The 55,137-nt window shown below is 65.6% G+C and carries 54 protein-coding genes, 1 tRNA gene and 1 pseudogene (1 of these 56 running past the window's edge); 29 read left to right on the forward strand and 27 right to left on the reverse strand.

Annotation, left to right across the window (positions count from 1 at the left end; translation table 11 throughout):
- Window positions 1–38 precede the first annotated feature (38 nt).
- Window positions 39–395: pseudogene (locus RB2654_RS22860) on the forward strand (efflux RND transporter permease subunit); the annotation flags it as partial.
- 141 nt (window positions 396–536) lie between these two features.
- On the opposite strand, the gene RB2654_RS08230 reads toward RB2654_RS22860, so the two are convergent.
- A complete protein-coding gene (locus tag RB2654_RS08230; RefSeq protein ID WP_040884593.1) occupies window positions 537–1,190 on the reverse strand; it encodes a DUF2161 domain-containing phosphodiesterase in 654 nt (217 codons plus the stop codon).
- Window positions 1,191–1,299: 109 nt separating this feature from the next.
- On the opposite strand from RB2654_RS08230, the gene RB2654_RS08235 reads away from it, so the two are divergent.
- A complete protein-coding gene (locus RB2654_RS08235) occupies window positions 1,300–2,220 on the forward strand; it encodes a manganese-dependent inorganic pyrophosphatase (protein ID WP_008330396.1) in 921 nt (306 codons plus the stop codon).
- A gap of 58 nt (window positions 2,221–2,278) precedes the next feature.
- On the opposite strand, the gene RB2654_RS08240 is transcribed toward RB2654_RS08235, so the two are convergent.
- Window positions 2,279–2,701, reverse strand: coding sequence for a rhodanese-like domain-containing protein (locus RB2654_RS08240; RefSeq protein WP_083783361.1), 423 nt, complete (start codon window positions 2,699–2,701; stop codon window positions 2,279–2,281).
- Between the two features lie 170 nt (window positions 2,702–2,871).
- Between RB2654_RS08240 and RB2654_RS08245 the strand changes: the two genes are divergently transcribed.
- From RB2654_RS08245 to RB2654_RS08255, 3 genes are all read left to right on the forward strand, one after another.
- Window positions 2,872–3,744: a TIGR01459 family HAD-type hydrolase gene (locus RB2654_RS08245; protein WP_008330398.1), complete on the forward strand. Its 873-nt coding sequence runs from the start codon at window positions 2,872–2,874 to the stop codon at window positions 3,742–3,744.
- A 151-nt stretch (window positions 3,745–3,895) separates the two neighbouring features.
- Window positions 3,896–4,339 (forward strand): MaoC family dehydratase, encoded by a 444-nt coding sequence (locus RB2654_RS08250; RefSeq protein ID WP_008330399.1) that lies wholly within the window; start codon window positions 3,896–3,898, stop codon window positions 4,337–4,339.
- 85 nt (window positions 4,340–4,424) lie between these two features.
- The gene (locus tag RB2654_RS08255) at window positions 4,425–5,534 is read left to right on the forward strand and encodes a pyridoxal phosphate-dependent aminotransferase (RefSeq protein ID WP_008330400.1); all 1,110 of its coding nucleotides are present in this window, start codon (window positions 4,425–4,427) and stop codon (window positions 5,532–5,534) included.
- 16 nt (window positions 5,535–5,550) lie between these two features.
- Here RB2654_RS08255 and xseA read toward each other — a convergent pair whose 3' ends face one another.
- The 3 genes from xseA to RB2654_RS22350 form a co-directional block, all read right to left on the reverse strand.
- Window positions 5,551–7,119, reverse strand: a complete 1,569-nt coding sequence (gene xseA / locus RB2654_RS08260; protein ID WP_040885563.1) for an exodeoxyribonuclease VII large subunit — start codon at window positions 7,117–7,119, stop codon at window positions 5,551–5,553.
- A gap of 37 nt (window positions 7,120–7,156) precedes the next feature.
- A complete protein-coding gene (locus RB2654_RS08265) occupies window positions 7,157–7,717 on the reverse strand; it encodes a type 1 glutamine amidotransferase domain-containing protein (protein WP_040884595.1) in 561 nt (186 codons plus the stop codon).
- Between the two features lie 104 nt (window positions 7,718–7,821).
- Window positions 7,822–8,445, reverse strand: a complete 624-nt coding sequence (locus tag RB2654_RS22350; RefSeq protein WP_008330403.1) for a hypothetical protein — start codon at window positions 8,443–8,445, stop codon at window positions 7,822–7,824.
- Between the two features lie 60 nt (window positions 8,446–8,505).
- Between RB2654_RS22350 and purD the strand changes: the two genes are divergently transcribed.
- Both purD and RB2654_RS08280 read left to right on the forward strand, forming a co-directional pair.
- Complete coding sequence (gene purD / locus RB2654_RS08275) at window positions 8,506–9,768, forward strand: phosphoribosylamine--glycine ligase (RefSeq protein ID WP_008330404.1); 1,263 nt, start codon at window positions 8,506–8,508, stop codon at window positions 9,766–9,768.
- A complete protein-coding gene (locus tag RB2654_RS08280) occupies window positions 9,768–10,358 on the forward strand; it encodes a hypothetical protein (protein ID WP_008330407.1) in 591 nt (196 codons plus the stop codon). Before purD ends, RB2654_RS08280 begins: the two co-directional genes overlap by 1 nt.
- Window positions 10,359–10,518: 160 nt before the next feature.
- On the opposite strand, the gene RB2654_RS08285 is transcribed toward RB2654_RS08280, so the two are convergent.
- A complete protein-coding gene (locus RB2654_RS08285; protein ID WP_008330408.1) occupies window positions 10,519–11,235 on the reverse strand; it encodes an FG-GAP repeat domain-containing protein in 717 nt (238 codons plus the stop codon).
- Between the two features lie 160 nt (window positions 11,236–11,395).
- Window positions 11,396–11,719: a 2Fe-2S iron-sulfur cluster-binding protein gene (locus RB2654_RS08290; protein ID WP_008330410.1), complete on the reverse strand. Its 324-nt coding sequence runs from the start codon at window positions 11,717–11,719 to the stop codon at window positions 11,396–11,398.
- Window positions 11,720–11,835: 116 nt separating this feature from the next.
- Here RB2654_RS08290 and RB2654_RS08295 point away from each other — a divergent pair, with 116 nt between their 5' ends.
- Window positions 11,836–12,261: an OB-fold nucleic acid binding domain-containing protein gene (locus RB2654_RS08295; RefSeq protein WP_008330412.1), complete on the forward strand. Its 426-nt coding sequence runs from the start codon at window positions 11,836–11,838 to the stop codon at window positions 12,259–12,261.
- Between the two features lie 62 nt (window positions 12,262–12,323).
- A complete protein-coding gene (locus RB2654_RS08300; protein ID WP_040884597.1) occupies window positions 12,324–12,872 on the forward strand; it encodes a peptidoglycan-binding domain-containing protein in 549 nt (182 codons plus the stop codon).
- 4 nt (window positions 12,873–12,876) lie between these two features.
- On the opposite strand, the gene RB2654_RS08305 is transcribed toward RB2654_RS08300, so the two are convergent.
- The 6 genes from RB2654_RS08305 to groES all read right to left on the reverse strand — a co-directional run bounded on the left by RB2654_RS08305 (window position 12,877) and on the right by groES (window position 18,318).
- Window positions 12,877–13,257, reverse strand: coding sequence for a hypothetical protein (locus RB2654_RS08305; protein ID WP_008330416.1), 381 nt, complete (start codon window positions 13,255–13,257; stop codon window positions 12,877–12,879).
- An 82-nt stretch (window positions 13,258–13,339) separates the two neighbouring features.
- Window positions 13,340–14,212, reverse strand: coding sequence for a 50S ribosomal protein L11 methyltransferase (locus tag RB2654_RS08310; RefSeq protein ID WP_040884599.1), 873 nt, complete (start codon window positions 14,210–14,212; stop codon window positions 13,340–13,342).
- Window positions 14,213–14,279: 67 nt separating this feature from the next.
- Complete coding sequence (locus RB2654_RS08315) at window positions 14,280–15,023, reverse strand: alpha/beta fold hydrolase (protein WP_008330420.1); 744 nt, start codon at window positions 15,021–15,023, stop codon at window positions 14,280–14,282.
- Window positions 15,023–16,150: a DUF8173 domain-containing protein gene (locus tag RB2654_RS08320; RefSeq protein ID WP_050771945.1), complete on the reverse strand. Its 1,128-nt coding sequence runs from the start codon at window positions 16,148–16,150 to the stop codon at window positions 15,023–15,025. The genes RB2654_RS08315 and RB2654_RS08320 overlap by 1 nt, the downstream gene beginning before the upstream one ends.
- Window positions 16,151–16,359: 209 nt before the next feature.
- Complete coding sequence (gene groL, locus RB2654_RS08325) at window positions 16,360–17,997, reverse strand: chaperonin GroEL (protein ID WP_040884601.1); 1,638 nt, start codon at window positions 17,995–17,997, stop codon at window positions 16,360–16,362.
- 33 nt (window positions 17,998–18,030) lie between these two features.
- A complete protein-coding gene (gene groES, locus RB2654_RS08330; protein ID WP_040884603.1) occupies window positions 18,031–18,318 on the reverse strand; it encodes a co-chaperone GroES in 288 nt (95 codons plus the stop codon).
- Between the two features lie 211 nt (window positions 18,319–18,529).
- Between groES and RB2654_RS08335 the strand changes: the two genes are divergently transcribed.
- Window positions 18,530–18,982, forward strand: a complete 453-nt coding sequence (locus RB2654_RS08335) for a hypothetical protein (RefSeq protein ID WP_008330426.1) — start codon at window positions 18,530–18,532, stop codon at window positions 18,980–18,982.
- A 72-nt stretch (window positions 18,983–19,054) separates the two neighbouring features.
- Window positions 19,055–19,546 carry a PaaI family thioesterase gene (locus RB2654_RS08340; RefSeq protein ID WP_008330427.1) on the forward strand — a complete coding sequence of 164 codons (492 nt, stop codon included), beginning with the start codon at window positions 19,055–19,057 and terminating at the stop codon, window positions 19,544–19,546.
- Here the strand turns inward: RB2654_RS08340 and RB2654_RS08345 are convergent.
- From RB2654_RS08345 to RB2654_RS08355, 3 genes are read right to left on the reverse strand one after another with little or no spacing between them, the layout of a single operon-like run.
- The gene (locus RB2654_RS08345; RefSeq protein WP_008330428.1) at window positions 19,518–20,630 is read right to left on the reverse strand and encodes a T6SS phospholipase effector Tle1-like catalytic domain-containing protein; all 1,113 of its coding nucleotides are present in this window, start codon (window positions 20,628–20,630) and stop codon (window positions 19,518–19,520) included. The two genes, RB2654_RS08340 and RB2654_RS08345, sit on opposite strands and share 29 nt — an antisense overlap.
- 16 nt (window positions 20,631–20,646) lie before the next feature.
- Window positions 20,647–22,935 (reverse strand): xanthine dehydrogenase family protein molybdopterin-binding subunit, encoded by a 2,289-nt coding sequence (locus RB2654_RS08350; protein WP_008330429.1) that lies wholly within the window; start codon window positions 22,933–22,935, stop codon window positions 20,647–20,649.
- A 30-nt stretch (window positions 22,936–22,965) separates the two neighbouring features.
- Window positions 22,966–24,117, reverse strand: a complete 1,152-nt coding sequence (locus RB2654_RS08355; RefSeq protein WP_040884605.1) for a type III PLP-dependent enzyme — start codon at window positions 24,115–24,117, stop codon at window positions 22,966–22,968.
- A 117-nt stretch (window positions 24,118–24,234) separates the two neighbouring features.
- On the opposite strand from RB2654_RS08355, the gene RB2654_RS08360 reads away from it, so the two are divergent.
- From RB2654_RS08360 to RB2654_RS08375, 4 genes are all read left to right on the forward strand, one after another.
- On the forward strand, window positions 24,235–24,666 hold the full coding sequence (locus RB2654_RS08360) for an Lrp/AsnC family transcriptional regulator (protein WP_008330438.1): 432 nt from the start codon (window positions 24,235–24,237) through the stop codon (window positions 24,664–24,666).
- 17 nt (window positions 24,667–24,683) lie between these two features.
- Window positions 24,684–26,312 (forward strand): alpha-D-glucose phosphate-specific phosphoglucomutase, encoded by a 1,629-nt coding sequence (locus RB2654_RS08365; RefSeq protein ID WP_008330439.1) that lies wholly within the window; start codon window positions 24,684–24,686, stop codon window positions 26,310–26,312.
- 234 nt (window positions 26,313–26,546) lie between these two features.
- Entirely contained in the window at window positions 26,547–29,639 is a 3,093-nt protein-coding gene (locus RB2654_RS08370) for a valine--tRNA ligase (protein ID WP_008330440.1), read from the forward strand.
- A 210-nt stretch (window positions 29,640–29,849) separates the two neighbouring features.
- Complete coding sequence (locus RB2654_RS08375) at window positions 29,850–30,788, forward strand: bifunctional riboflavin kinase/FAD synthetase (RefSeq protein ID WP_008330441.1); 939 nt, start codon at window positions 29,850–29,852, stop codon at window positions 30,786–30,788.
- Between the two features lie 3 nt (window positions 30,789–30,791).
- Here RB2654_RS08375 and RB2654_RS08380 read toward each other — a convergent pair whose 3' ends face one another.
- Entirely contained in the window at window positions 30,792–31,541 is a 750-nt protein-coding gene (locus RB2654_RS08380) for a sulfotransferase family 2 domain-containing protein (RefSeq protein WP_008330442.1), read from the reverse strand.
- Window positions 31,542–31,641: 100 nt separating this feature from the next.
- A complete protein-coding gene (locus RB2654_RS08385) occupies window positions 31,642–33,627 on the reverse strand; it encodes a glycosyltransferase (RefSeq protein WP_008330443.1) in 1,986 nt (661 codons plus the stop codon).
- A 441-nt stretch (window positions 33,628–34,068) separates the two neighbouring features.
- On the opposite strand from RB2654_RS08385, the gene RB2654_RS08390 reads away from it, so the two are divergent.
- Window positions 34,069–35,043 (forward strand): NAD-dependent epimerase/dehydratase family protein, encoded by a 975-nt coding sequence (locus RB2654_RS08390; protein ID WP_008330444.1) that lies wholly within the window; start codon window positions 34,069–34,071, stop codon window positions 35,041–35,043.
- Window positions 35,044–35,114: 71 nt separating this feature from the next.
- Here RB2654_RS08390 and RB2654_RS08395 read toward each other — a convergent pair.
- The 3 genes from RB2654_RS08395 to RB2654_RS08405 form a co-directional block, all read right to left on the reverse strand.
- A tRNA-Leu gene (locus tag RB2654_RS08395) sits at window positions 35,115–35,201 on the reverse strand.
- Between the two features lie 94 nt (window positions 35,202–35,295).
- The gene (locus tag RB2654_RS08400) at window positions 35,296–35,796 is read right to left on the reverse strand and encodes a DUF2306 domain-containing protein (RefSeq protein WP_008330446.1); all 501 of its coding nucleotides are present in this window, start codon (window positions 35,794–35,796) and stop codon (window positions 35,296–35,298) included.
- A 142-nt stretch (window positions 35,797–35,938) separates the two neighbouring features.
- Entirely contained in the window at window positions 35,939–36,697 is a 759-nt protein-coding gene (locus tag RB2654_RS08405) for a hypothetical protein (protein ID WP_008330447.1), read from the reverse strand.
- Between the two features lie 127 nt (window positions 36,698–36,824).
- On the opposite strand from RB2654_RS08405, the gene RB2654_RS08410 reads away from it, so the two are divergent.
- Together RB2654_RS08410 and lipB are read left to right on the forward strand one after the other, a co-directional pair.
- Window positions 36,825–37,628, forward strand: coding sequence for a LytTR family DNA-binding domain-containing protein (locus tag RB2654_RS08410; RefSeq protein WP_040884608.1), 804 nt, complete (start codon window positions 36,825–36,827; stop codon window positions 37,626–37,628).
- A 5-nt stretch (window positions 37,629–37,633) separates the two neighbouring features.
- On the forward strand, window positions 37,634–38,296 hold the full coding sequence (lipB, locus tag RB2654_RS08415; RefSeq protein WP_008330449.1) for a lipoyl(octanoyl) transferase LipB: 663 nt from the start codon (window positions 37,634–37,636) through the stop codon (window positions 38,294–38,296).
- A gap of 5 nt (window positions 38,297–38,301) precedes the next feature.
- On the opposite strand, the gene RB2654_RS08420 is transcribed toward lipB, so the two are convergent.
- A complete protein-coding gene (locus RB2654_RS08420; protein WP_008330450.1) occupies window positions 38,302–38,883 on the reverse strand; it encodes a hypothetical protein in 582 nt (193 codons plus the stop codon).
- Between the two features lie 323 nt (window positions 38,884–39,206).
- On the opposite strand from RB2654_RS08420, the gene RB2654_RS08425 reads away from it, so the two are divergent.
- The 5 genes from RB2654_RS08425 (at window position 39,207) to RB2654_RS08445 (ending at window position 43,648) form a co-directional block, all read left to right on the forward strand.
- Window positions 39,207–39,656, forward strand: a complete 450-nt coding sequence (locus tag RB2654_RS08425) for a c-type cytochrome (RefSeq protein WP_008330452.1) — start codon at window positions 39,207–39,209, stop codon at window positions 39,654–39,656.
- Window positions 39,657–39,809: 153 nt separating this feature from the next.
- Complete coding sequence (locus RB2654_RS08430; protein WP_008330454.1) at window positions 39,810–40,673, forward strand: alpha/beta fold hydrolase; 864 nt, start codon at window positions 39,810–39,812, stop codon at window positions 40,671–40,673.
- A gap of 205 nt (window positions 40,674–40,878) precedes the next feature.
- Window positions 40,879–42,552 carry a cytochrome c oxidase subunit I gene (locus tag RB2654_RS08435; protein ID WP_008330455.1) on the forward strand — a complete coding sequence of 558 codons (1,674 nt, stop codon included), beginning with the start codon at window positions 40,879–40,881 and terminating at the stop codon, window positions 42,550–42,552.
- 65 nt (window positions 42,553–42,617) lie between these two features.
- On the forward strand, window positions 42,618–43,097 hold the full coding sequence (locus tag RB2654_RS08440) for a hypothetical protein (protein WP_008330457.1): 480 nt from the start codon (window positions 42,618–42,620) through the stop codon (window positions 43,095–43,097).
- Window positions 43,097–43,648, forward strand: a complete 552-nt coding sequence (locus tag RB2654_RS08445) for a DUF2244 domain-containing protein (protein ID WP_008330459.1) — start codon at window positions 43,097–43,099, stop codon at window positions 43,646–43,648. The genes RB2654_RS08440 and RB2654_RS08445 overlap by 1 nt, the downstream gene beginning before the upstream one ends.
- 76 nt (window positions 43,649–43,724) lie before the next feature.
- On the opposite strand, the gene RB2654_RS08450 is transcribed toward RB2654_RS08445, so the two are convergent.
- The 3 genes from RB2654_RS08450 to RB2654_RS08460 form a co-directional block, all read right to left on the reverse strand.
- Entirely contained in the window at window positions 43,725–45,188 is a 1,464-nt protein-coding gene (locus RB2654_RS08450; RefSeq protein WP_246146516.1) for an MDR family MFS transporter, read from the reverse strand.
- A 188-nt stretch (window positions 45,189–45,376) separates the two neighbouring features.
- Entirely contained in the window at window positions 45,377–46,882 is a 1,506-nt protein-coding gene (locus tag RB2654_RS08455; protein ID WP_008330461.1) for a hypothetical protein, read from the reverse strand.
- 119 nt (window positions 46,883–47,001) lie between these two features.
- Window positions 47,002–47,457, reverse strand: coding sequence for a GatB/YqeY domain-containing protein (locus RB2654_RS08460; RefSeq protein WP_008330463.1), 456 nt, complete (start codon window positions 47,455–47,457; stop codon window positions 47,002–47,004).
- 138 nt (window positions 47,458–47,595) lie between these two features.
- Between RB2654_RS08460 and carA the strand changes: the two genes are divergently transcribed.
- A complete protein-coding gene (gene carA / locus RB2654_RS08465; RefSeq protein ID WP_008330464.1) occupies window positions 47,596–48,747 on the forward strand; it encodes a glutamine-hydrolyzing carbamoyl-phosphate synthase small subunit in 1,152 nt (383 codons plus the stop codon).
- Window positions 48,748–48,823: 76 nt separating this feature from the next.
- Window positions 48,824–50,878: a glycosyltransferase family 2 protein gene (locus RB2654_RS08470; RefSeq protein WP_008330465.1), complete on the forward strand. Its 2,055-nt coding sequence runs from the start codon at window positions 48,824–48,826 to the stop codon at window positions 50,876–50,878.
- Here RB2654_RS08470 and RB2654_RS08475 read toward each other — a convergent pair.
- Window positions 50,853–51,494 (reverse strand): GntR family transcriptional regulator, encoded by a 642-nt coding sequence (locus tag RB2654_RS08475; RefSeq protein WP_008330466.1) that lies wholly within the window; start codon window positions 51,492–51,494, stop codon window positions 50,853–50,855. The two genes, RB2654_RS08470 and RB2654_RS08475, sit on opposite strands and share 26 nt — an antisense overlap.
- A 109-nt stretch (window positions 51,495–51,603) precedes the next feature.
- Here RB2654_RS08475 and RB2654_RS08480 point away from each other — a divergent pair, with 109 nt between their 5' ends.
- From RB2654_RS08480 to RB2654_RS08495, 4 genes are all read left to right on the forward strand, one after another.
- The gene (locus RB2654_RS08480) at window positions 51,604–52,281 is read left to right on the forward strand and encodes a pyrimidine 5'-nucleotidase (protein WP_008330467.1); all 678 of its coding nucleotides are present in this window, start codon (window positions 51,604–51,606) and stop codon (window positions 52,279–52,281) included.
- Window positions 52,282–52,283: 2 nt separating this feature from the next.
- A complete protein-coding gene (locus RB2654_RS08485; RefSeq protein ID WP_008330468.1) occupies window positions 52,284–53,483 on the forward strand; it encodes an FAD-dependent monooxygenase in 1,200 nt (399 codons plus the stop codon).
- 237 nt (window positions 53,484–53,720) lie between these two features.
- Window positions 53,721–53,909 carry a hypothetical protein gene (locus RB2654_RS08490; protein WP_008330469.1) on the forward strand — a complete coding sequence of 63 codons (189 nt, stop codon included), beginning with the start codon at window positions 53,721–53,723 and terminating at the stop codon, window positions 53,907–53,909.
- A gap of 47 nt (window positions 53,910–53,956) precedes the next feature.
- Window positions 53,957–54,160, forward strand: coding sequence for a hypothetical protein (locus RB2654_RS08495; protein ID WP_008330470.1), 204 nt, complete (start codon window positions 53,957–53,959; stop codon window positions 54,158–54,160).
- On the opposite strand, the gene RB2654_RS08500 is transcribed toward RB2654_RS08495, so the two are convergent.
- Window positions 54,157–55,137: the 3' portion of an aminotransferase class V-fold PLP-dependent enzyme gene (locus tag RB2654_RS08500; protein ID WP_187432386.1), read on the reverse strand. The gene runs 144 nt beyond the window's last position; 981 of the gene's 1,125 nt are visible here — the last part of the coding sequence; its start codon lies beyond the right edge, outside the window; it ends in the stop codon at window positions 54,157–54,159. The genes RB2654_RS08495 and RB2654_RS08500 overlap by 4 nt on opposite strands.

Consider the following 55,137-nt stretch of genomic DNA (forward strand, 5'->3'; position numbering starts at 1 on the left):
ATCAACGCAGCCGGTCCCCGCAGGATCTGACGAGCCCCGTGCGCGACGCGCTGAAAGCCATCCCCGGCGCCGAATTCTCGGTGGGCGCATCGGGCGGCATGGGTCCGGTGGAACCGCCGATCGAGATCAAGATCTTCGGCCCCGATCTGCGCGTCCTGGAAAAGCTGGCCCGCGAACTGGCCGACGACATGGCCGGGATCGAGGGGCTGGTCGACATCAACACCACGCTCGACGATCCCCAGCCCACCATCGGGATCGAAGTCGACCGCGATGCGGCCTTCGACCTCGGCGTTTCGCTCGCCTCCGTCGGCGACACCCTGTCCTCGATGCTCGAAGGCCAGACCGTGTCGGAATGGACAAGCCCGCGCGGCGAAAGCCTCGACGTGGTGGTGCGCCTGCCCGACAGCGCGCGAAACGACGCGGCCTATCTGGGCGCGCTGCCCATCGCGCAATCGGGCGCGACCGGGTCGACGGATGTCATCCGGCTCCCCCCGGACCCCCCCCGAGGTATTTTTGGACCAGAGAAGAGGGGCGCGTCAGACGGAATGCTCGGCGCGCCCCTTTTCGGTCAAGTCGTAGGTGCCGGTGTCGACGCGGGCGAACCAACCCAAGTGGTTCACATACATGATCCGGGTCGCTTTCGTGACGCCCGTGGCCTTGGCGATCTCGGCGCCCTTGCAAGGGCCGGAAGCGGCCAGATGCGCGGCGATCCGGGCGCATTCCTGTTTATAGGCGGTCATCACCTGCCTCCGGCTGCCGCCCATGTTAGGGTCGCCCTCGCGCCGCGCGAATTCGGACAGAAGCCGGGCGCGGCGGGTTCTGGACTTGCGCGGGCGGAACTCAGTCGGGTCGGCGTGGACTTGCACGAACCCGTCTTCGAGCCGCACCGAGAGGACGCCGACGCCCAAACGCTTGCACAATCCGACATTTCCCTTGAACGCGCGCCAACCGGACTTGCCCGACCAGCGCGGCACGGCCACGTAGACGATATCGGTCACCGACTGCCGCGCCACCGCCTGTTGCAAGAGCGTCAGCGAGAAGCCCGCCTTCAGCTCGACCACCACCGGGTCGCCGCCTGCGCGCACCGCCATCACGTCGACCGGGCCGATCTCGGCCTTCACCTCGTATCCCAGCGCCTCGAGCCACGCCTTGACCGGCGGGTATAGGTCCGTCTCAGTCACTCTGCCCATGCCCCCGTGATACCCTGCGCGGCCCATGCGGCAAAGGGGGTCGTGACATCCGCGGGCCACATCGCTATAGGTCGCGCGAAATTTTCAACGCTCAAAGGGACGCACCCGTATGACAACCCTCGTTTTCGGTCACAAATCGCCCGACACCGACTCCACCGGTTCGCCGCTCATCTGGGCCTGGTACCTCAACGAGATCAAAGGCGAGCAAGCCAAGGCCGTGCTGCTGGGTCAGCCCAACACCGAGGCCGCCTTCGTGCTGGAGCGCTGGAGCCAGTCGACACCCGACATCATCAGCGAGGTCGAGCCGGGCCAGCGTTGCGTGATCGTCGACACCAACAACCCCGCCGAGCTTCCGGCCGCGATCAACGACGCCGACGTCGTGCAGATCATCGACCACCACAAGCTGGTCGGCGGGCTGGAAACCAAGGGTCCGATCGACATCACCATCCGCCCGGTCGCCTGCACCGCCACCATCATGTACGACCTGATGGGTGACGACACCGCCAAGATGCCGGACGAAATCCGGGCGCTCGCCCTGTCCTGCATCCTGTCGGACACGCTGGAATTCCGCTCGCCGACCACCACCGACCGTGACATCGAGGTCGCCAAGACGCTCGCCTCCGAACTGGGTGTGTCGATCCCCGACTATGCCGCCGAGATGTTCGCGGCCAAGTCGGACGTGTCGGCCTATTCCGACGCGGAACTCCTGCGCATGGACTCGAAGGAATACGAAGTCGGCGGCAAGAAATTCCGCGTCTCGGTGCTGGAAACCACCGCGCCCGATATGCCGATGGGCCGCAAGGACAGCCTGATGGAGACCATGGTGACGGTCGCCGAAGAAGACGGCGTCGATCAGGTGCTGCTCTTCGTCGTTGACATCCTCAAGGAAGAAGCGACGCTGCTGGTCCCCAACGATCTGGTCAAGACGCTGTGCGAAAAGAGCTTCTCGACTTCGGTCTCCGGCGACACGGCGGTTCTGCCGGGCATCGTCAGCCGCAAGAAGCAGATCATCCCGAACCTCGCCCTGTAAGGCGATCGGTCAGAGACCCAAAAGGGCGCCCGGTGTGGCGCCCTTTTTCTTTGGCGCGTCAGCCCGGCGCGACCGTCCGATAACCACCCGCGATCACGCGCTTCATCCCGCCGTCGACCGACACGATCCGGTTCGGGATCCGCCCTGCCAGCGCCTGCGCCGCGGCCCGCGTCCGGTTGCCGGACCGGCAGACGAGGATCAGGTCGCGCCCATCGGCCAGCGCGGGGCCGACCTGCGCCAGAAAGCGGTCCGGGTCGGTGAAGGTGAGAAGCACCGCCTCGTCGATCACGCCCGTCTCGGCCCATTCCGGCGGGGTGCGGATGTCGACGATCAGCCCACCCGTCGCTTTCATCTCGTCCACCGTCATGAACCGCTGTTCGAAGCCGGGCTTGCCGCCGGCGATGAGCGAAACTCCGGTCACGGCGGCAAGCGCCGCGGCGGCCCCGCCGATCATCACGAAGCGTCTTGTTCTGTCTGCCATCCTGGCCTCCAAATCATATTCACCTTCCTAGATATGATTTGCCTACGCCGATGTGTATCCCCTGCCCCCGATTGCGGCGATCCGCCACGGGCCGGGGCGCAATGCGCTTGATCCCCCGAAGCGCGCCCCTTACCCATCGCCGTGACGCAACCCGGACGAGGCCAACCCCTGTGACCCAGATCATCCAGTCGCTTTCCGACATTTCCGACCGCTATGACGTGCTGCTGTGCGACCTGTGGGGCTGCGTCCATGACGGGGTGAAGGTCTACCCGGAGGCGATCCCGGCGCTGAGAGCGTTCCGTGACGCGGGCAAGATCGTGGTGCTGCTGACCAACTCGCCACGCGACCGGCACGCGGTGGCCGAACAGGTGGCCAAGTTCGGACTGCCGGATGACTGCTGGGATACCATCGCCTCCTCCGGCGACGCCGCGCGCGCCGCGCTCTTCACGGGCGCCGTGGGGCAAAAGGTGCATGTCATGGGCGAACAGTCCGGCGACGGGTTTTTCCGCGAGATGGAGATCATCGACGACCCGGTCGCGGTCGAGCGTGTCGGCATCGCCGAGGCCGAAGGGCTGGTCTGCCTTGGCCCCGACGACCCCTCCGCCGATCCCGAGACGTGGCGGCCCGATCTGCTTTATGCCAAGCAGAAGGGGCTGAAGCTGCTCTGCGCCAACCCCGACATCGTGGTGGACCGGGGCGAGGTGCGCGAATGGTGCGCGGGGGCCGTGGCGCGGATGTATACCGAAATGGGGGGCGAGAGCCTTTACTTCGGCAAACCGCATCCGCCGATCTACGATCTCGCCCGCCGTCGCCTCGCCGCGCTCGGACGGAACGTGGGCCCAGAAGGGATGCTCGCCGTGGGCGACGGGATTCAGACCGACATCAAGGGTGCTTTGGGCGAAGACATCGATTCGCTCTTCATCACCGGCGGTCTCGCGCGGGCCGAAACCAGGACCGTGACCGACCCGGATGCGCAGGCGCTCGCCGCCTATGTCGAGGGCGAGCGGGTCACTCCGACCTTCGCCATCGGCATGTTGCGTTAAGCAACCCTGCGAACTTTTTCGGCGACCAGCGCGTTCGGCTTGCGACAGCAGGTCCGGAACTGCGCCCTTTTCGCTCTTGTTTCTGCACCCGCAAAGTAATATTGTTACCGAGCGTCGCAAAAAGCGCGTCTAAAATTACCCGGAGGATTCCATGTTGGACAACTTCCCCCGAGGCACGATTTGCATCGAGGACCTCGAAATCGGAATGTCGCGCCACCTCATGAAAGAGGTGACGGATCGGGATATCGAGCTGTTTGCCGAAGTCTCGACCGACCGGAATCCCGTACACCTCGACGACGCCTATGCGATGGACACGATCTTCGAGGGGCGTATCGCCCACGGGATGCTGACCGCCGGGCTCATCTCGGCGGTGATCGGCGAACAGCTTCCGGGTCACGGCACGATCTACATGGGCCAGAGCCTCAAGTTCCTCGGTCCCGTCCGTCCCGGTGATGTGGTGCGCGCCGAAGTGACGGTGATGGAGATCGACCACGGCAAACGCCGGGTGCAGCTCAAGACCGAATGCACGGTCGCGGGCAAACCGGTGCTCAAGGGCGAGGCCACCGTGCTCGCACCGTCGAAGAAGTTCGACTGACACCACGGATTTTCGCGGGTCGATCCGACACCGGGCGCGCACGCGACGGCTTGCCGTTGTCTGTCGGTTCTACGATTATGCCGCCATGACACATGGCCCCCGCTACACCGCACTCGTCGACCGTCTGCCCGCCTCCGTCCCCTTCGTCGGGCCTGAGACCGCCGAGCGTGAGCGGGGCCGACCGTTCAAGGCCCGCATCGGCGCGAACGAAAGCGTCTTCGGCCCCTCGCCCAAAGCCATCGAAGCGATGTCGCGGGAAGCCTCCGAGACGTGGAAATACGGCGACTCGCTCTCCTACGACCTGCGTATGGCACTGGCCGACCGGCTGGGCGTCGGCGCGGGCAACATCATCGTCGGCGAAGGGATCGACGGGCTTCTGGGCTACCTCGTTCGGCTGGTCGTTGGCGAAGGCGACAAGGTCGTCACCTCGTTCGGCGCCTACCCGACCTTCAACTACCACGTGACCGGCTTCGGCGGCGAACTGGTGACGGTGCCCTACCGTGACGATCACGAAGACCCCGAGGCGCTTATCGCCAAGGCGGGCGAGGTCGGCGCCAAGCTCGTCTACATCGCCAACCCCGACAATCCGATGGGCACGTGGCACGATGCGGCGACCATCCAGCGCATGATCGACGCGGTGCCCGACGGCACGCTTCTGGTGCTCGACGAGGCCTATCTCGAATTCGCGCCCGAAGGCGCGGCGCCCGCCATCGACCCGGACGACGCCCGCGTCATCCGTATGCGCACCTTCTCAAAGGCCTACGGCATGGCCGGTGCGCGCGTGGGCTACGCCATCGGGGCCGAGCCGCTCATCACCGCGTTCAACAAGATCCGCAATCACTTCGGCATGGCCCGCATTTCACAGGCGGGCGCACTGGCCGCGCTCCATGACGATGCGTGGCTGGCGCAGGTGCAGGGCAAGGTGTCGGCCGCCCGCGACCGGCTTGCCGAGACCGCGCGCGAGAACGGGCTCACGTCGCTTCCCTCCGCCACCAATTTCGTCGCCATCGACTGTGGCGCCGATGGCGATTTCGCGCGCCGGGTTCTGGCCGAACTGGTCGCCCGCGACATCTTCGTGCGGATGCCCTTCGCCGCGCCCGAGGATCGCTGCATCCGTGTGTCGGTCGGCCACCCCGAGGATATGGACGCCTTCGCCGAGGCCCTGCCACAGGCCCTCGCTGCCGCGCGCGCCTAGCACTTTTCCGATTTTTTCAGAAGAGAGTGCCCTGCTCTGGCGGCTCATCCTTGGATTTTTTCGCCTTTGCCGTCGGTTTGGCTGATCCGCCGCCCCCGCCGATCACGTCAAGCCTTCCGTCATGGAACTCGATCTCCAACGCCCCCGCATGGGCCGCCGCCTCGCGCGTCGTGACCACGTCACCATCGCCCCGCACCACCGCGTAGCCGCGCTTGAGCGTTTCGGTATAACCCAGCGTCACCCGCATCCGCTCGAGCGCATCCAAGCGCTTCTGCCAGCCTTCGATCTGCCCGGTGCCGACCCGCGACAGCCGCGCGCACAAAGCCTCGAACTCCCGCTCTTTGCGAACCCGCGCCTCGTCGATCCGAGCGGGGTCGAGCCTTGGCGACAGCCGCGCCAACTCGCGCTTGCCCGCCTCCACCGGACGCGCGAGCGCATAGCCCAGCCGCCCGGCCCGATCCGCCACCCGTTCGCGCAGCACCGTGACCCGGTTCGTCAGCACGGAGGGCCGCAGACCGCCGGAGGCCCGGTTCAGCCGAACCTCCTCACCCCGAACCTTGGCGATCAGCGCCGCAGGCAGCCGGTCGCCCGCCCGGTCGAGCCTCTGACGCGGAGTCTCCAAGAGCGTCTCGGCGCGTGGCAGCGCCCGCGACAGGTCCGTCAGCCGCTGCGCCCGGCGCGTGATCCCCTGCGTCAGCGCCGAGGTCAGGCGCGACCCCAGTTCGGCCGTATAGGCCATCAGCTCGCGCCGCACCGGCACCGCCATTTCAGCCGCTGCCGTGGGTGTGGGCGCGCGCCGGTCGGCGGCATAGTCGATCAGGGTGGTATCGGTCTCATGCCCCACAGCGGAAATCAGTGGAATATCCGACGCCGCCGCCGCCCGCACCACGCTTTCCTCGTTGAAGCCCCACAGATCTTCGACCGACCCGCCGCCACGTGCGACGATGATGAGGTCCGGGCGCGGCAGCGCGCCCCCCGGCGTGAGCGCGTTGAAACCCTGGATCGCCCGAGTCACCTCCGGCGCGCAGCGTTCGCCCTGCACCGCCACCGGCCAGATCAGCACCTTGCGTGGAAAACGGTCGCGCAAGCGGTGCAGAATATCGCGGATCACCGCGCCCGAGGGCGAGGTGACGACGCCGATGATCTCCGGCAGATAAGGAATGGGCTTCTTGCGCTCCTGCGCAAACAGCCCCTCCGCCGTCAGCGCCGCTTTGCGCTTTTCCAGCATCGCCATGAGCGCCCCGGCACCCGCGGGCGCGATGTCGTCGATGACGATCTGATACTTCGACTGCCCCGGAAAGGTGGTGAGCCGCCCGGTGGCGACCACTTCCATCCCCTCTTCGGGCTGGGTGGCGAGCCGTGCCGACACGCCCTTCCAGATCACGCCGGAAATCACCGCGCGATCGTCTTTCAAATCCAGATAGATGTGCCCCGACCGGGGCCGCGACACGCGCCCCACCTCGCCGCGAATCCGGACATGGCCGAACTCGCCCTCGATCATGCGTTTCACCGCCCCGGACAGCTCCGAGACGGTGAATTCAGGGGCATTGCCCCCCGGTTCCAAATCTTCGATCAGGTCGGACATGGGCAGACCATGCCCGACCCGCACGCCGAAGGAAAGATCACGCGGCCTGACGGTGGTGCGTGCCTTCATTGATCTCTTCGATGATCTTGTCGCAGAAGGCGTCGAGGTCGTCGGGGTTGCGCGAGGTGACGATCCCGTTGTCGGTCACGACCGGGCTGTCTTCCCACTTACCGCCTGCATTCTCGACATCCGTGCGCACCGACGGGTACGAGGTCATGTGGCGCCCCTTGGCGATCCCAGCTTCGATCAGAAGCCACGGCGCGTGGCAGATCGCCGCGATGGTCTTTCCGCCCGCGAATGACGCGCGGATGAACGCCAGCGCCTCGGTGTTCAGGCGCAGAAGGTCCGGGTTGATCTGACCGCCCGGCAGCACCAGCGCGTCGTAGTCCGAGGCCTTGGCGTCGCCCAGAACCTTGTCGACCTTGACCGCGCGGCCCCAGTCCTTTTCGTCCCAGCCGATGATTTCCTCGGCTTCCGGCGAAATGACATGGACCTCGGCTCCGGCCTTTTTCAACGTCTCCAGCGGCACTTCCAGTTCGGATTGCTCGAAACCGTTGGTGGCGAGGATGGCGATTTTCTTGCCCTTCAGTTCGGACATGATGTCCTCCTTTCTTCGTTCGTGTCGCCACACCAACGGACAGTCGCGGCGGTCTGTTCCGGCCCCGCGACGCACCCGGCCGATCGCCGCCGGTTCGCCGCCCTTCAGTCGCCGCCGCAGTCGGCCCCGCCGCAACTCGCCCCGCCACAGGCCGCCGAACAACTCGCGGGCCCGCGCCTGTCGCGGTGCCGGGTCGCCAGCGCCGCCCCCACCGCCAGCGCCGCGACGCCCGCCGCGATCATCGGCCCGTTACCGACCCCCGCCCCCACGACAAACAGCGCAACCCCACCGCCGCCGAAGATCAGCAAAGGCGACACGTAGCGCCGCGCCCGGCCGCGCGCCCAGATCGTGTCGGGCGGTTCCCCGAACTCCTGCTTGTAGAGCGCAAGGGTGTGAAGATACTGCTCGCCATGCCGCTTGACCTCCCCCGCCCCCGTCGCCTCGCGATGGGTCAGCGGCTTACCCAGAACCCCGGCGCAGAAGTGTTCCCAATACTCCTCGGCCTGCATCAAGTGCAGATGCCAGACCGCATCCACCCTGACCGAAGGCGTCAGCGGCGCATTGGTCAACTGAGTCAGGTAGACGAACCGCAGGTATTCGCGCACCCAGAGCGCCGCCTCCCGCTCCCCCAGCTTTTGCTGCGCGCCGAGCAGCGCCTCGAAGGCATGGCGCCCGTCCGGCCCGAATTCGTGCATCGAAATCCGCTCATACAACTGGCGCTTTCGCATCCTTGCCCCTCGGCCCCGGCATGGGTATTCCCCCACTGACTAGCAGAAGGACGGTTTGCGGTGAACATTCTCATCTTGGGCGGCGGTGGCCGCGAACATGCGCTCGCCTGGGCCGTGATGCAGAACCCGAAATGCGACAAGCTGATCGTCGCGCCGGGCAACGCCGGGATCGCCGAGATCGCCGAATGCGCCAAGATCGACATCGAAGACGGCGAAAAGGTCGTCGACTTCTGCAATGTGAACGCGATCACCTTCGTTATCATCGGCCCCGAAGCGCCATTGGCCGCAGGCGTGGCCGACGCGCTCGAGGCGGCAGGCATCCTCGCCTTCGGCCCGTCGCAGGCCGCCGCGCGGCTGGAGGCCTCCAAGAGCTTCACGAAAGAGGTCTGCGATGCAGCCTCCGCCCCCACCGCCGCCTATGCCCGCTTCACCGAAGCCGATCCCGCCAAGGCCTACATCCGCGAACAGGGCGCGCCCATCGTGGTCAAGGCCGACGGCCTCGCGGCAGGCAAAGGCGTGATCGTCGCGATGGACGAAGACACCGCGCTTGCCGCCATCGACGACATGTTCGGCGGCGAATTCGGCGCGGCCGGGGCCGAGGTGGTGATCGAGGAATTCATGGAAGGCGAAGAAGCTTCGTTCTTCATCCTGTCGGACGGCGAAACGCTGCTGCCCATCGGCACGGCGCAGGACCACAAGCGTGTTGGCGATGGCGACACCGGGCTGAACACCGGCGGCATGGGTGCCTATTCCCCCGCCCCGGTCCTGACAGATGAGATCGCGCAAAAGGCGATGGACGAAATCATCGCGCCCACCATGCGCGTCATGGCCGAGCGCGGGATGCCCTACAAAGGCGTGCTCTACGCGGGCCTGATGATCGAAAACGGCCAGCCCCGCCTCGTCGAATACAACGTCCGCTTCGGCGACCCGGAATGTCAGGTGCTGATGATGCGGCTGGGCGCACAGGCGCTGGACCTGATGATCGCCTGCGCCGAGGGGCGGCTGGCCGGGCGGTCGGTGAACTGGGCCGATGACCACGCCATGACCGTGGTGATGGCCGCGAACGGCTATCCGGGGGCCTACGAGAAAGGCTCGGTCATCTCCGGCCTCGACCAGATCGAGGAGACGTCGAAACAGATGGTATTCCATGCCGGCACCCGCGAAGTGGACGGCAAGATCACCGCGAACGGCGGCCGCGTCCTCAACGTCACGGCCCGCGGCGACAGCCTGCAAGAGGCCCGCGACACGGCCTATGCCATGATCGACCAGATCGACTGGCCCGAGGGGTTCAATCGCTCCGACATCGGCTGGCGCGCGCTCTGATGACCGCGCAGAGCTTTACCTGGAAGCCCGCGCTGCTGGCGAAACAGGACACGCTCACGCTCGAAGGCACGACCGCCCGGCTCGACGGTGACTGGACGCTTGACCTGCGCGACGTCGAGGACGCCGCCCTCGTCAATCAGGTCCTGAAGGGCAACCGGATCGTCCGGCTCGACCTCTACACGGCCGACGGACGCCGCTCGCTGGGCTACAACGCCTCGGCCCGCGTCTACCGCGCCGATCCCGACGCACGCACCCACCTTGCCGCCTGCGCCGCGACCCTGCGCGCGCTCGATCAGGCCCGACCCGGACAACTCGTGGCCCTCGGCGTGATCCGCGGCGGGCGCTGGGGCATGTTCCTCATCGGGCTCGGCACGCTCCTCTTCGGCAGCATTCTGGGCATTTCCATGCTGGCCACCGGCGTCTCCGGCGAGCGTCTCGCCACGGCCGCGATCCCCACCATCGTGCTCTTGGCGATGGGCGCGATCCTGACCTACGGCAACTGGCCGTGGCGCAAACGCCCGCGGGTCAAGGCCGCAGCACTCGCCACGACGCTCGAAGAGATGCACGCCCACGACACGACCCGCCCCTGATCTTCTCTGGTCCGAAAATACCTCGGGGAGGTCTGGAGGGGCTGGCCCCTCCAGCTGTCGTGCGGAGGTCTGGAGGGATCGCCAGTGTCGCGCCATTGGTCCGAGAGACAATGGCGATGCCCCTCCAGCGGGTCGTCCCGGGCGTAAGCACGGGGCGAAATCACTCACAGGCAAGATGTGGCGTGAAGCTTTCGGGCCCGCGATAGGGGCCGACCTCGGTCGACATCAGCCGCCCGTCCTGCCAGACCGTCTCGACCACCTGGGTCCAGTCGGCATTCGCGGTCAGGACCGCAGGCACCGCGCCGTCGCAGTCGCGCACACCGCCCTCGATCTCGGGCGTGCCGAGCAGATGGTTCGACAGCCCCTCGGCATTGGCATAGGGCGCGAGCGTCGCGGCCCCGCCCGCCATGCCGACGGTCACGATGCGCAAGGTGCGCGCCAGATGCGGGCGGTCGACATAGGCGATATCGTCATGCCCGTCGCCGTTGAAATCGGCGATACCAGCGATGGCGAGCCAGCGATGGCGTTGGCCGATCGGATTGGTGTTTCCGATGGGCCGCGCCCAGTCTCCGTCGAAATCGAAAACCTGCACCATCGCGCCCACGCGAAAGCCCGACAGCACCGCGACCACCTCGGGCGTGCCGTCCGCGTCGAAGTCATGCAGGCGCGGCGCGGTGTCTTCGAACACGGCACCGTCGAACCGGATCACGTTGTGGGTGCCGTCGTCATAGTCGATCCTCAGCCCGGCATATTCGCCGTTCTTCACCGCGCCATGGCCATAGGCATCGGTCGGTTCGACATAGCGCGCCCCCGCGATCTCCTTGGCGATGGCCGGACCGGACACCGAAAGCGCGAGCGTGATCCAGATGGCTTTCATGACGACCTCCCGATGATCTCTGTCTTCAGTGCCAAGGCGCCTGTCGAAACGCCAGCGTCGCGTGGCCCCTCAACGCAAACGTGACCGCCGGTCCGGGCGGCCCGAGACCCTCGGGGCCGAGAGACCGAGCGCGCGCGTCAGCGCGCTCCGCTTCGCAGGATCAGATCTGCTTTTCCGGCATCTGGACGACCAGACCGTCCAGCGCGTCGGTCACCTGCAACTGGCAGGTCAGGCGTGAACGGTTCGGGTCGGGTTCGAAGGCGAAGTCGAGCATATCCTCTTCCATCGCCTCTTTCGCGGGGAGCTTTCCGACCCATTCCTCGGCCACGTAGACATGGCAGGTTGAGCAGGCGCAGGCACCGCCGCAATCGGCTTCGATGCCCGGAATGTCGTTGTCGCGCGCGCCTTCCATCACGGTCAGCCCGTTGGCCACGTCGACCTCGTGCTTGGTGCCGTCGTGCTCGATATAGGTGATCTTCGCCATCTTGGTCTCCGAATGCACAGTCCGCGGTGTTCTAGCCAAGGGCGGGACGAGGGTCCAGCCCGGTTCGCCCAAGTTTCACCTTGCACCGCGATCGGCTTTGTTCTTATTTTGTTCACATGACCGCCGCCCCGCTCCTGTCCCGCTTCGGCCCCCGCGACTGGCCGCGCCCGCCCCATGCGGTGCCCCACCGGATGCTCGACCGTCCGCATGAAGGGGCGCGGGTCACGGTCGCGGGGCTGGTCCTCGTGCGCCAGCGCCCCGGCACGGCGAACGGCGTGGTGTTCATCACGCTCGAGGACGAGACGGGGATTGCCAACATCGTCGTCTGGCGTGCCGTCTACGAACGCTTCCGCCGCGCCGTGGTCGCCGGGCGCTGCCTGCGTGTCACCGGCAAGATCCAGCGGCAAAGCGGCGTGGGTCACGTGGTCGCGGACACGGTCGAGGATATTTCGTGGATGCTCGACAGCCTCGCCCTGCCGCCCGCCTCCACCCCGGTCCGCACCGAGGCATGGGAGGTCGGGGGGAAGGTTCAGCGGGGCTAGCCCGATTCCACAAATCGCGCTATTGTCCGGCCAAACAACCCGCAAACGGGACCACGAGCAGTATGAATCGCGTAACAGTCCGCACCACCGGGGCCATGTTGGCCCTGTCCATCACGCTGGCCGCCTGCGCCAAGACCGGGCCGCGCCAAGAGGTGACGCGCGCCGATTTCGGCGACGAGCAGATCATCACCGACTTCACCATGGGCCCGCCCGGCGCGCGCCCAGGCGCCTGCTACGGCAAGGACGTGACCCCCGCCACGGTCGAGCAGGTCACCGAACACCGGCTGGTGGAAGAGGCCAAGATCGCCGAAAACGGCAACATCATCACGCCCGCCAAATACGAAACCGTCACCGAGGCGCGGATCGTCGAAGGGCGTGAACAGATCTATTTCGAAACCCCCTGCCCGCCCCGCTGGACGCCCGAATTCATCGCCTCGATCCAGCGTGCCCTGACCGCACGCGGGCTTTATGCCGACTATCCGCACGGGGAACTCGACGAGGCGACGCGTCAGGCGATCCGCACCTTCCAGATTTCCGAGGGGCTGAATTCCGCGATCCTGTCGACGGAAAGCGCGCGCAAGCTGGGGCTGGTCGAAATCGACCTGTCGTGACCCGTCAGAACGTCAGGGCGAGAAAGCCCTGAGCCATCTCCACGAACGGTGCCAGCACGCCCGACAGATACACGGTCGCCGCATCCGGCCGCAAAAGCCACGCGCCCGCCTGTTCCACAAGCCCGCCGGCTTCGAGTTTGGCGTGCTGGTCAATGTAGGTGACCGGGCCGAGGTAGGCCAGCAGGAACGCCTTGAACAGCAGGAACACGATGAGGACGAGGAACAATCCCCGCCACGGAAAGCCGCGCCGCGCCCGGACCTTTTTGACGGGCACGAGAACGCCGTTCCGCTCCACGAGCGTGACGTAGCCGCTGTTCAGGTTGCGGTGACCCTTTTCGATGCGCTGGACGCGATCGGAGAAATGTTTTTGCTGCATGTCCGCCATGGCGGTCTGCCTTCGCGCTGAATGTTACAGCCTTGGATCATACGTTTAATTCAGGCTGCAATATGACAGCAACGGTCCGATTTTACGCGGATCGCAAAAGCGTGAGCGTGGTCCAGTCGCCATGCTCGTCGCGCCGGTCGACGCTGAATCCCGCCGCGTCATAGGCCGCGATGACCTCGTCCGCCTGCGGGTTCAGGATGCCCGACAGGATCGCCCGCCCGCCCGGTGCGACGGACTCGCTCATGTCCTGGGCCAAGCTGATGAGCGGCCCTTTGAGGATGTTTGCGAAGACGAGATCGAAGGGGCTGGCCGATTTCAGGTCCGGGTGATCGAACCCGGCCGCCTCGACCACATGGACCCGGTCCTCGACCCCGTTCGCATGGACATTGGCCCGCGCCACGTCGCAGGCGACCTCGTCGATATCCGAGGCGATGACCGGGTTCGGCCAGATCTTCGCCGCCGCCATGGCGAGCACGGCGGTGCCCGCCCCGATGTCCGCCACGTTGCGCGCGACGACACCTTGGTTCGCAATCCGGTCCAGAGCCAGCAGACAGCCCAGCGTCGTGCCGTGATGCCCCGTGCCGAAGGCCATCGACGCTTCGATCTTCAGCCCGACCTTGCCTTGCGGCAGGCGGTCGGCATCATGCGCGCCGTAGACGAAGAAGCGCCCCGCTTCGACCGGCTGCAACTCCCGCTTCACATGGGCCACCCAGTCGACTTCGGGCAGTTCCGACACCACGAAATCCCGCGCGCCATGCATCGCGGACAGAAGCGCGAGCCCGGCCCGGTCCGGTTCCTCGGTGAAATAGCCGCCGACCTCCCACAACCCGCTGTCGTCTTCGAGTTCGAAGACACCGACCCCGGTCGGCTCGGGGGTCAGAGCTTCCATCGCCTCGCCCAGCGCGTCGGCATTCGTCTTGCCTTCCAGCGTGGTCAGCGCGGTCCATGTGGGCATGTCGGTCACTCCTTTGGGTCGCCTTGGCCCTATCGGGCGGCGTCATGGCGGTCAAGCGACGGGGTGTTCAGTTGTTCTCGATCTCGTCCACGATCTCTTCGACCGCATCGACGAAGGTCATGTCGTGATCGAAGGCCCCGTTTTCCAGAAACAGCAGCACCTGCGCGATGACCGTGGGGTTCGACATGATGAACGTATGCGTGACCGGCAGCACGATGTGATCCGCCATGCCCGTGATCCGCGTGCTGTCCACCGTGACCTTTCCGTCGTCCTCGCCCGCAAGCATCGACGACAGGATCGGGTTCAGCGAACGGTTGCCTGCGATGACGCCAAGTTCGAACTGAGGCAGACCCAGCCGGTTCGGTGTCGCGTCCGGCCCGGTGCCGAGTTGCAGACCGGCCGGCCCCATGAGCCAGCCGTAGGGTTCGAAATCCGCGAAACGGTCCACGATCTCGGACCCCTGATTGGGCGGGGCCAACATGACCACGCGGCCCATGTCGTTCGGGCGATTGTCCTCGAGCCAGGCCCGGACGAGGATACCGCCCAAGCTGTGCGTCACGAAATGCACCTTCTGGTCGCCGCAGGCCGCGACGGAGGGCGGCACGGCCTCCTCGACCAGCTGCGCGATCGGCGCTTCGGTCGACGGATAATCCTGGTTCACCACCTGATACCCGGCTTCGGTCAGCGCCTCTTCCATGACCAGCATTGAGTTTGGCGTGCGGGCAAGACCATGCAGAAGCACGACGCAGTCCGCCCGCGCCGGCAAGGCCAGCGCGGACAGGATCAAGGCAAGGGTGGCCAGGCGCGTCATCAGGCCTCCGCGTAGAAACGCGGGCCGAACAGCCGGATCATCAGGCCCCCGACGCCGATCAGCAGCACCGCAAAGACCGCGAGCCAGCCGATGAACGGGATCAGCACGACAAGAGCGAGGATCGCGGCACCGACGAAGGCGGCGATTGCCCGGTCGAGCGTGCTGTCCGGCAGGCCCTGCCCCACGGCGTCCACGGCCCAGACCCCCAGCAGATACGCACCGATCACGTAGCCGATGAAGCCCAGCGCGACCGCCAGAGCGATGGCGAGCGGCGCGATGAAGATGCCGATCCCGGTCATGGCGAGCACCACGGTCGAGCCGATGGCCGCCGACAGCCCCAGCGCACCGATCCAAAGGCTCCTGAGCGGCGAGGCGAGCGCACCTTCGCGCAGCGTCATGGTGAAGTTCGGCGCGAGGGCGGCGACAAGAGTGGCCACCAGCGTCGTCAGGATCACACCACCGAAGAGGCCCGAAAGTTTGGCCCAAAAGCCGGGCCGGGCCTGTTCGGTCGCTTCCTCGATGTCGTCTTCCCAGCCTTCCATCGACCGGAACTCGACACGCTCGGCGGGGGCCACGCTTTCGGGCACGTTCACATCGTCCGCATCCTCGGCATAATACAGGATCGTGCCACCGACCGTGGCGGCATCGCCCCAGTCCACATTGGCCCCGGCAATCGACAGGTCGCCCGCGATCTCGCCATCCACGACGATGGATTCGCCGCCAAGAATGGCGCTGCCCGCGATGGTGCCGCCCACGGTGACGTCACCGCCCATGGCGCGCACGTTTCCCGCGATCTCGTCGTCCAGCGTGACCGAGTTGCCCATGGCGGTGACATTGCCCGCCACCGGCCCGTCGACCTCAACGTCCATACCGGCGGCATAGACGTTGCCGCCCACCGCACCGTCGAGCGCGACCACGCGGCCCGCGGCGTGAACCGTGCCGGTCACTTCGCCGTCGACCTCGACCCGGTTGCCCGCTGCGAAAAGGTCGCCGTCCACCGTGCCGCCCACGTCCACGGTGCGTCCGGCCTGATAAGCGTCGCCGCCCAGCGTGAAACTGCCGCCGTCCTGCGCGACCGCGGGCGTCGCCAAAGCGATGGCCGCCAGAAGAATGAATTGTCTGAGCATGGTCTGTCCCCCGTGCTGAATGTTACACGCCTTCACATAGGCATTGCCGATGACGGTTTTAAGACGTCCGCGAAAATGACGCAGCGCAACGAAAAAGGGCCGAGCGAGTGCCCGGCCCTTTCCGAAATCCGTCTGGACGCTTCCGGTGCACGGCGCCCAGCGCCGCACACCTCTCGCGAGCCGCTTTTCCGCTTGAGCGGAAAAACGTCTTACATCATGCCGCCCATGCCGCCCATGTCGGGCATACCGCCGCCGGCGCCTTTTTCTTCCGGCTTGTCCGCCACCATCGCTTCGGTGGTGATGAGCAGGCCAGCGATCGAGGCCGCGTCTTCCAGAGCGGTGCGAACCACTTTGGCCGGGTCGATGACGCCGAACTTGAACATGTCGCCATATTCTTCGGTCTGGGCGTTGAAGCCGAACTTGACGTCGTCGCTTTCGCGGATCTTGCCCGCGACAACGGCACCGTCGACACCGGCGTTTTCGGCGATCTGACGCAGCGGGGCTTCCAGCGCGCGGCGCACGATGGCGATACCGGCGTTCTGGTCGCTGTTCGCGCCTTCCAGACCGTCAAGCGCCTTGGCGCCCTGAACCAGAGCGACACCGCCGCCCACGATCACGCCTTCCTGCACGGCAGCGCGGGTCGCGTTCAGAGCGTCGTCCACACGGTCCTTGCGCTCTTTCACTTCGACTTCGGTCATGCCGCCGACCTTGATGACCGCAACACCGCCAGCCAGTTTGGCAACGCGTTCCTGCAGCTTCTCACGGTCGTAGTCCGACGAGGTTTCTTCGATCTGGGTGCGGATCTGGGCCACGCGGGCTTCGATCTCGGCCTTGTCGCCAGCGCCGTCGACGATGGTGGTCTCTTCTTTCGAGATGTTGATCGTCTTCGCGGTGCCGAGCATGTCCATCGTGACATTCTCGAGCTTCATGCCGAGGTCTTCCGAGATCACCTGTCCGCCGGTCAGAACGGCGATGTCCTGAAGCATGGCCTTGCGGCGATCGCCGAAGCCCGGAGCCTTGACGGCAGCGATTTTCAGACCGCCGCGCAGCTTGTTCACGACGAGCGTGGCGAGGGCTTCGCCTTCCACGTCCTCGGCGATGATGAGCAGCGGCTTCTGCGACTGGATCACCTGCTCGAGCAGCGGAACCATCGGCTGAAGCGACGACAGCTTCTTCTCGTGAAGCAGGATGAAGCAGTCATCCAGCTCGGCGATCATCTTGTCGGCGTTGGTGACGAAGTAGGGCGACAGGTAGCCACGGTCGAACTGCATGCCTTCGACGACATCCACTTCGGTTTCCATGCCCTTGTTCTCTTCGACGGTGATGACACCCTCGTTGCCCACTTTCTGCATCGCGTCTGCGATGAAGCGGCCGATGGCGGTTTCGCCGTTGGCCGAAATGGTGCCGACCTGAGCGACTTCGTCCGAGTCGTTGACCGGGCGGGCAGCCGCCTGGATCGCTTCCACGACTTTCGTGGTGGCGAGGTCGATGCCGCGCTTGAGGTCCATCGGGTTCATGCCGGCGGCAACCGACTTCATGCCTTCGGTCACGATGGCCTGAGCCAGAACCGTGGCGGTCGTGGTGCCGTCACCGGCTTCGTCGTTGGTGCGGCTGGCCACTTCCTTGACCATCTGCGCGCCCATGTTCTCGAACTTGTCTTCCAGCTCGATCTCTTTGGCGACAGACACACCGTCCTTGGTGATGCGGGGGGCACCGAACGACTTGTCGAGGACCACGTTACGACCCTTGGGGCCGAGGGTCACTTTGACAGCGTTGGCGAGCGTGTTGACGCCGCGCAGCATCGCGTTGCGGGCATCGGTATCGAACTTGACGTCCTTAGCCATGATTAGCTCCTATCCTTGAATATCCGGGTCCGACGATCAGGCGATGATGCCCATGATGTCGGATTCTTTCATGATCAGCATTTCCTTGCCGTCGAGCGTGATCTCGGTGCCCGACCATTTGCCGAACAGGATCTTGTCGCCTTCTTTGACGTCCATCGAAATGCGGTCGCCATCTTCGTCCTTGGCGCCGGCGCCAACGGCCACGACCACGCCTTCAGCGGGCTTTTCTTTTGCGCTGTCGGGGATGATCAGGCCGCCAGCGGTCTTTTCTTCGCTTTCGACGCGCTCGACGAGCACGCGGTCATGCAGGGGAGTAAATGCCATTTCAGAGGCTCCTCAACTCTCGTTGTCCGGTATTGGCACTCACCGGGGGTGAGTGCTAACGGCGCATAGCTAGGGGTGTGAAACGGACCTGTCAACGTGTCGTGTGCGAAAAATTTTCGCTGCACCTGCAAAGGGAAGGCCCCCGCGATTGACATGCGGCACGAGACCTATGGAAACTGGGCAGGACATTCAACCCGAACGGATTTGCCCCATGAAGATTGTTCTTATTTTTGCCGGCCTCACGGCCCTCGCCCTGCCCGCTTTCGCCCAGAACGAAGAGGTTCACCCCTATACCAAGGCCAACATCAGCCCGGTCGGCTTTTCCTATGAGGACGCCGCCGAGGACGGATGCTGGACGTCGGCTGCCGAAGCGGCGGGGATCGCCAAGGCGGCGCTGGAAGGTCAGGGGATCGCTTTCACCGAAGGCGACGACGCCAAGACGACCCTGCACCTTTTCATCGACGCCGAACGCTCGGGCGGCGGCTGTTATGGCAACGCCCGTATGGACCTGCGCGGCATGATCGAATGGGACGGCCAGCCGATCATGGCGGTCCTGCGCGAGGCAGGCGCGAACTTCATCGGGCAGCAAAGCCTGAACGGCGTGGTGCCGATCCTGATCGACCACATCGTGAAATCCGATCTGGGCACCTTCCCGGACGAATGACCGGGTCGCGACCCCACGTCAGACTTGCCCGCATGATCCGATCCCGAAAGGTTGTGCCGAGGAGGACCGCCCATGAACCGTGCAACCCGGATCGAAGACCTCGTGACCCCCGACAAGGCCCTGTCGATGTCGGGCCTCGACTACATGCGCGGCATCCTGTCGGGCGACCTGCCCGGCCCGCCCATCGGCGCGACCCTCGGCTATGAACTGCACGCGGTCGACGCGGGCCGCGTGGTGTTTCGCGGCACCCCGACCTTCGACTTCTGCAACCCGATGGGCACGGTGCATGGCGGCTGGTACGGCACGCTGCTGGACAGTTGCATGGCCTGCGCGGTGATGACCACGGTGCCCCAAGGGTCGACCTATACGACGCTCGAATACAAGATCAACATCGTGCGCCCGATCCCTCTCGGCACCGAGATCGAGGCGATCGGCACCACCCAGCACAGCGGCCGCTCCACCGGCGTCGCGAACGGCGAAATCCGTGGGGTCGCGGACGGCAAGCTCTATGCCACCGGATCGACCACCTGCATCGTCATGCAGATTGGGTCGCCTCGGGCGTGATCGGGTCGATCGGGTCCGGCATCTCGGGATCCCAGTCCCGCTCCGAAGGATCGCGGCCCCGTTTGCGTTTCGCGCGCAGGACGAAGATTTTTCCCCAGCCGTGAAACGTGCCCATCGACGGCGCGTCCGGGTTCGGCGGGAACCGCGCACGCCAGCCTTCGGGCAGCGTCAGCCCGACCGCTTCGGCCTTGCCCAGCATCCAGTGCAAGGACACGAAAGACCGGGGGCGCGCCGCCTTGAACGTGCCGATCTGCCCGCCCACGTCGCCGTGGCTGCCGGGAAACCACACCTGTTCGACACGCCCCGGATACTCCCCCGTCGTCTCCCAGATGAGCGGTTCATAGGCCGACCGCGTCTCGTCCCGCGCCAGCGCGTGATAGCCGTGCAGCACGTGGCGATCGAGGTTCGCGTCGTGGAACTTGTGCTTGTTCTCGTAGAGCCGCCAGATCAGCGGCCAGGTCAGACCCAACGCCTTCACCGTATCCCAGACGCCGATCATCTCGATTGTCGTGCTTTCGTGACAATAGGCCTGAGAAAACGCGCGCGAGGCGTCGCTGATCTCTTCGGCCTCGTAATGGCGATAGGCCTGCAACACGTTGCGCTCGGTCGCATGTTCGGCCTTCAAAAGCCCGACACGCCCGATCAGGCCGGACAGCGACCGGACCGCGAAGGCGCCCCGCGAATACCCGAAGAGATAGATCTTGTCGCCCGGACGATACCGGCTTGCCAGCACGCCGTAGGCCCGCCTGATCTGCCGGTTGATCCCCTTGCCGGTCGCGACCGTCCACGCCGATTTCCACCCGCGCCACTGGATGCCCGCCTCGTAGTAGACCGAGATCTTGGCGCCATGCCCGGACCGCCGCACCTCGTCCATCAGGCGATAGACGAGGCCCGCGTTGGTCTCTTCCCCCGGATCGAGCGAGGACATGGTGCCATCGAGCACGATGACGTGGGTGACGGGTTCGCGCGCCGGTGTGTCGGCGCTGGCCGACAGCACCCGGCCGCGCAGCCATTTGCGAAAGCGGGTGAACCCGCCGTCGGTCAGCCCGTGAAGCGCCCGGTTGAGGCGGGTCTTCAGCGACATGACCGCACCGGAACCATCACTCGGCGTCCCGTAGCATCTGCCAGACGCGCAGGGGCGTATAGGGCATCTGAGGATCGCGCACACCGCGCTGCCACAGCGCATCGGTGATGGCGTTGCCGATGGCGGCCATCGACCCGACCGTGCCCGCCTCGCCGCAGCCCTTCATCCCCATGACGTTGGCGGTCGAGGGCACGGGTTCGGTGGTAAATTTCATGAACGGCGTGTTGTCGGCGCGCGGCATGGCATAGTCCATGAAGGAGGCGGTCAGAACCTGACCGTCTTCATCCGTCACGAGTTGCTCCATCATCAGCTGACCCATGCCCTGAACCACGCCACCATGCACCTGACCTTCAACGAGCAACGGGTTTATCATGTTCCCGAAGTCATCCGTCACGGTGTAGCGATCCAGACGGGTGACGCCGGTCTCGGGGTCCACCTCGACCTCGGCCACATGGGCACCGTTCGGGAACGACCGCGCGGGCAGCTTGGCCGTCTCGGTGGTGCGCAGCAGATCGTCGCGGCCCTTGGCTTTCGCCAGCGCCGCCGCGTCCAGCATCGTCGGCGTCAGGTTCGACCCCTTGATGCGGAACACCTCGTCATCGAAGCTCACATCCTCGACCGCGACCTCTTCGACCTCGGCCAGAAACGCGCTGAACCCTTCGACGACCTTGGCGACCGTCTGAAGCGTCACGTTGTTCTGCACGGTGACCGAGCGTGACCCCCCGGTGCCGCCGCCCCGTGCGATCCGGTCGCTGTCGCCCTGCACGATCTCGATCCGGTCCACGGGGATGCCGGTCTGGTCCGACAGGAACTTGGCATAGACCGTTTCATGCCCCTGCCCGTTCGACTGCGTGCCGACATACAAAAGCGCCCGCCCGTCTTCGGTGAATTCGAGCGTCGCGTCCTCTTCGGGCGAACCGAGGATCGACTCGATGTAGTAACACAGCCCGATGCCGCGCAGTTTGCCCGCTTTCTCGCTGTCCTCATGCCGTTTGGCGTAACCCTGAAGATCGGCCTCGTCGGCCACGCGCGACAGCACCTTGTTGAACTCACCGACGTCATAGGTCTCGCCGACGATCGTGTCATAGGGGAAGGCATCGGGCGCGATGAAGTTGCGGCGCCGGATATCCCACGGGTCGATGCCCAACGCGCGCGCGGCGCGGTCCATCATCGTTTCGAGCAGGTAAATCGCCTCGGGCCGCCCCGCCCCGCGATAGGCGTCGACCTGCACGGTGTTCGTATAGATCCCCTTGGTGTTCAGCCACGCGGTCTGAATGTCATAGACCCCGGTCAGCACGCGGGAGAATAACTGCGCCTGAATGCCCTGACCGAACTGGCCGTTGTAGGCGCCGAGGTCCGACAGGCTTTCGACCTTGTAGGCGGTGATCCTGAAGTCCGTATCGAAGGCCAGTGTCGCGGTGTGCGTCAACGCGCGGCCCGCATTGTCGGTCAGCAGCGATTCCGAGCGATCGGCGATCCAGCGCACCGGATGGTTCAGCACGCGCGCGGCATGAACCAGCACGATGTATTCGGGATACATCTGCCCCTTCATGCCGAACCCGCCGCCCACGTCGGGGGTCGTCACCTTCAGATCGTCCTCGTCCATGCCCAGCGCCTTGGCGATCTGGCCCTTGGGGCCCCAGACACCCTGACCCGAAAACGCGAAATGCATCCGGCCGTTCTCGATCGGCTCGGCAAAGGCCCCGCGCGGCTCCATCGACACGGCGGCGACGCGGGTGTCGGCCACCTCGCAGGTCACCACATGGGCGGCGTCCGCAATCGCCGTTTCGGTCGCGTCGCGATCCCCGATCCCGAAATCATAGGCGAGGTTGTCCGGCACGTCGTCATGCACCAGCGGGCCGCCGGGCGCGATTTCCAGATGCGGGTCCAGTTCGTCGATGTCGAGTTCGATCATCTCGGCGGCGTCCTTGGCCACGTCGATGCTGTCGGCCACGATGAACGCCACCGCCTCGCCCACGAAGCGCACCTTGCCTTTGGCCAGCGGCGGCCGTTTCGGTGCCGCGCCCTTGGTCCCGTCGACATTGGTCATGCGCAAAGACCACATATCGAGCGCCACGCCCGCCGCCTCCAGATCGTCGGCGGTGAGGATCAGATGGACACCGTCCAGGTCGCGCGCATCGTCCAGACCCAGCTCGGCAATCGTGCCATGGGCGACCTGAGAGCGCAGGAAATATCCGAAATACGCGTTTTCGGGCGCGACATCGTCGATATACCGGCCCTCGCCTTTCAGAAAGCGAACATCCTCAAGCCGAGTGAAGGATTGGGCCTTGCCGAACTTTTCCATGGTGACTCCCGCGCGACTACGCGGGTGACACTAGCTTTGCGTGGCGCGATGTCCACCCCGGCGCACCGTCACGATTTCATGTGCACCATACCCGTTGAACCGCGTGTTGGTCGCGGTCGAATAGGCCCCCATCCCGTCGAAGATCAGCACATCCCCTTCGCAAAGGTCCGCGGGCAAGGCCACCTCGCCCGGCAGCCGGTCGAGGGAATCGCAGGTCGGCCCGTAAAGAACGCGCGGCGACGGCGCGCCCCGGCGCGGCGTCCCGTCCGGCGCGACGACACGCATCCGGCCATAGGGCCCCATGATCGGCACCTCGGCCAGAAGTCCGTAGATCCCGTCGTTGAGAAAAAGCGATCCGCAGCCCCGGATCGCCTTGACCCGCACGGCGAGCGAGAATGCCTCGGCCACCATCGCCCGCCCCGGCTCGCACACAAGATGCGGCTGGGTATCGCCGAAGGCCCCGGCGACGGCCCGCGCGATTTCGGCAAAGATCGGTTCCAGCCGGGCACCCGTGCCCCGGTCGGAGGGAAAGCCTCCGCCGACGTTCAGCCGGGCAAGCGGAACGCCCGCCTTTCGCGAAATCTCACCGCAGGTTTCGATGTAACGCGCCCAGGCCGCCGGATCTTCGCATTGGGTGCCGGGATGGAACGTCATCGCGGGCACGTATCCGGCCGCCACGACCGCCCGCAGCAGGTCGACGCAACCCTCGGGCGGCTCCCCGAACTTGGCGCCGAAGTCATAGGCCGCGCCCTTGACCGGCAGCGCCAGACGCACCGAAACCTCGACGCCCTGCGGCACACGGCCCTTGAGTTTCTCCAACTCCCCGAACCCGTCGATGGAATAGGACGCGACACCAGCCGCCACCGCCGCGTCGATCTCGGGAATGCTGCGCACCGGATTGTTGTAATGCAGCGTGGCGAAGGGCACGACCTCGCGCACCAGTGCGATCTCGGCCGGCGACGCCACGTCGAAACTGGTCACCCCGACCTGCGCCAGCGTGTCGATCACGCCGGGATTGTCGTTCGCCTTGACCGCATAGGTCACCAGCCCCGGAAACCCCTCGCGAAACCGCCGCGCGGTCTCGGCCAGCGTTTCAGGCGAGAAATACAGCACCGGATGATCCGGCGTGGTGGCGCGCAGATGGTCGATCTCTGTCGCCCAGATGCGGGAATACCTGCTCATGTCGTTGCCCCTGTTCGCTTTTCTACCCAAAAGCGTGGGGCCGAATTCCGTCGATTCATAGCGACACATCGGGCGTTTCGTGGTTTTCTTCCGTCATAACGACGAAAAGGCCGACAGATGGACGAAACCGACCGCCACCTCCTCGCCCGGCTCGGCGAGGATGCCCGCACCCCGGTGGCCACGCTCGCCCGTGACCTCGGTCTCGCCCGCTCGACCGTGCAGGCCCGGCTCGAACGGCTGGAACGAAACGGCGTGATCGCGGGTTACGCTCTCAGGCTGGGCGACGCGGTGCGGGCCGGTCAGATCCGGGCGACCGTCCTTCTGTCGCTCGACCCGCGCGCGACGCCTGCGGTCGTGAAACGGCTCGACCGAATGCCCGAGGTCGAGGCGGCGCACACCGCCTCCGGCCGCGCCGATCTGGTGCTCACGCTCGCCGCGCCCACAACGGCGGCGCTGGACCGCACGCTGGACGTCATCGGCGAGATTGACGGTATAAAAGGGTCAGAGACGTTGATACACCTGTCTACAAAGATCCAACGCTCGGGCTGACAGGGAATTTCAGGACCATGCAGATCAAGACGCGCGCCACCCGACCGATCGACGGACAGAAGCCCGGCACCTCGGGCCTGCGCAAGACCACCGAGGTCTTTTCCCAGTCCGATTTCCTGCAAAACTACGTCCAGTCGATGTTCAACGTGGTCGAACCGGCGGGCAAGACCTATGTCATCGGCGGCGACGGGCGCTACTTCAACGATGTGGCCATCGCCAAGATGCTGCGCATGGCCGCTGCGAACGGCGTGAAAAAGGTCATCGTCGGGCGTGGCGGATTGCTCTCGACCCCCGCCGCCTCCCACCTCATCCGCAAGTACGAAACCGATGGCGGCTTCATCCTCTCCGCAAGCCACAATCCGGGCGGCCCCAAGGGCGACTTCGGCCTGAAATACAACATCCCCAACGGCGGCCCCGCGCCCGAGGCGATCACCAACGCGATCTACGAGCAGACGAAAACGCTCACCGAATACCACATCGCGCAGGACGACGCCCCCTCCATCACCGAAGAGGGGCGCTTCGCACTGGGCGACATGGAGATCGAGGTCATCGACCCGGTGGCCGACTACGCGGCGCTCATGGAGACGCTGATCGACTTCGATGCGATCCGCGATCTGATCTCGCGCGGCTTCACGCTGCGATTCGACGCGATGCACGCGATCACCGGGCCTTACGCGGTCGAGATTCTCGAACGGCGTCTTGGCGCACCGCACGGCAGCGTCGTGAACCGCCGCCCTTCGCCCGATTTCGGCGGCGGCCACCCGGACCCGAACCCGGTCTGGGCCAAGGATCTCGTCGATCACCTGATGGACCCGGACGGCCCCGATTTCGGCGCGGCCTCGGACGGGGACGGCGACCGCAACATGATTATGGGGCGCGGCATCTACGTCACGCCCTCCGACAGCCTCGCCGTGATCGCGGCCAATGCCCACCTCGCCCCCGGCTATGCAGGCGGCATCGCGGGCATCGCCCGCTCCATGCCCACCTCGGGCGCGGCGGATCGGGTGGCCGCGAAACTCGGCGTCGAAGCGCATCAGACGCCGACGGGGTGGAAGTTCTTCGGCACCCTCCTCGACGCGGGCCGCGCCACGATCTGTGGCGAAGAAAGCGCCGGAACCGGATCGAACCACGTGCGCGAGAAAGACGGGCTCTGGGCCGTGCTCATGTGGCTCAACATCATCGCCGCCCGCAAACAGTCGGTGCAGGAGATCATGGACGATCACTGGGCCGAATACGGCCGCACCTATTACTCGCGTCACGACTATGAGGCGGTGGACAGCGACGTGGCGAACACGTTGATGGACGACCTGCGCGACCGGCTGGAAACGCTGCCGGGCAAAAGCTTCGCAGGCCTCACCGTCACCCATGCTCAGGATTTCGACTATACCGACCCGGTCGACGGCTCCCGCGCCACCGCGCAGGGGATCATTCTGAATTTCGAAGGCGGCGCGCGCGCCGTTCTGCGCCTCTCCGGCACCGGCACGCAGGGCGCGACGATCCGCCTCTACCTCGAAAACCACGAAGACCCCGCCGGCAACCTCGCCCAAGACCCGCAAAAGGCGCTCGAACGGGTGGCGCGCGCGGCGGATCAGATCGCAGAGCTTGAAAAACGCACCGGGCGCGACGCCCCGGATGTCATCACCTGAGCACCTCCCGGCGCGAAATATCCCGCGCCGACGCGCAGCCTTACTTACCGCCGTTGAGGTGAGCCCGCAGCCGACGCCTCTGCCGCCACCCGGCGGATCGCGCTCCCCGGACCACAGGCACCAGAAAGCAGCGCGGGCGCCAGCCCGCACAATTTGGCAACGCCGCCTTTCCCTTGGCCGCGCCAGCCGCTATCACCCCTTCGACCGAAGCCACCCAAGAACGGGGATGAACCCATGGCCATGGACAAGACCTTCGACGCCAAGACCGCCGAGCCGCGTATTTCCGCAAAGTGGGAAGAGGCGAAAGCCTTTGCCGCTGGTGCTAATGCCTCGCGCGATGAGACCTTCACCGTGATGATCCCGCCGCCCAACGTGACGGGCGCGCTGCATGTGGGCCATGCGTTCAACAACACGCTTCAGGACATCCTCGTGCGCTGGCACCGGATGCGCGGGTTCGACACGCTCTGGCAGCCCGGTCAGGACCACGCGGGCATCGCGACGCAGCTTCAGGTCGAAAAGATGCTGGCCGCGACCCAGCAGCCCTCGCGCCGGGAACTTGGCCGCGAGGCGTTCCTCGACAAGGTGTGGGAGTGGAAGGGGCAATACGGCGGCACCATCGTCGAGCAGTTGAAGCGCCTCGGCGCCTCCTGCGACTGGGACCGCAACGCCTTTACCATGGCAGGCGCCGATGGCGACCCGCGCACCGGGCACGAGAACTCGCCCAACTTCCATGACGCGGTCATCAAGGTCTTTCTCGATATGTATCAGAAGGGCTTCATCTATCGCGGCAAGCGGCTGGTGAACTGGGACCCGCATTTCGAAACCGCGATCTCGGACCTCGAGGTCGAGAACATCGAAGTGCAGGGCCATATGTGGCACTTCAAATACCCGCTCGCGGGCGGCGAGACCTATACGTACGTCGAGAAAGACGAGGACGGGAACGTCGTGCTCACCGAAGAGCGCGACTATATCTCGATCGCCACGACCCGGCCCGAAACCATGCTGGGCGACGGTGCGGTCGCGGTGCATCCCAAGGATGAACGCTACGCACCTATCGTGGGCAAGCTGTGCGAAATCCCGGTCGGGCCGAAAGAGCACCGCCGCCTGATCCCGATAATCACCGACGACTACCCGGACCCGACCTTCGGGTCGGGCGCGGTGAAGATCACCGGCGCGCATGACTTCAACGACTACGCGGTCGCCACGCGCGGCGGCATTCCGATGTATCGGCTCATGGACATGGCCGGGCAGATGCGCGCGGATGGCGAAGATTACGCAACCTGTGCGACCCGCGCGCAGGAGATCGCGAACGGCGCGGATTTCACCGGGGCCGAAGTCGATACGCTGAACCTCGTCCCCGACGATCTGCGCGGTCTGGACCGGTTCGAGGCACGCGAGCGCGTCGTCGAGCAGATCAATGCCGAAGGGCTGGCGGTCACCACGACCAACGACGAAGGCGAGACGGTGCCGTACGTCGAGAACAAGCCGATCATGCAGCCGTTCGGGGACCGCTCGAAAGTGGTCATCGAGCCGATGCTGACCGACCAGTGGTTCGTGGACGCCGAAAAGGTCGTCGGCCCGGCGCTGGACGCGGTGCGCGAAGGGCGCACCAAGATCATCCCCGAAAGCGGCGAGAAGACCTATTACCACTGGCTCGAAAACATCGAACCGTGGTGCATTTCGCGCCAGCTTTGGTGGGGGCATCAGATCCCGGTCTGGTACGGGCTCGACCTGTCCTATGAGGATTATGTCAGCGCCGACGGCGATCTGGACGAGATCGAAATGCTCAAGGTGCTGATGGGCGGCCTCGTCCACCGGGGCGAGGTGCATCACGCCGCCGAAAGCTTCGAGGGCGTCGTAGATGCCTTCATGGACGAAATCGCGGACACCCCGGTTCCGATCAGCCACATGCGCATCGTCGAAGTGGCCGACAAGAAAGAAGCCATTGACGTGCTGGCCGAAACGCTCGCCACCTATACCGTCGATCAGGATCCGTCCAAGCTGGTCTATCCGGTCTGGCGCGACCCCGACGTGCTCGACACTTGGTTCTCGTCCGGTCTGTGGCCCATCGGGACGCTGGGCTGGCCCGAAGAGACGCCGGAACTGGCCAAGTATTTCCCCACGGACGTGCTGGTCACGGGCTTCGACATCCTGTTCTTCTGGGTCGCGCGCATGATGATGATGCAGCTTGCCGTGGTCGAGAAAGAGCCGTTCCACACCGTCTATCTTCACCAACTCGTGCGTGACGAGAAGGGCAAGAAGATGTCGAAGACGACCGGAAACGTCATCGACCCGCTGGAGATCATCGACGAATACGGCGCGGATGCGCTGCGGTTCACCAATGCCTCGATGGCGGCGGTCGGCGGCGTGCTGAAGCTGTCGGAAGAGCGGATCAAGGGCTACCGGAACTTCGGCACGAAGCTGTGGAACGCGGCGCGGTTCGCCGAGATGAACGATTGCAAACCGGTGCCCGGCTTCGATCCGGCCAGCGTGAACGCGACCGTGAACAAGTGGATCGTGGGCGAGACCGCGCGGGTGCGCGAACTGGTGGACGAGGCGATCACCGCCTACCGCTTCAACGACGCGGCCAACGGGCTTTACGCCTATGTCTGGGGCAAGGTCTGCGACTGGTATCTGGAATTCGCCAAGCCGCTTCTGGCATCCGACGATGCGGCGGTCGTGGCCGAGACGCGGGCGACGATGGCCTGGGTTATCGACCAGTGCCTGATCCTTCTGCACCCGATCATGCCCTTCATCACCGAAGAGCTCTGGGGCCAGATCGCTACGCGCGACACGCTGCTCGTCCATCAGGACTGGCCGACATACGGCGCCGACCTGATCGACGCGGATGCGGACCGGGAGTTGAACTGGGTCGTGAAGCTGATCGAAGACGTGCGTTCGGCCCGCGCCCAGATGCATGTGCCCGCTGGCCTCAAGATCCCGATGATCCTGCGCGATCTCGACGCGGCGGGTCGGGCCGCCTTTGCCACCAATGAAACGCTGATCTTCAAACTCGCGCGGATCGACAGCGTGACCGAGATGGCCGATCTGCCCAAGGGCTGCGTGACCATCCCGGTCGAGGGCGGCACCTTCGCCCTGCCGCTGGCCGACATCATCGACGTGGATGAAGAAAAGGCGCGGCTGGAGAAGAGCATCGGCAAGCTCGAGAAGGAGATCGGGGGGCTCAAGGACCGTCTGAACAACCCGAAATTCGCCGAAAACGCACCCGAGGATGTGGTGGCCGAGGCGCAAGGCAACCTCGACGCGCGTGAAGACGAGGCCGCCAAATTGCGCGAAGCGCTGACGCGTCTGTCGGAACTGGGTTGAGGGATTGCGCCGGGGCTGACGCCCCGTCGCGGTGGCTCGCTACGCTCGCGGGCGGCGACCTCGCCGGGTCGGGACGGCGGTGAGGTGCGAGGGGGCTGTCTGCCCCCGCGCGCTTCGCGCGCCCCCCGAAGGTTTTCGGAAACAGAGAAGGGGCGGGCCGTGCGCCTTTTGCGGCTTGCGGGGCACGCGCGGCGCGGCTACTCCCAACATATGCGGATCATTCGGGATTTTCAGTTCGTCGAACAGAAGGACCGGGGCGCTTCGGTGGCCATCGGGAATTTCGACGGCGTGCATCGGGGCCATCAGTTCGTCATCGACATCGCGCGGCGCGAGGCGACGGCCTTGAGCGCGCCGCTCGGCGTGATGACGTTCGAGCCGCATCCGCGTGAGTATTTCGCGCCCGGCGGCGATCCGTTCCGGCTTATGAATGCCGAGGCGCGGGCGAACCGGCTGGACTGGCTGGGCGTCGAAAAGCTGTATGAACTGACCTTCAACGACACGCTTTCGGCGCTCACGCCCGAGGATTTCGCCCGCCGGGTCATTGTCGATGGGCTCGGCCTGAGGCACGTCGTGGTCGGGGCGGATTTCCACTTCGGGGCGAAGCGCGCGGGCAATGTCGACACGCTTGTCGCGCTGGGGCAAGAGATGGGGTTCGGCGTGACCGTCGCGCCGCTGATGCATGACGACGACGTCGAAATCTCGTCGACCGCGATCCGGCAGGCGCTGAGCGAGGGTCGGCCGCGCGATGCGGCGCGGATGCTGGGGCATTGGCACCGGATCGACGGCACCGTGGTGCGCGGCGATCAGCGCGGGCGCGATCTGGGCTATCCGACGATCAACATGTCCATCGCGGGGCTGCACCCGCCCAAGTTCGGGGTCTACGCGGTCAAGGCCGACGTGCTGACCGGCCCCCATGCGGGGGAATACGGCGGGGCCGCGTCGATCGGCGTGCGGCCCACCTTCGGCGAGAACCTTCCCAACATCGAAACCTTCCTGTTCGACTTCAAAGGCGATCTTTATGGCGAGCACATTTCGGTCGCGCTGGTCGATTATCTCAGGCCCGAGGAACGGTTCGACAGCCTCGACGCGCTCATCGAACAGATGGACGACGACTGCGCCAAGGCGCGCGCGGTGCTGGCCGCGACCTGATCGTCAGGCGCTTTTCGCCGTCCGTTCGGCCGCCTGCCCCACGAAACAGCCGCGATCGCGGATGAAGGCGATGAGTTCCTGATCTTCGGCGGTGGCCGCCGCGACACGGGCGCGCACCGTGGGCGACAGGCGCCGGCGGGTGACCCCGTGGCTCGACACGTTCAACCGCTTGCCCGCATCCCATCTGAGGCCGAGCCAGTCCTGCGCGACGCGATTGGCGGCCTCCATCTCATCGACGCTGCCGACGAAGGCGAAATGCGCTTCGATATTGGCGCGGGCGGCGGCGAAGGTCGGGGTATGGTCGGCGGATAATTCCTGACACTGGTGATTGCAGATCGCGCGCGGATCGTTGTCGAGCAGGAACAGCGCGAAATCGTCAAGGCTCATGGCGGCGGCCTGATCGTGCCATTTCTCGCCCGCCGTTTCGCGAAAGTAATTGTAGCTCGACACCAGACGGTCCACCGGGTCGCGCAGGAAGGTGAAGCAGACGGGCGAGCCCTTGTTGGCCGCGAGATAGGCTTGGTTGATCCGCGCGAACGAATAGTGGCCGCAGATGATTTCGACCGACGGATCGTCGAGCGCGGCCCCGACATCGGCGACGAAACTGCGGGAATCGTTGATCTTGGGCACCGCGTCGGTTCCCAGGACGGTGCGCATCTGGATCTGGATCGACGTGCCCGCCGCTTTGAACAGATGGATGAACGCGGGCGGTTTGAGGTGGCGGACACGACGGTCCGCGACGGGGGTCAGCATGGCGAGCCCTCCGGTGCCGGGGCGGTTGCCCCATGGTAGCGCGGGGGCGCGGACCGGTCCATCCGGGTGGGCCGCATGACCCTTTGGTTGGCGAGAAGCATCAGAAATCCTTTCCGCTCATTTCCTGCACCGGCCTTGCGGGCGCCAGACGGAGGGCAAGTTCGGTAAAGGAACTCCAGGTCGAGCCCAGCAGGCGCGGCGCGCGACCAAGCAGGATCGCATCGGCCAGAGCATAGGCCAGTTGGTCGGGCGAGCGGTCGTAGAGATCGCGGTGAAGGTAGGCGACGTTTTCGCCGAAAGTGTCGGTGAAGGCGCGATAGGCCTCGGGCGAGTCGGCGGCGACGAAGATCCGGTCGGCCTCGCCCTCGGCCCGAAGCACCTCCACCCGTTTGAGGAAAGCCGAGAAATGGCTTTTCTCGCGCCAGAACCCGATGGTCGCCTGACTTTCGGCATTCCACTCCTCCCCGGATTCGTAGCTGAGATGCGCGTCTTTCGCGCCGCCGACCATCCGCACGTGGACCGAGACATCGTTGGGTGCGCGGACCCCGGCGACCAGATCACGGACATGCGCCGCGGGGGTCATGGCGCGCAGAAAGGCGTTCTCGGCCTCCCAATTCGCGACCTCGCAGTTCAGGACGAAGGCCGAGCCGGCATAGATGTCGCCGGACCATTTCAGATCGACAGGCACGTTCTTCTCAGCGCCCTCCTCGATCTCCATATAGTTGTAGACGTGGGCGCCCTGTCGGGTGGCGTCGTCGATGAAACTGTCTTCGATCACCGCGCCGTCATAGTCGAAAAGGTCGGTCAGACGCGCTTCGCAATGGTGGTCGGGGTGCCAGACAACGACCAGTTCGCGCCCCGTCGCATCGGCGATGGTGGCGGCCGAGGCCATGGCGCGCAGGCGGTTACCGAGGCCGTGCTGGGTGTCGATGAACAGCCGCGTGCGGTGGGGCACATAGGCGGGCGACGGGATGTCGCGCAGCGCGGCCTCCTGCGCCGTGAGGGCTTCGCTCACCGTCTCGGCGGTGATCGACGCGGCGGGCCTTGCCAGCAGGCGTGTCAGCGCGGTTTCGTTCAGGCCGAGCAGCCCCGGCCCGAACCGCCACGACGCCATGACCCGAAGCGCGGAGTCGTCGACGCGCTGGTTCACGAATCGCGGCACGGCATTCGGATGCGGCGCACGGCGTTCGAGCGTTTCCATCCCGTCCGAGGCGACCGTATGCGACATCGGCAGCGGCGCGAGGTGCGCACGCCACATCGGCATGAGTTCGACGAGATGCTGGTTGCGGCGGATGCCGAAATGCGGGTCATGCCGGATCTGATCGAGCGCCGTGTCACCTGCCGGGGCATGGTCGCGGTCAAGGCGTTCCGCGTCGCCATGCGGCAGATGATGGATCGTGATCGGGTCCACGTCGATGCGCGTCAGCCCGCCCTCGTCCAGACGCCGGTAAAGGTCGTCGTCGTCCCAGCCGTAGGACGTGATGAATTCGTTGAAACCGCCGACACGGGCCAGATGCGCGCGGTCGATATAGAAGAACCCGTTGGTATGGGCCTGATCCTCGGGCACGCGCCGCCAGTTGCCCGCGACGAACCCTTTGTCCGGCAAGGGGTTGCGCGCGAAAAACTCCCGCTCGATCTGAATATCCGCGTCCGCCTTGACGATCCGGTCGTGTCGCGACAGCCGGAAGCCCACGTTATAGGCATAGGACAGGGTCCACTTGTCCTCCCCCTCGACACGCACGATCCGCAGGCGTTTGTCGCGGATGCGGCGGCGGGCCAGTGCGCGGGCGACGGGTTCGTCAGACGACCAGTCGACGATCAGGATTTCGTCGAGTTCGTCGAGCGCGATCCAGGTTTTCACCGCTTCGCTCAGGTTGTCGATCCGATTGCGCACGCAGGAGACGAGGCTGATACCCGGTCGTCCTTCGGGCCTGATCCGGGAAAGAGGCGTCGTGACCGTCTGCGGCTGCGCGGGCGCCCGGGCCCCGCGCGGTTGCGTTTCGGTGTCGTCGAGAAGCCGAAGCCCACTGATATTGAACGCGGCGCCACGCGACCGCACCCGTGTCAGAATGTTCAGAATATCCAAATGTCAAAGCCCGATGAGATGACTCACCCCGGCTGCTCCCACACCTAGGCTGGCGTATATATTCGGGATGGTCAACGTGATCGATTGAATTTTAGAAAGTTTTTCGCGCCGCAAACTTGGGCCGAGAAAAACTTGCAACGAAAGGCGAAATTATTCAGATGACGTTAACCAAATATTAACCATTATCAATTCACCAAAGCCGTAAAGGCAAAGGGAATCAGAGCGAACCATACCCCCTGCCCTGGCACGAACATGACGGCGGCTCCCGAAATATAAATCGAACACACGAACGGCCCCGGATGGAAATATAAGAGTGCGCCGCCGATCACAAATACTTAACGGCCCGTCGCGCGCCGTCCCTCCCCCACGCATACGACCTTGCGCTTGCCGCAGAACGCACTACTCTCGCCCATCAAATTATTCATTATCTGGACGGACATCATGAAATCTGCACTCGTTCTCGGCGCCGGCGGCTTTATCGGCGGACATCTGGTCAAACGCCTGAAGCGGGAAGGGTTCTGGGTGCGTGGCGTGGATCTGAAATTCCACGAACATGCCGAGACCGAGGCGGACGATTTCATGATCGGCGATCTGCGCGAGCAGGAGGTGGTCCGCCGCGTCATCGACCGACGCTTCGACGAGGTCTATCAACTCGCCGCCGACATGGGCGGCGCGGGCTATGTCTTCACCGGCGAGAACGACGCCGACATCATGCACAATTCGGCGACCATCAACCTCAACGTGCTGGACGCCTGCCACAAGCGCAACATCAAGCGGGTGTTTTATTCCTCCTCCGCCTGCATGTACCCCGAACACAACCAGCTCGACCCCGACAACCCGAACTGTGCCGAAGACAGCGCCTATCCGGCCAATCCCGACAGCGAATACGGGTGGGAAAAGCTGTTCTCGGAACGGCTTTATCTGGCCTACAACCGCAACTACGGGATGGAATGCCGCGTCGCGCGCTATCACAACATCTTCGGCGTCGAAGGCACATGGGACGGCGGCAAGGAAAAGGCCCCGGCCGCGCTGTGCCGCAAGGTCGCGATGACGCCCGAAGGCGGCACGATCGAGGTCTGGGGCGACGGGCTTCAGACCCGCTCGTTCCTTTATGTCGATGAGTGCGTCGAGGGGACCACCCGGCTCCTCAGGTCCGAGTTCGAGGGTCCGGTGAACATCGGGTCGGAAGAGATGATTTCGATCAACGATCTCGCCCGGATGGTGATCGACCTGTCCGGAAAGTCCATCGACATCCACAACATCCCCGGTCCCGAAGGCGTGCGCGGGCGCAACTCCGACAACCGCTTGATCCGCGAAAAGCTGGGGTGGGAACCGACCGAGACGCTGCGCGCGGGCATGGAAAAGACCTACGCCTGGATCGCGAACGAGGCGCAGCGGCGGCACAACCTGCACTGAGCGGGCGAGCCCTGGAAAACCAAAAGCCCCGCCAATGGCGGGGCTTTGTCGTTCTCCCCGAGGGGGAGAGATGGTGCGGTCGAGAAGACTCGAACTTCCACGGGAGTTACCCCACAGCGACCTCAACGCTGCGCGTCTACCAATTCCGCCACGACCGCACTGTCTTGGCTTGGTGGCGCGCTGCATAGCGTGGGATTCGGGGGATGTGAAGGGGGTAAGTGCAGGTTCTGCGAAAAACCCCCTCCCCGGCCCTCACGTCGCGGCCCGCGGGGCGCGCCGGACGATGTAGATCACCGCCCCCACCGTCATCACGACCGAGGCCAGCACGGCCAGGCTGACGCCGTCGTCGATGCTCGGACCGAAGATGACCTCGTTCATCCGGCGGCCCGGCAAAAGCGTGAAGGCGCCCGCGATCCCGAGGCCCCAGAGCGCGGTGCCCTGCATGATGCCCATATGCGCGCGGATGTTGCCGCGCCGGGCGTGACGGACTGCGTTGACCACGTTGAAGATGACGTAAAGCGACAGCGCGTGGATCGGGCTGAACGGGCCGACAAGCTGAATTTCCATGATCCAGAACGACGAAAACGCCGCGATCAGCATGTTCGTCACCCAGATATAGCCCGAGATCCGGTGGATCATGTCGCGCTTCTTGCGAAAGAGGACGATGGGGGTCAGCAGCACCGCCTCCAACGCCGCGAAGGCGTGAATCTGGACGGCGGTCGGGGCTTCGAGAAGCGGGGTCAGGTCGAACATCTGGTATCTCCGGTTGCGTTGTTTTGCGTCTGGAAACGGTGGTGACAGGCCGCGCGGCACCGGGCCAGTTCGCTTGCGTGAATGGCGCTCTCGCGTCGTGAAATCAGGGGTTTTGCGGTTCACGAAGCGTGAAATGCAATCGTCAGAACGTCAGGCCCAGCGATTTGGCCCGCCGCACGCGCGCCTCGGCCCTGAGCGCGGCATAGGCCGCCTCCGCCTCGTTCGACCAAAAGGCGTTGCGGTCGAGTGTGAGGCCCGTGGCCTTGGTTTTGGTTTCGGCCGCCCGCGCCGCCGCCATCGCATCGGGCACCCGTTGGGGATCGACGCCGAGCCGTTCGGCCAGCGCGCGCGGCACCTCGGGGTCGGCGAGCATCGCGTCGAAATTGACGAAGGCATAGCGGCGCGCGGAAAAGCCCGGCCAGCGCAGGGTGACGAGGCGCCTGACCCGCAGAAGGTCGCGCCATTTGTCCATCTGCTCGGGCCCGCATTTGCGCAGGTAGGTGGCAAAAGCCGCGCGGTCGTCGGCAATCTCGGACGGCTTGATCCACGGCACGTCCTGCCTGCGGAAGCGGAAATCGACGAACTCGGACACCAGCGTCTTTCGCGGGTGGCGATAGCAGCAGACGAAGAACACGCGGGGAAACTTGATCGGGTGCAGGCCCACTGGCATGTGGCCGAACGCGACGTCGCCGGCGGCAAGACCGAGGATGGTCTGCGCATAGGGCTGCATCGCGCGGGTCCGGCCCGGCGTTTCGACATTGGTCCTGAGTTCGAAATCCTTGGTCCGCAGCACGTGGTCGAGGCCCACGTGCAGCCCGGTGTCGTTGAACCCGAGTTCGCTCAGGAACGCCGCCATGAAGTAGGTGCCGGATTTCGGGATCGTCTGGATGTAGATTCTCATCGACTGTCCTGATCCCCTCGCCCTGACCCCGTGATACAACACGAGGGACCATTCGCAAGGGATCGGCGCTTGTCTCCGCCCGCCCGAGCGGGGAAACTGCGCCCGGACGACACGAGGCACGGACGGTTTGAGCGAGACCCCCTATCAGATTGCGCGGCGCGAGTTGCAGATGCTGGTGACGAGCCGGGGCGCGTGGATCGGCATCGTGGCGGTCGGCCTGATCCTCGGTCTGGCGGGGCCGTTCGGCACCGAAGACGTCATGCGCACCCTGCCCCGGCTGGTCTACTGGGTGGTGATCGCGGCCATCGGGTTCTTCGCGGGCAGCGGATCGGCGACGATCGTGGCCGAAACCCTGCGGGCGCGGCGCGTTGGCATGTGGCCGGCGGTCATCGTCGCGGGCGCGGTCGCGGGCTTCGTGAATTTCGCCCTGCTCATCGTGCTGAACGGCGCGGTCTTCGGCACAGAGTTCTTCGAACTGGACGCGATCCTGATCCTCGGCACCAACGTCATCGTCATTTCGATCATCATCGCGGCGGCCTTCGTCGGCATCCAGCGCCATGTGACGGGCGCGGCCGAGGGCCAGATGAAGGGCGCGGCGACCACGGCCAGCCCGGCCCCGCCCCGCCTGCTTGCCCGGCTGCCGCTGGAAAAACGGGGGCGGCTGATCTCGATCTCGGTGCAGGATCACTATGTCGAAGTGGCGACCAACACGGGGACCGATCTTATCCTGATGCGGCTCTCCGACGCGATGGACGAGACGGGGGACGTGGCCGGGATGCAGGTCCACCGCTCGCACTGGGTCGCGACGGGCGAGGTGACGGCGGCCCGGCGCGACGGGGCGCGGGCGATCCTGACGCTCTCGGACGGGCGTGACATTCCGGTGAGCCGGACCTATGTGCCAGCGGTGAAGGAGGCGGGGCTTCTCCCGTAACGCGCATGGTCGAATGGAAGATCACCGAAGGGCTGACCGATTACGACGAGGCGGTCGCGTTCATGGAGGCACGGGCCGCCGCCATCGCCGCGGGCGAGGCGGGCGAGTTGATCTGGCTGGTCGAGCATCCGCCGCTCTACACCGCCGGCACCTCGTCCAAGCCGGCCGATCTCGTCGATGCGGACCGCTTCCCGGTCTACGAGACGAAGCGCGGCGGGCAATATACCTATCACGGCCCCGGTCAGCGCGTGGTCTATGTCATGCTCGACGTGGGCGCGCGCGGGCGCGATGTGCGGGCCTTCGTCAAGCAGATGGAGAATTGGGTGATCGCGACGCTCGACCAGTTCAACGTGACCGGCGAGATTCGCGACGGGCGCGTCGGCGTCTGGGTCGTGCGCGACGACAAGCCGCTGTCGGTCACCGGGCAGAAGGCCGAAGACAAGATCGCGGCCATCGGCGTGCGCCTGCGCAAATGGGTGAGTTTCCACGGTATCTCGATCAACGTGGACCCCGACCTCGACCATTTCACCGGGATCGTGCCCTGCGGGATCATCGAACACGGCGTCACCTCGCTCGTCGATCTGGGCCTTCCGGTGACGATGGAGGATCTGGACGTGGCGCTGAAGGCGACCTTCGATACGGTGTTCGAAGGGGCCCCGGCTGCCTGAGGCGCCTAATCGGCGCGCGCCGCGAAGGTGCCGCCCGCGCTTTCGGTCACGCCGTTGATGACCGCGTCGCCCGAAACCTGCCCGGTCAGAAGGCTCCCGTCCGTGCCCACCACGTCGCCGTAGATCACCGAGTCGAAGGCGAAGGTATCGCCCGCCTGATTGGTCAGCGTCCCGTCCGCATTCACGAAAAAGCTGTGCTGGGTGCCCGGATTGTCGGGGTTGGTCAGCGACGCGGTGCGGTCCAACACCCCGTTGTTGAGCCGCAGAGTGCCCGCGACGGGCTGTTCGTCGGCATTGTCCTGAAAATTCGTGACCTGCCCGTCGAGCGTCGCGCCGGCGGCGGTGAAGGTCGCGTCCATGTCGACATCGCCGATGAAATCGTCCGACGCCCCGGTGTTGTCATAGGCCGCGAGCAGCAGGTAACCCGCATAGGTTGCGGTGCCGGACGTGGGCAACTGGTCGGCGGATTGCTGGGCCGCCGATATCTCGTTCAGGATCGCATTGTAGCCGATGGCCGCGTTCGTGAACGGAGACGCGCAGGCGGTGAGAGCGAGGGCGGAGGGCAGCAGGGCGACGAAGGCGCGCATTTCAATTCCTGAGATAGACTTGCGTAAAATACCGCGATCCAAGACCGCCACTCTCTGATTTACGCGACTTCCGGGGCCGGGTCTATGGGGGCGTCCGTGTCGCCCGGGCCTGCGGGTCGGTGGCGACGGGTGCGGTCCGGCGTGGAACTCTCCACCGATGTCATCCGTTGGCCCAACCCAAGCCGCGTCAGGCCATAAGCCGCCACTGCGACCAACCGCCCGGTTGCGAGACAATTGCAACATTTGCATGGTGCGGCCAAGGTTGGGGAGACCGGTGCACCGAATCCCCGGACCATCTGCGAACGCAAACCACGAGGAACGCCATGAAAGCCATCCTGACCACCGCCGCCATCCTGACCCTGTCGGGCGCCGCTGCCTTTGCCGAAAGCCACGCCGTGATGGTTGACGCCGAAGCGGGCGAAGGCGATTTTCGCAAGTGCAAATCCTGCCACGCCATCTCGTCGGCGGACGAGGACATCGTGAAGGGTGGCCGCACCGGCCCGAACCTCTACGGCGTGATCGGCCGCACCGCCGGGTCGTATGAAGACTTCAACTACGGCGACGACATCGTGGCCGCCGGTGAAGCGGGCCTCGTGTGGGACACGACCAACATGGTCGAATACCTCGCCGACCCGAAAGCCTTCCTTCAGGCCTACCTCGAAGATGACGGCGCGAAGTCGAAGATGACGTTCAAGCTGAAGGACGGCGAAGATGTCGCCGCCTACCTCGCCACCTTCTCGGAAGGCGAAATGGAAGAGGGCGAAGGCTCCTGATCTCCTCCCGGCCCTGACGGCCAACGAAAGCCCCGCCGACACCCCGGCGGGGCTTTTTCGTGCCGGGTGATGAAACCCGTGGCCCCTGCGACTTGACGGATGACGAATGGGCGGCGTCCAATCCGACATCCAGCCCAACCAAGCGAGGCGCACGTGAACATCAGGATCGTCGAGAATGGTCCCGTCAGACTGGCGACCGAGACATTCGGCGACCCGGCGCATCCGGCGCTGCTCCTCATCATGGGGGCCAATGCCTCGATGCTCGAGTGGCCGGAGGCGTTTTGCGAGGCGTTGGCGACACACGGCAGGTTCGTGATCCGTTTCGATCACCGCGACACCGGGCAGTCGTCGCAGTTTCCCGCCGGTGATCCCGGCTACACCGTCGATGACATGGCCACCGACATCATCGCCATACTGGACGCCTACGGGTGCGCCGATGCGGATATGGTCGGCATGTCGCTGGGCGGCTACATCGCGCAGATGGTAGCCGAGCGGCACCCGGACCGCGTGCGGACCCTGACGCTGATCGCGTCCGAGCCTCTGGGCTGGGACGGCGCCGACCTGCCCCCGATCTCGGAGGCATTTCTTGCGCATTTCGGCGGGTTGGCATCGTTGGACATGGCGGACCGGGCCGCAGTTGGCGCGTTCCTGCTTGAAATCGCACGGCTTTGCGCCGGGTCCGCTTTTTCTTTCGCGCGCGATGACATCTCGGCCCGGATTGCGCGAGACTTGGGCCGACGCGACGGGTTCGAGACCCTCTTCAACCATGCGACGCTTGAAGTGGTGTCCGATTGGGCAGGCGCCTATGCGCGTATCACGCTCCCGACCCTGGTCATTCACGGAACCGAAGACCCGATCCTGCCTTTCGCGAAAGGAATGGCGCTGGCTGGCGGCATCCCCGGCGCGCGGCTCGAACCGCTGGAGGGCGTGGGGCATGAACTTCCTGGGCCGTTGCTGGAGCCGATTGCGGCCCTCATCGCAGATCACGTGGGCGCCCGGTCTCGGCCCCGTCCTTGACCCGGATCAAACAAGGCCCCATGCGACAAATTGCCCGAAATCGGCGTGAGGCGCTGTTCTCAAGGCGCTTTTCCCGTTGCAATACATGCAGAAAGGCGAAGATTTGATCGCCCTGAGCGTTGCTCTGTTCAAAATGTCGCAGTAAACACGTCCCAATTCCGTGGGGGGGAATCCCCCTGGATTTGGACAGCTAAGGGAGACCTCAATGGCGGACGCAGCCATCCAGGGCCATGACCACGAAGATACCCGCGGGTTCTTCACCCGGTGGTTCATGTCCACCAACCACAAGGATATCGGCATCCTGTACCTTATCACGTCGGCGCTCGTCGGCCTGATTTCGGTCAGCTTCACGGTGCTGATGCGCCTGGAACTCATGGACCCCGGCGTCCAGCATATGTGTCTCGAAGGCTTCCGCCTGTTCGCCGATGCGGGCGCGGAATGTACGCCGAACGGCCACTTCTGGAACGTGATGATCACCTATCACGGCGTCCTGATGATGTTCTTCGTCGTCATCCCGGCGCTGTTCGGTGGTTTCGGCAACTACTTCATGCCGCTTCAGATCGGTGCGCCGGACATGGCGTTCCCGCGGATGAACAACCTGTCGTTCTGGCTCTACGTCACCGGCACGTCGCTGGGCGTGGCCTCGCTGCTCGCTCCGGGCGGCAACGATCAGCTCGGTTCCGGCGTGGGCTGGGTGCTCTACCCGCCGCTGTCCACGACCGAAGGCGGCTATTCTATGGATCTCGCGATCTTCGCGGTCCACGTCTCGGGCGCCTCGTCGATCTTGGGTGCGATCAACATGATCACGACCTTCCTGAACATGCGTGCCCCGGGCATGACCATGTTCAAGGTGCCGCTCTTTTCGTGGTCGATCTTCGTCACCGCATGGCTGATCCTTCTGGCCCTGCCGGTTCTGGCCGGTGCCATCACCATGCTGCTCATGGACCGCAACTTCGGGACGACCTTCTTCGATCCGTCGGGCGGGGGTGACCCGATCCTTTACCAGCACATCCTGTGGTTCTTCGGCCACCCGGAAGTGTACATCGTGATCCTGCCGGGCTTCGGCCTCGTGTCCCACGTTTTCGCGACCTTCGCCAAGAAGCCCGTCTTCGGCTACCTGCCGATGGTCTGGGCGCTGATCGCCATCGGCGTCATCGGCTTCGTCGTCTGGGCGCACCACATGTACACCGTGGGCATGTCGCTTCAGCAGCAGTCCTACTTCATGCTGGCGACGATGGTCATCGCGGTGCCGACGGGGATCAAGATCTTCTCGTGGATCGCGACCCTCTGGGGCGGCTCGATCGAGTTCAAGACGCCGATGCTCTTCGGCTTCGGCTTCCTGATCCTGTTCACCATCGGCGGCGTGACCGGCGTGGTGCTGTCGCAGGCCGGTGTCGACCGCGTCTATCACGACACCTACTACGTCGTGGCGCACTTCCACTACACCATGTCGATGGGTGCGGCCTTCACCATCTTCGCAGGGATCTACTACTGGATCGGCAAGATGTCGGGCCGTCAGTACCCGGAATGGGCCGGTAAGCTGCACTTCTGGCTGTTCTTCATCGGTGTGAACCTCACCTTCTTCCCGCAGCACTTCCTGGGCCGTCAGGGTATGCCGCGCCGCTACATCGACTATCCGGAGGCCTTCGCCTACTGGAACAAGATCTCGTCGATGGGTGCGTTCCTGTCCTTCGCCTCGTTCATCTTCTTCTTCGGCATCATGATCTACACGCTGACCGCCGGTCGCCGGATCACCGAGAAGAACTACTGGAACGAGTATGCGGACACGCTCGAGTGGACGCTGCCCTCGCCGCCGCCGGAGCACACGTTCGAACAGCTCCCGAAGCGCGAGGACTGGGACAAGTCGCACGCTCACTAAGGGCCTGACGACCTGAGACCTGAGGCCCCGGTGGAAACGCCGGGGCCTTTTTCATGAGAGAGACCATGCTGCCTGCCCCCGCCTTTCTGATCCTGATCCCCCTGCCCGCGCTCGTAGCGGCCGTCTTGGGCCTGCGCGCGTCGCTGGTGCTCGGGGCCGGGCTGCTGGGCGCGGTCGCCTACATGGTGCTGGCGCTCACCTGGCCGCAGGAGGGCGGCGCGACGGCGACCGACAGCTACTATGTCGTCGGGTTCGCCGTTTTCGTCCAAAGCCTGATCGCCGTGACCTTCGTCGCGACCGTGGCGCAGGCGATCAAGGAACGGCTGGGGCGCGCGGACCGGATGCCGACGGTCGTGTCGGGGCTGATGATGCTGATCGGCGGGGCGGCGAGCCTCGTCCCCGTCACCATCCCACCTGCCGACCGGGTCGCCCTGTTCGGCACCGTGGGCGAGGTCGGGGCCTTCGTCTTCCTCGCAGGCGTCGCCGGGCTGGTGCTGACCGTCGTGCTCCGGCCCCTCCTCCGCCGCATCCGGGGACGCGCCTGATGCCCTATGAATGGGACATTCCGATCCGCGAGGCGCCCGCCTTCGAAGCGCCCGGCGAGGCCGAAGGCGGTGCACCCATCGCGCGGCTGCACCTGTGGCCCTATCGCTCGCTCCCGAAACGCGGCTTCGCATTCGCCATCGGGTTCGCCTACGTCATGCTGATGATCCCGCTCTCGGCCTTCGTCGGCACGCTGGCGCTGTGGTGGCTGCTCGGCCCCGGCCTGATCGCGATTTTCGGGCTGTGGTGGTTCATCGGGAAAAGCTACCGCGACGGTGAGATCCTCGAAGAACTGACGATCTGGACCGACCGGATGCACCTCAGCCGCACCGGGCCGCGCCGCCAACACGCCGAATGGGACGCCAACCCGCATTGGGTCAGCGTGCAGGTTCACAAGGACGGTGGCCCCGTGAAGCACTACCTGACGCTCAAGGGCAATGGCCGCGAGGTCGAGATCGGGTCGTTCCTGTCCGAAGACGAACGCCCCCTATTGCGCGAGGAGCTCGAGCGGGCGCTGGTGCTGGCGAAGTCGCGGCGCGGGCCGGGGAACTGACCGGGTTTCCCCCGCCCCTCATAGAGCAAAGAAAAAGGCGCGCCGGCTTGTCCGTGGCGCGCCTTTGTATTGTCTTTCAGTGCCCCATCGGGGCGCCGCCGTCCTGCATGTCCGGCGGGCGGCGGACAAAGAAGCTGGCGGCGATCATGCCGAGTGATGCGATGGCGCCGCACATGAACCCGGCCTGAAGCCCCTGCGACAACGCATGAGCCTCGTCCAGCCCGGCGGCGATCCCGGCGGCGGACCGCACCGACATCACCGACACGAACAGCGCGATCCCCGCCGCGCCCGCGACCTGCTGGATCGTGCCGATCAACGCCGAGCCGTGGGAATAAAGCTGCGGCGGCAGCGACCCGAGGCTCGAGGTGAAGAGCGGCGTGAACAGGAACGCAAGGCCCGCCGACAGGGTGATATGGCTCGCCAGCACCATCGCGATCCCGGTCTCGGGCGTGAAGGTCGTCATCAGCCACAGCGCGACCGCCACCGCGACCGAGCCGGGAATGACCAGCTTGCGCGCGCCGTGGGCATCGAACAGGCGGCCGACGACCGGGGCCAGTAGCCCCATCAGAAGACCGCCGGGCAAAAGCATCAGGCCCGCCTGCACCGGCTCCATCCCCAGCACGTTCTGCATGTAGAGCGGTAGAAGGATAATCATCCCGAAGAGCGCCATCATGGCGAGCCCCATCATTACCACGGCGACGGTGAAGATCTTGTGCCGGAAGGTGCGCAGGTCGAGCAGTGCCCGCTCCTGTGGGCCAAGCGCGATCTGGCGCAGGATGAAGGCGATCAGCACAGCGCCCCCCACGGCGAGCGGCAGCCACAGCGGCATGCCTCCCTCTTCGCCATGCCCCTCGCCGATCGTGGACAGGCCATAGACCAGCCCGCCGAACCCGATGGCGGCCAGCGGCACCGACAGGATGTCGAGCGGCACCTTGCGCGGCTCGGTCACGTTTTTCAGCCACGCCAGCCCGGCGGCAAGGCAGATCAGCCCAATGGGCAGGATCAGCCAGAACATCCAGCGCCAGCCAAGCAGGTTCAGGATGATCCCCGACAAAGTGGGGCCGATGGCGGGCGCGACCGAAATGACGATCGAGATATTGCCCATCGTCTTTCCCCGGCTGTCCGGCGGGACGAGGTTCATCACCGTCGTCATCAGCAGCGGCATCATCATCGCCGTGCCGCAGGCCTGCACGACCCGGCCCAGAACCAGCGGCGGCAGGCCCGGCGCGATGGCGCACAGAAGCGTGCCGAAGCTGAAGAAACTCAGCGCCGCGATGAACACCGTGCGCGTGTGGAACCGTTGCAGCAGGAACCCCGTGACCGGGATCACCACGGCCATGGTGAGAAGGAACGCGGTGGTCAGCCATTGCGCGGCATTGGCCGTCACGCCGAGATCGGACATGAGCCGGGGCAAGGCGACCGACATGATCGTCTCGTTCAGGATCATCGTGAAGGTCGAGACCAGAAGCAGCAGGATCACCACGCGGTTGCGCGCGGAATGGTCCGGCGCGACCGGCGCGTCGGAAAGGCCTGGGGTCATCGTATCGCTGGGCATGGGACGTCCTGAACGCTTAAAAACAAAAAGGCCGGTCGTCCCGGCCCATGCCGGGTGCATCGCGCGCGGGCCTTCGCGTGTCAACCTGCCCCGCTTTCGCGCGGGCGAAAAGCCTGCGGCAAAGATGCACAGTGGATTAGCGTTTCTGTGCCGATGCGAACCGACCGGCGGCGTCAGCCTGCCGCGGTCTCGTCCCGACGGGCCTCTGCGCGCAGATCGTCGTGGATCGTATCGACGATGAAACGTGCCGGATCGTCGCGCGGGGTCAACTCGTCGATCAGCGCCTGTTGCGCGGCGTCCTTGCGCGGCACCGATCCGTCGCGCAGCCCGTCGATCAGCGCCTCGATCCCCGAAATCCGCGCGGAGGGGAGCTCATGTGTCCCCGCCACCACCATCTCGCCCATGGCGTTCCACGGCGAGCTGCCGGGCCGGGACAGGTAGATCACCGGCTTCTTCAGAAGCTGGTATTCCATGAGGAAACTCAAACCGTCGACGACAAGCAGATCGGAGGCCGCGAAGGGGCCGAGGTATTGCCCGCTGCGCAGCTGCCCGGTGTTCGGCAGCGCGTCCCATGTCCGGAAAAAGGCGTCGAACCGGGCGCGCCGCGCGGGCGTCATCCCGTCGATGCGGGTGATGAGCGCCGGGTGCGGGCTGAACAGGATGTCGAGGTCGGGCCGCCTGCGGGCGAGCGCCAGCATTTCGTCGCAGACTTCGGGAAAGGTGCCGAAGCCGTTCCAGCACCCGTCGATGGCGTGATGGGCGCTCCAGATGACCCGGGTCGTGTTAGTCGAAGCGATGGGCCAGTGCGGCCCGGCGGTCCGGATCTCGCGCACTTTCGGGTGGCCCGACAGGGTGATCCGGGCGCCGCCCAGCCGGTCGTGGCTGGCCACGATTGAACGGGCGACGGCGCCCGCCACGAATTGCCGGGCCAGCACATCCTTGCGCGTATGCTCGACGATGCCACCGCCCTCGGTGATGAGCGAGGTGATGGCGTAGGGCACGTAATACTGTTTGGCGAAGGACAGCAGATCGGTGCGGAACACGCCCGGCACGTCCTTTTGCCAATGCGACTGACGGAAAATCACTTCGAGGTCGAAGGACTTGATCCGGCTCACATCGACGCTGGGTTCGGGGTCGTTCAACCGAACGTGAGCGACGCCTTCGGCGGTCAGCCCCGCGCTGTTGCCATCCTCGTCGCGAAACGTGTCGGCGCCCGGAAAACGACGGGGAATCGTGAAGACGACGGGGTCGAACCTGTCATCCGCGACCATCAGCGCATGGATGCGCCTGAGCGCGCCCCAAGCCTCGTAGTTGTGAACCAGAAATCCGACGCGGATGGGCTGTCCGTCCCGCACGACCCTCGTGGCGAGGCGCGCGGCCACGGCGCTGTTTCCGGCGGCGGCCTGCGCGAATTCCATCGCGTCCGTGGCAAGCCCCTCGACACGGTCGAGCCGGGTCGCCACCTCGGCCACCCGTCGCGTCGCCTCGACCTGTTCGGCCAGCGCCCGTTCCAGACGCTGCGTCGCCCGCGTCAGGTCGTCGATCCGGCGAGCCTGATCGTCGGCATGGGTGCGGCGGGTGGAACGGGCCAGACCGCGACCGGCACGCGCGACAAGCCGCAGGACGTGCCGAAACGCGCCCGGCGCACGCGCCCCCTGATGCCGCTGTGTGTCCGTCATCCGAAAGCCAATGCGCAACGCTCCGCAGCCTGTCAAGCTTTCGGCAGTCCGAAGGTCGAATTGTCGCGCGTTTCAAGACCTTAGGTCACACGCGGCACCCGAAAGCCCCCCTCGGGGTCTCAGCCCAGCCGCGCCTTGACCTTGGGGCCGACCGCGCCGAAATCCATCTGCCCGGTATACTTGCCCTTGAGCACGCCCATGACCTTGCCCATGTCGCGGATCGACGTCGCGCCGACCTCGGCGACGGCCTTGTCCACGGCCTTGTCGACCTCGGCGTCGGACAACTGGCGCGGCAGGAATTCCTCGATCACCTTGATCTCTTCCCGCTCGGCCTCGGCCAGTTCCAGCCGCCCGCCCTCTTCATAGGCGCGCGCCGATTCCTGACGTTGCTTCACCATCTTGCCGAGGATGCCGAGAATGACGTCATCGGTCAGGTCGGACGGGTCCTCGCCCTCGCCCCGCATGGCGATTTCGCGGTCCTTGATGGCGGCATTGATGAGGCGCAGGGTCGAAAGACGCTTCGTATCCTTTTCCTTCATCGCCGTCTTCAGCGCTTCGCTCAGCCGGTTTCGCATGTGGTGAAAACCCTTCAAAGTTCCAGTCACGAAGCCCCGAAATTACACCTTCGCAGGGGCAGAAACAAGCGCCCGATCCCCTTGACGCTGACGGGCCGCCCCCGTAACACCTCTCGCGATCCGATCCGGGAGTCTGCCATGCCGACCAAGACCAAGCCGACCGCCTGCCTCGCCCTTGCAGACGGAACCGTTTTCTACGGAAAAGGGTTCGGGGCCACGGGCGTGACGACCGCGGAACTGTGCTTCAACACCGCGATGACCGGGTATCAGGAAATCATGACGGACCCCTCCTATGCGGGGCAGGTCGTGACCTTCACCTTCCCGCATATCGGCAACGTGGGCGTGAACCCGGAAGACGACGAAACGCAGGACCCGGTGGCCGAGGGCATGGTGGTCAAGTGGGACCCGACCGAGCCGTCGAACTGGCGCGCGGCAGAACCGCTGTGGAACTGGCTGGAAAAGCGCGGCCGCATCGGCATCGGCGGGATCGACACCCGGCGGCTGACCCGCGCGATCCGCCAGCAGGGCGCGCCGCATGTCGCGCTGGCCCATGACCCGGACGGCGACTTCGACCTCGAGGCGCTGGTCGCCAAGGCGCGGGCCTTCCCCGGTCTGGTGGGCCTCGACCTCGCCAAGAACGTGACCTGCGCGCAAAGCTACCGCTGGGACGAGATGCGGTGGGCCTGGCCCGACGGTTACCCCCGGCTGGAGCAGCCGAAATACAAGGTCGTCGCGATCGACTACGGCGCGAAACGCAACATCCTGCGCTGCCTCGCCTCGGCGGGCTGCGACGTGACCGTTCTTCCCGCCACCGCCACGGCGGACGAGGTCATGGCGCACAAGCCCGACGGTCTGTTCCTGTCGAACGGCCCCGGCGATCCGGCGGCGACGGGCGAATATGCCGTGCCGATGATCCAGAAGGTGCTGAACGACACCGATATGCCGGTCTTCGGCATTTGCCTCGGCCACCAGATGCTCGCCCTCGCCCTCGGGGCCAAGACGATCAAGATGAACCACGGCCACCACGGCGCGAACCACCCGGTCAAGGACCTGACCACGGGCAAGGTCGAGATTACGTCGATGAACCACGGGTTCACGGTGGACAGCCAGTCGCTCCCCGCCGGTGTGAAAGAGACGCATGTCTCGCTCTTCGACGGGTCCAACTGCGGGATCGCGATGGACGACCGCCCGGTCTATTCGGTGCAATATCACCCCGAGGCGAGCCCGGGCCCGATGGACAGCTACTACCTGTTCGAACGGTTCGCGGCCGCGATGCAGGCGCGGGCCTGACAGCGGCCCGGCGGGCGCGTGTTAACCGAACATTAACCAAGCGGTCTCAGGATGACCCCGCTGTTGCGGGGAAACGATGACCGACAATTCCCACAGAAGCTTCGCCTTTGCGGAGGTGGCGCGGAAATTCCTGCCTCGGACCGATGACGGTGCCGAGATCATCGCCATGCGCCCCTTGGATCGGCTGCGCCTGATCCATCGTCCCCGGCTCGAATTGCTGCCCGAACCGATCCTCGAACCGCCGCCGCGCAAGTCGGGGCTGGGCGAGAAGCTGGTGGACATGGGCATCCTACGCCCCGAAGACCTGCTGGCGGCGCGGAAGGCGCGGGCCGGCACCGCGCTCAGGCTTGGGGATGTCCTGCTCGCGCGCGGCTTCGTCACGCCCTATACGCTCGCCCGCGCGCTGGCCAAGGTCTATGACACCACGCTCGTCGATCTGCGCCGTGATCCGCCGGACGTGCGCCTGATCGACGCTGTGGGGCTGGACGCCTGCCTGCGTCTTGGCTTCGTCCCGTGGAAGCGGGTCGGCGACACCACGATCATCGCCTGCGCCTGCCCGGATCGCTTCGCCCGCATCCGGTCCGGTCTGCCAGAGAGCTTCGGGGCGTGCCGCATGGTCGTGGCTCAGGGGAACGAGATCGACGCGGCCCTCGTATCGCTGCGCCACCGCCGGATGGTCACTCAGGCCGAAACGCGGGTCGCCGAGGATATGTCCTGCCGGACGTGGGATACGGTCGGTGCGGCCCGTCTGTGGCTGACGCTCGCCGGTGCCGTGGCGCTCGTCCTCCTCACCGCGCCGACCGCCGCCTGGGCGATGCTGACCGGCTGGGCCATCCTGACGCTGATCGTGAACACGGGCGTCAAGCTGGCCGCGGCGGTGATCCACACGCGACGCCATCGGCACGCGGCACCGATCCGCGTGGTCGGGCCGCACGATCCGCGCCGCCGCCCGGTGGTGTCGATCCTCGTCCCGCTCTACCGCGAACGCGAGATCGCGGGGCGTCTGGTCAAACGGCTCGAACGGCTGACCTATCCGCGCGAATTGCTCGACATCTGCCTGATCGTCGAAGAGGACGACACCCTGACGCAGGAAACCCTGTCGAACGCCCGCCTGCCCGCATGGATGCGCCAGATCACCGTTCCGCGCGGGGGCGTGAGGACCAAACCCCGCGCCCTGAACTTCGCGCTCGACTTCGCGCGGGGCACCATCATCGGGGTCTACGATGCCGAGGATGCGCCGGATGCCGACCAGATCGACCGGATCGTGGCCCGGTTCGCCGAAGCTCCGCCGCGCGTCGCCTGCCTGCAAGGGATGCTCGACTATTACAACGCGCGCACCAACTGGCTCAGCCGCTGTTTCACCATCGAATACGCCACATGGTTCCGCATCGTCCTGCCGGGCATGGAAAAGATGGGCTTCGCCGTGCCGCTGGGGGGCACGACGCTGTTCTTTCGCCGGGGCGTGCTGGAACAACTGGGCGGCTGGGACGCCCATAACGTGACCGAGGACGCGGACCTCGGCATCCGGCTCGCCCGGCTCGGCTATACCACCGAGTTGGTCGAAACCGTGACCAAGGAGGAGGCGAATTGCCGGGTCTGGCCGTGGATCAAGCAGCGGTCACGCTGGATCAAGGGCTACGCGATGACCTATGGCGTCCATATGCGCGACCCGCGCCGCCTGTGGCGGGAACTGGGGGCGCGCAGGTTCTGGGGCGTGCAGATCGTGTTCCTCGGCACCCTGTCGCACCTGATCCTCGCCCCCGTGCTCTGGTCCTACTGGCTGCTGGCCTTCGGCCTGCCGCACCCCTTGGCCGAGGTCATGCCGGGCTGGGTGGTCTGGGCCATGTTCGCCACGTTCCTCACCGCCGAGGCGATCAACATCGCGGTCGGAATGATCGCCGTCTCGACACCGGGGCGACGGTTTCTGAAACTCTGGGTGCCGACCCTGCACGTCTACTTCCCGCTCGCCTCGCTCGCCGCGCTCAAGGGGCTGGGCGAGATCGTGCGCAAGCCGTTCTTCTGGGACAAGACCCAGCACGGCCACGACGATCTGGTCGAAGAAACCCTAGCGAAATTCTCGCCTGCCCCGGTTCAGACCGCGCAGGTCATCCCGATTTCGAGTCGATCGTAAGCCGGGTCTCGAACGCTTTCGAGATATGGCGGCGCAGCGCCTCGTCCGCCGCATCGCCGTCGCGCGCTTCGATGGCGCGAACGATGGCATCGTGTTCGGCCAGCGCCACTTCGGACCGCCCCTCGGCGGCGAGCGACGTGGTCGCCAGAAGCGCCATGGTCCGGTGCACGAGGTCCAGTTGCAAAAGCAGATAGCGGTTGTGCGAGGCGAGGTGGATCTGGCGATGGAACCGACGGTTCGCCCGCGCCAGCGCCGCAGGGTCGCCGACCAGCCCGCGGTCTTCCTCGACCATGGCGCGCAGCACCTTCTGCTCTTCCGGCGCGGCATGTTGCGCGGCAAGACGTGCGGCCAGCCCTTCGAGCTCGGCCCGCACGGCATAAAGCTCGGCCAGTTGCGTATGGTCGAGCGAGGCCACGATCAGCGAACGGCCGTCGCGGTTGAGCAGGCTTTGGGTCTCCAGACGCTGCAACGCCTCGCGGATCGGGGTGCGCGACACGCCGAAGCGGTCGGCAAGCTCGCTTTCCACCATGCGGTCGCCGGGCTTGTAGAGACCTTCGTCGATCGCATCGAGGATCAGCTCATAGGCATCCTTGGGCCCGCTTCGGGGTTCTTTCACGCGCGCGTCCTCCTGTTCGTCCGGTGACTATGACCTGTCAGCGCTCACAATCAAGCGCGGGGGCGCTTTCGGGGTCGCGGGCGACGTTGTGCCGCATTATCTAGGGGGCATGGTAGCCGACAGTTTCTCGCACGTGACGACCTGGGTCTTCGACCTCGACAATACGCTCTACCCGCCCTCCGCGCGGCTCTTTGACCAGATCGAAGTCAAGATGACCGACTGGGTGATGCGCACGCTGAACGTGGACCGGGCCGAGGCCGACCGCCTGCGCGCGCTTTACTGGGACAGCCACGGCACCACGCTCGCCGGATTGATGGAGGTCCACGGGATCGACCCGGACGGGTATCTCTACGACGTTCACGACATCTCGGTTCACCCGCTGGAGGCGGATGCGGTTCTCGCGGACCGGATCGCGGCGCTGCCGGGCCGGCGGATCGTCTATACCAACGCGACCGAACCCTATGCCCGCAACGTGCTCGCCGCGCGCGGGCTGTCCGAGGTGTTCGACGCGGTCTATGGCGTCGAACACGCGGGCTTTCAGCCCAAACCGCGCCGCGCGGCCTTCGATGCGGTCTTCGCCGCCGATGGGCTGGACCCGGCGACCGCCGCGATGTTCGAGGACGACGCACGGAACCTTGCCGTCCCGCACGACCTGGGGATGCGGACGGTCCACGTCGCCCCGACGCCGATAAAGGCCGCCCACATTCACCACCATACCGACGACCTGTCGGACTTCCTGTCGCAGCTTGGCGGCTTGGCGGCGGCGCGTGACGGGGCTACATCCTGAGCATGGAACGACGCAGCGCAGACATATTCATTTCGGGCGGCGGGATCGCCGGACAGGTGGCCGCGGCCGTCTTCGCCGCGCGCGGGTTTTCCGTCGTCATGGCCGATCCGGTGCCGCCCGTGACCGAGGCCGACCTCGACGGCTCGGACCTGCGGTCCACCGCCTTCCTGCAACCCGCGCGCGACCTGTTCGCGGCCTGCGGGCTGTGGCCGTTGCTGGAACCGCTGTCGACCCCGCTCGACCGGCTGGCCGTGATCGACACGACCGGCTGGCCGCCCGTGGAGCGCGAGCGCAGGGTGTTCCAGGCCTCCGAGATGTCGGACGAACCCTTCGGCTGGAACCTGATGAACTGGGTCGTGCGGCGCGAGCTGTGGCGCTACCTGCAAGACGCTCCGGGCATCACCGCGCTGTATGGCACGGGGTTCAAACGGCTGGTGAACCGGACGACCGAGACCATCGTGACCCTGACCGACGGCTCCACCGTGCGCGCCAAGCTGGCGATTGCGGCGGACGGCAAGTTCTCGGCCCTGCGGGAAGCTGCGGGGATCGACGTGACGACCACGCGCTACGGGCAAAAATCTCTTGCCTTCACCGTGACGCACGACCTGCCGCACGAGAACGTGTCGACCGAGATCTACAACGAAGGTGGGCCCTTCACCATCGTGCCCCTGGCCGATGTGGACGGTCAGCCCGCCTCGGCTATCGTGTGGATGAACAAGGGGCCACGCTCTGTCGAACTGATGGAGATGGAGGTCGAGGCCTTCGAGCAGGTGATGTTCGAACGCTCCACCGGGCTTCTGGGCTGGATGAGCCTGAAGGGCAACCGCTCGATCTGGCCGATCATCACGCAGACCGCCGACCGGCTGGTCGAGGGGCGCGTGGCCGTGGTGGCCGAAGCCGCGCACGCCCTGCCCCCGATCGGGGCGCAGGGGCTGAACACCTCGCTGAACGACATCGCAGCACTTCTGGAGGCCGCGGTGAAGCGGCCCGACGACCCCGGTGCGCCCGAGGTTCTGGCGGAATACGACGCCGCGCGGCGCGCCGACATCGCCCGCCGCGCGCGGGTCATCGACCTGTTCAACCGCGTCGCAGGCTCCGGCGAGGCCGGCGTTCAGGCGGTCCGGTTGATGGGGCTTCGCGCCGTCCACGACATCGCCCCGGTCCGGCGCGGTGTGATGCGCGCAGGTCTCGGCCCGGTCTGACGGCAATCTAATCGAGCGCCTGCGGCGCACAGGATTTGCGCCGCCCTGCCAATGGCAGGCCGTCGCGGTGGGGGGAGGCCAGCCTCCCCCGGATTTGCAGGCAAATCCGTCCCCTCCGAGGTTTCCGGAAACAGAGAAGACCTGCGACCGCCTGACGCGCGGCACAAATGCGCATTTCGGATGTCGGAATTTTGCGTCAGAAAGAAGGTCCGCGCCAGGATCAGACAGGAGAGACCAATGACCGACCCGCAATCCGCCGAGACCGAACGCCGTCAGGCGATCTGGGGCTTTCTCATCGCCTTGGCGGTGGTCGTCGTTCTCATCCTCGCCTTCGTGCTGTTCGGGCTTCCCGGCGTGGGAATGACCATGGTCGTCGTGACGCCGATCATGTTCGTGATCCTCATTACCCTGTCGGTCGGGAAGTAGGGAACCGAAGCCCGTCGTCCGGTGTTCCGATGCAAAGGAGCACTGCCATGCCTGACCCAAGCCCCAAGGCCCGCGCCGACGCGGCCCCCCTTTCCGAAGACCAGATCGCGAGCGCCACATTCCTGATGTCGGCGCTCGTCGTCGTTTTCGCCCTCATGGGCATCGTCGTCGCCGGGCCCGCCGGGCTGGTCTTCGTGACCGAGGTGGTGATCGCTCTGGTCGTCTATGCGCTCTGGCGGATGCGCAATTAGGTGACGGCGTCCAGCGCGGCCTCGAGGCGCGCGACCGAGGCATCGACGTCATAGAGCTTGTCGAGGCCGAAGAGACCCAGACGGAAGCTCTTGTAGCCCTCGCCCTCTCCCACCATCAGCGGCACACCCGCCGCGATCTGGACGCCTTGGCCCAGAAACGCCTTGCCGGTCTGGAACTCGGGGTTGTCGGTGTAGACCACGACCACGCCCGGGGCTTCGAACCCCGGTGCGGCGACGGATTTGAAGCCGCGTTCGGCAAGGGCCGCGCGCACGCGGCGCCCCTGCTCCCACTGCGCCTCTTTCAGCTTGTCGAAACCGTAGTCGCGGGTCTCATGCATCGCGTCGCGGAAGGCGCGCAGCGCGTCGGTGGGCATGGTGGCGTGATAGGCGTGACCGCCGTTGGTATAGGCCTCCATGATCGCGATCCACTTGCCAAGGTCGATGGCGAAGCTGGTGGATTTGGTGGCCTTGGCGGCGGCGAGCGCGGTGTCGTTCATCATCACCAACCCGGCGGAGGGTTGCGCCGACCAGCCCTTTTGCGGGGCCGAGATCAGCACGTCGACGCCCAGCGCCTTCATATCCGCCCAGATCGTGCCCGAGGCGATGCAGTCGAGCACGAACAGGCCGCCATTGGCGTGAACCGCATCAGTCACGGCGCGGATATAGTCGTCGGGCAGGATGATGCCGGAGGAGGTTTCCACATGCGGGGCAAAGACGACCTCGGGCTTTTCCGCCTCGATCTTGGCGATCACCTCGTCCAGCGGACAGGGCGCGAAAGGCGCGGTCGCGTCATTGCCGGTGCGGCGCGCCATCATCACGGTTTCTTCCGCCGGGATCGCGCCCATCTCGAAGATCTGGGACCAGCGGTAGGAGAAAAAGCCGTTGCGGATGACCATGGCGCGTTTGCCGGTGGCGAACTGGCGGGCGACCGCTTCCATCGCATACGTGCCGCCACCGGGGACCACGGCGACCGCGTC

Origin of the sequence: Maritimibacter alkaliphilus HTCC2654 (assembly GCF_000152805.1) — a bacterium.
GTDB classification, from domain to species: Bacteria; Pseudomonadota; Alphaproteobacteria; order Rhodobacterales; family Rhodobacteraceae; genus Maritimibacter; species Maritimibacter alkaliphilus.

What these genes read in the sequence shown, in the direction of transcription:
- RB2654_RS08230 (WP_040884593.1), bottom strand. Translation starts at nt 1,190, where the DNA reads ATGGGCAGAGTGACTGAGACGGACCTATACCCGCCGGTCAAGGCGTGG.
- RB2654_RS08235 (WP_008330396.1), top strand. Translation starts at nt 1,300, where the DNA reads ATGACAACCCTCGTTTTCGGTCACAAATCGCCCGACACCGACTCCACC.
- RB2654_RS08240 (WP_083783361.1), bottom strand. Translation starts at nt 2,701, where the DNA reads ATGGCAGACAGAACAAGACGCTTCGTGATGATCGGCGGGGCCGCCGCG.
- RB2654_RS08250 (WP_008330399.1), top strand. Translation starts at nt 3,896, where the DNA reads ATGTTGGACAACTTCCCCCGAGGCACGATTTGCATCGAGGACCTCGAA.
- RB2654_RS08255 (WP_008330400.1), top strand. Translation starts at nt 4,425, where the DNA reads ATGACACATGGCCCCCGCTACACCGCACTCGTCGACCGTCTGCCCGCC.
- xseA (WP_040885563.1), bottom strand. Translation starts at nt 7,119, where the DNA reads ATGTCCGACCTGATCGAAGATTTGGAACCGGGGGGCAATGCCCCTGAA.
- RB2654_RS08265 (WP_040884595.1), bottom strand. Translation starts at nt 7,717, where the DNA reads ATGTCCGAACTGAAGGGCAAGAAAATCGCCATCCTCGCCACCAACGGT.
- RB2654_RS22350 (WP_008330403.1), bottom strand. Translation starts at nt 8,445, where the DNA reads ATGCGAAAGCGCCAGTTGTATGAGCGGATTTCGATGCACGAATTCGGG.
- RB2654_RS08280 (WP_008330407.1), top strand. Translation starts at nt 9,768, where the DNA reads ATGACCGCGCAGAGCTTTACCTGGAAGCCCGCGCTGCTGGCGAAACAG.
- RB2654_RS08285 (WP_008330408.1), bottom strand. Translation starts at nt 11,235, where the DNA reads ATGAAAGCCATCTGGATCACGCTCGCGCTTTCGGTGTCCGGTCCGGCC.
- RB2654_RS08290 (WP_008330410.1), bottom strand. Translation starts at nt 11,719, where the DNA reads ATGGCGAAGATCACCTATATCGAGCACGACGGCACCAAGCACGAGGTC.
- RB2654_RS08295 (WP_008330412.1), top strand. Translation starts at nt 11,836, where the DNA reads ATGACCGCCGCCCCGCTCCTGTCCCGCTTCGGCCCCCGCGACTGGCCG.
- RB2654_RS08300 (WP_040884597.1), top strand. Translation starts at nt 12,324, where the DNA reads ATGAATCGCGTAACAGTCCGCACCACCGGGGCCATGTTGGCCCTGTCC.
- RB2654_RS08305 (WP_008330416.1), bottom strand. Translation starts at nt 13,257, where the DNA reads ATGGCGGACATGCAGCAAAAACATTTCTCCGATCGCGTCCAGCGCATC.
- RB2654_RS08310 (WP_040884599.1), bottom strand. Translation starts at nt 14,212, where the DNA reads ATGCCCACATGGACCGCGCTGACCACGCTGGAAGGCAAGACGAATGCC.
- RB2654_RS08315 (WP_008330420.1), bottom strand. Translation starts at nt 15,023, where the DNA reads ATGACGCGCCTGGCCACCCTTGCCTTGATCCTGTCCGCGCTGGCCTTG.
- RB2654_RS08320 (WP_050771945.1), bottom strand. Translation starts at nt 16,150, where the DNA reads ATGCTCAGACAATTCATTCTTCTGGCGGCCATCGCTTTGGCGACGCCC.
- groES (WP_040884603.1), bottom strand. Translation starts at nt 18,318, where the DNA reads ATGGCATTTACTCCCCTGCATGACCGCGTGCTCGTCGAGCGCGTCGAA.
- RB2654_RS08335 (WP_008330426.1), top strand. Translation starts at nt 18,530, where the DNA reads ATGAAGATTGTTCTTATTTTTGCCGGCCTCACGGCCCTCGCCCTGCCC.
- RB2654_RS08340 (WP_008330427.1), top strand. Translation starts at nt 19,055, where the DNA reads ATGAACCGTGCAACCCGGATCGAAGACCTCGTGACCCCCGACAAGGCC.
- RB2654_RS08345 (WP_008330428.1), bottom strand. Translation starts at nt 20,630, where the DNA reads ATGTCGCTGAAGACCCGCCTCAACCGGGCGCTTCACGGGCTGACCGAC.
- RB2654_RS08350 (WP_008330429.1), bottom strand. Translation starts at nt 22,935, where the DNA reads ATGGAAAAGTTCGGCAAGGCCCAATCCTTCACTCGGCTTGAGGATGTT.
- RB2654_RS08355 (WP_040884605.1), bottom strand. Translation starts at nt 24,117, where the DNA reads ATGAGCAGGTATTCCCGCATCTGGGCGACAGAGATCGACCATCTGCGC.
- RB2654_RS08360 (WP_008330438.1), top strand. Translation starts at nt 24,235, where the DNA reads ATGGACGAAACCGACCGCCACCTCCTCGCCCGGCTCGGCGAGGATGCC.
- RB2654_RS08365 (WP_008330439.1), top strand. Translation starts at nt 24,684, where the DNA reads ATGCAGATCAAGACGCGCGCCACCCGACCGATCGACGGACAGAAGCCC.
- RB2654_RS08370 (WP_008330440.1), top strand. Translation starts at nt 26,547, where the DNA reads ATGGCCATGGACAAGACCTTCGACGCCAAGACCGCCGAGCCGCGTATT.
- RB2654_RS08375 (WP_008330441.1), top strand. Translation starts at nt 29,850, where the DNA reads ATGCGGATCATTCGGGATTTTCAGTTCGTCGAACAGAAGGACCGGGGC.
- RB2654_RS08380 (WP_008330442.1), bottom strand. Translation starts at nt 31,541, where the DNA reads ATGCTGACCCCCGTCGCGGACCGTCGTGTCCGCCACCTCAAACCGCCC.
- RB2654_RS08390 (WP_008330444.1), top strand. Translation starts at nt 34,069, where the DNA reads ATGAAATCTGCACTCGTTCTCGGCGCCGGCGGCTTTATCGGCGGACAT.
- RB2654_RS08400 (WP_008330446.1), bottom strand. Translation starts at nt 35,796, where the DNA reads ATGTTCGACCTGACCCCGCTTCTCGAAGCCCCGACCGCCGTCCAGATT.
- RB2654_RS08405 (WP_008330447.1), bottom strand. Translation starts at nt 36,697, where the DNA reads ATGAGAATCTACATCCAGACGATCCCGAAATCCGGCACCTACTTCATG.
- lipB (WP_008330449.1), top strand. Translation starts at nt 37,634, where the DNA reads ATGGTCGAATGGAAGATCACCGAAGGGCTGACCGATTACGACGAGGCG.
- RB2654_RS08420 (WP_008330450.1), bottom strand. Translation starts at nt 38,883, where the DNA reads ATGCGCGCCTTCGTCGCCCTGCTGCCCTCCGCCCTCGCTCTCACCGCC.
- RB2654_RS08425 (WP_008330452.1), top strand. Translation starts at nt 39,207, where the DNA reads ATGAAAGCCATCCTGACCACCGCCGCCATCCTGACCCTGTCGGGCGCC.
- RB2654_RS08435 (WP_008330455.1), top strand. Translation starts at nt 40,879, where the DNA reads ATGGCGGACGCAGCCATCCAGGGCCATGACCACGAAGATACCCGCGGG.
- RB2654_RS08440 (WP_008330457.1), top strand. Translation starts at nt 42,618, where the DNA reads ATGCTGCCTGCCCCCGCCTTTCTGATCCTGATCCCCCTGCCCGCGCTC.
- RB2654_RS08445 (WP_008330459.1), top strand. Translation starts at nt 43,097, where the DNA reads ATGCCCTATGAATGGGACATTCCGATCCGCGAGGCGCCCGCCTTCGAA.
- RB2654_RS08450 (WP_246146516.1), bottom strand. Translation starts at nt 45,188, where the DNA reads ATGACCCCAGGCCTTTCCGACGCGCCGGTCGCGCCGGACCATTCCGCG.
- RB2654_RS08455 (WP_008330461.1), bottom strand. Translation starts at nt 46,882, where the DNA reads ATGACGGACACACAGCGGCATCAGGGGGCGCGTGCGCCGGGCGCGTTT.
- RB2654_RS08460 (WP_008330463.1), bottom strand. Translation starts at nt 47,457, where the DNA reads ATGCGAAACCGGCTGAGCGAAGCGCTGAAGACGGCGATGAAGGAAAAG.
- carA (WP_008330464.1), top strand. Translation starts at nt 47,596, where the DNA reads ATGCCGACCAAGACCAAGCCGACCGCCTGCCTCGCCCTTGCAGACGGA.
- RB2654_RS08470 (WP_008330465.1), top strand. Translation starts at nt 48,824, where the DNA reads ATGACCGACAATTCCCACAGAAGCTTCGCCTTTGCGGAGGTGGCGCGG.
- RB2654_RS08480 (WP_008330467.1), top strand. Translation starts at nt 51,604, where the DNA reads ATGGTAGCCGACAGTTTCTCGCACGTGACGACCTGGGTCTTCGACCTC.
- RB2654_RS08485 (WP_008330468.1), top strand. Translation starts at nt 52,284, where the DNA reads ATGGAACGACGCAGCGCAGACATATTCATTTCGGGCGGCGGGATCGCC.
- RB2654_RS08490 (WP_008330469.1), top strand. Translation starts at nt 53,721, where the DNA reads ATGACCGACCCGCAATCCGCCGAGACCGAACGCCGTCAGGCGATCTGG.
- RB2654_RS08495 (WP_008330470.1), top strand. Translation starts at nt 53,957, where the DNA reads ATGCCTGACCCAAGCCCCAAGGCCCGCGCCGACGCGGCCCCCCTTTCC.